The following is a 57186-nucleotide window of genomic DNA, read 5'->3' as shown; positions in this document are numbered from 1 at the left end:
GTGGCCCTGCGCCCCTGGGGGAGTGCAGTCGTCGCGAGTCCGACAGTGGCCCTGCGCCCTTAGTGGGTGTGACGGTCGCCCTTTTCTCAAACATACCGACCGGTTAGTGTGTCGGTGCTGAGCCGAGTCTGGTCGCGTCGTGTCGAAGGAGACCGATGGTGGGAGCCGTGCAAGATGCCCGAGTCGTCGTCACCGGGGCGGGAGGGGGCATCGGGGCCGCCCTCGCCCGCCGGTTCGCCGCCGAGGGTGCCCGCGTCGTCGTGAACGACCTGGACGGGGCCAAGGCGGCCGCCGTCGCCGAGGAGATCGGCGGGATCGCCCTTCCGGGGGACGCGTCCGGCATCGTCGGCGCCGCCCGGGACGCGCTCGGCGGGAGCGTCGACGTCTACTGCGCCAACGCCGGGCTCGGGTCGGGTGGGTCCGAGGCGGCCGAGCCGGCCGTGTGGGAGTCCGCCTGGGACGTCAACGTCATGGCTCATGTGCGGGCCGCTCAGGAACTGGTGCCGGAGTGGCTGGAGCGGGGGAGCGGGCGGTTCGTGTCCACCGTGTCCGCCGCCGGACTGCTCACCATGATCGGCGCCGCGCCCTACAGCGTGACCAAGCACGCCGCCTACGCCTTCGCCGAGTGGCTGTCACTGACGTACCGGCACCGTGGCCTGAAAGTGCACGCCATCTGCCCGCAGGGCGTCCGTACCGACATGCTCGCCGCCACCGGCAGCGCCGGCGATATCGTGCTCCAGCCGACCGCCATCGAACCGGAGGACGTCGCCGAGGCGCTGTTCAAGGGGATGGCGGAGGACCGGTTCCTGATCCTGCCGCATCCCGAGGTCGCCGACTTCTACCGGGCACGGGCCACCGACCCGGACCGCTGGCTGACGAACATGAACCACATCCAGCAGAAGTGGGAGGCCACCCGGTGACCGTGTCGGAGACCGAGTCGATCTACGCCGCCCGGCCGTGGGTGGGGCTGCTCAACGACGCCCAGCGCGGGCCGGTCGACCCGCCCGCCTCGCTGGTGCACGCCCTGCGGGCCGCCGTGGCCGAGGCGCCCGACCGCACCTGCCTCACCTACTTCGACGCCCGCCTCAGCTTCCGCGAGGTCGACGAGCTGAGCGACTCGGTCGCCGCGCATCTCGCCGAGCGCGGCCTGGAGCGCGGCGACCGGGTCGCCGTGATCCTGCAGAACTCGCCGCACTTCGTGCTCGCGCTGCTCGGCGCCTGGAAGGCGGGCGCGACCGTCGTGCCGGTCAACCCGATGTACAAGTCGGGAGAGGTCACGCACGTCCTGCGGGACGCCGAGGTGAGCGCGCTGGTCTGCTCGCAGCGGGCCTGGGAGTCGTATCTGCGCGACACGGCCGCCGACTCGCCGGTGCGGATCGTGCTCACCGCGAGCGAGCTGGACTTCCAGACGCGTGACGACGCGCGCGTGCTGGCCTTCGAGCGGCTGCCGCAGGCCGCCGACACCGAGGACCTGGTCGCCGTCGCCCGGCAGGGCGGGAAGGCTCCCGAGGGGCGGGATCCCGAGCCCTCCGACATCGCGCTGATCAGCTACACCTCGGGGACCAGCGGCACCCCCAAGGGCGCCACCAACCTGCACAGCAACATCATGTACAACGCCGAACGGCAGCGGACCGGGCTCGCGCTGCCCGACGCGCCGGTCTACTACGCCCTCGCACCCCTCTTCCACATCACCGGCATGGTCTGCCAGCTCTGCGCCTGCCTCACCAGCGTGGGCACGCTCGTGCTGACCTACCGCTTCGAGCCGGGCCTGGTCCTGGAGGCGTTCGCCGAGCACCGCCCGCAGTACACGGTCGGCCCGTCCACCGCGTTCATGGCCCTGGCGGCCCACCCGGACGTCACCCCGGAGCACTTCGCCTCCTTCGTCAACATCTCGTCGGGCGGCGCGCCGCTGCCGCCGGCCCTGGTGGAGAAGTTCCGCGCCGGGTTCGGGCCGTACATCCGCAACGGCTACGGGCTGACCGAGTGCACCGCGCCCTGCGCCTCGGTGCCGCCGGAGCTGGAGGCGCCCGTCGACCCGGTCTCCGGGACCCTCGCGGTCGGGGCGCCCGGCCCGGACACGGTCGTTCGCATCATCGACGACGAGGGCAACGAGCTGCCCTTCGGCGAGCAGGGCGAGATCGCCGTACGCGGGCCGCAGGTGGTGCCCGGGTACTGGCGGCGGCCCGAGGCCACCGCCGAGACCTTCCCGGACGGCGAACTGCGCACCGGCGACATCGGGTTCATGGACCCGCAGGGCTGGCTGTACGTCGTCGACCGCAAGAAGGACATGATCAACGCGTCCGGCTTCAAGGTCTGGCCGCGCGAGGTCGAGGACGTGCTGTACACCCATCCGGCGGTACGCGAGGCGGCCGTCGTCGGGGTGCCGGACGGGTACCGCGGCGAGACGGTCAAGGCCTACATCAGTCTTCGCCCGGGAACTGCAACCGACCCGGACGATCTCGCCCTCTATTGCAAGGAGAGACTGGCCGCTTACAAATATCCGCGCCAGGTGGAGATCCTGCCCGACCTGCCGAAGACGGCAAGTGGGAAGATCCTCCGACGGGAACTGCGTTCCCGACCGCAACAGGGTTAGCGGATCTACGAGAAAGGCAGGTGGCGGCAGTGCCCAGGACGACGGACGGAGACGGGGCTCCTGTTCCGCAGCGGCTTCTTGCCGCCGCCACCCGGCTCTTCGCGGAGCAGGGATACGACCGCACCTCCGTGCAGGAGATCGTGGAGGCGGCCGGCGTCACCAAGGGGGCGCTGTACCACTACTTCGGCTCCAAGGACGACCTCCTGCACGAGGTGTACGCGCGCGTGCTGCGCGTCCAGCAGGAGCGGCTCGACGCCTTCGCGAACGCGGACGAGCCGATCGAGAAGCGGCTGCGGGGCGCGGCGGCGGACGTGGTCGTCACGACCATCGAGAACCTCGACGACGCGATGATCTTCTTCCGCTCCATGCACCACCTCAGCCCGGAGAAGAACAAGCAGGTGCGCGCCGAGCGCCGGCGCTACCACGAACGCTTCCGCGCACTCGTCGAGGAGGGCCAGCGTGAGGGCGTCTTCTCCACCGCGACCCCGGCCGACCTCGTCGTCGACTACCACTTCGGCTCGGTCCACCACCTGTCGACCTGGTACCGCCCCGACGGCCCCATGACCCCCCAGGAGGTCGCCGACCACCTGGCCGACCTGCTGCTGCGGGCGCTGCGCCCCTAGGGGCCGGACCGGAGAACACCCGGATCGTCCGCGCCACTGATGGCGGCGCGCCGATGCGTACGCATAGTCTCGCCGGCATGGCAGATGCGTTTGCGGGCGTCCGGCTGCTCGGCCCGCCAGTGACCGACGGCGAGTACATCGGGCTGAACGAGCAGGAGACGGTGCACCTGCACGAGTACACCCGGATCTACGCCGTGCCCGGCCTCTACGAGCATGTCGTCCAGGAGCGGCTGCAGTGCGTGTCGCCGCAGGTCGCGGCCGAGGGTCTGCTGCGCGCGGTCACGGGCCTCGGGCTGGATGCCGGGTCGATGACGGTGCTGGACGTGGGTTCCGGCACCGGACTGGTCGGCGAACTCGTGCGTGGTGGCGGCGTGGCCCGGGTCGTCGGGGTCGACGCGCTGCCGGCGGCGCGCGAGGCGTGTCTGCGCGACCGGCCGGGCGTCTACGCCGACTACGTGGTCGGCGACTTCCAGCTCGGCGACGGACTCCGTGCGGCACTGAGCCCGTACGCGTTCGGCGGGCTGGTGTCTGCCGGCGCGTTCGGCGGTACGCACGCCACACCGCGGGCTCTGGTGAACGCGCTCGGGGTCCTGCCGCCCGGCGCGCCCGTGGCCTTCACCCTCCACGAGCAGTGGATGGACGAGGCGGATCCGGACGGGTTCGGCGTCGCCGTCGAGCGGCTGGTGGCCGACGGACGTCTCGAACTGCTGGAACGGACCCGGTTCCGGCACCGGGTGACCACGACCGGCGAGCCGATCTTCTACCAGCTCGTGGTGGGCCGGACGGGCTGAGGCCGACGGCGAGGGGCCGGTACGGACGAAGGGCCGGTACGGACATCCCCGATGCCCGCCCGGCCCCTCACCGCCCGTCGCCTACAGGTACTTCTTCAGCTCCCGGCGCGCCAGCGAGCGCTGGTGCACCTCGTCCGGGCCGTCGGCGATCATCAGGGTGCGGGCCCCGGCGTACAGGTCGGCCAGCGGGAAGTCCTGGCTGACGCCGCCCGCGCCGTGCAGCTGGATCGCCCGGTCGATGATGTCGACGACCGCCCGCGGCGTGGCGATCTTGATGGCCTGGATCTCGGCGTGGGCACCCCGGTTGCCGACGGTGTCCATCAGCCAGGCCGTCTTGAGGACCAGCAGCCGCAGCTGCTCGACCGTCACCCGGGCGTCGGCGATCCAGTTGTGCACGACACCCTGCTGGGCCAGCGCCTTGCCGAAGGCCTGCCGGGAGACGGCCCTGCGGCACATCAGCTCGATCGCCCGCTCGGCCATGCCGATCAGCCGCATGCAGTGGTGGATCCGGCCCGGGCCGAGCCGGGCCTGCGCGATGGCGAAGCCGCCGCCCTCCTCGCCCACCAGGTTCGACACCGGCACGCGCGCGTGGTCGAAGACCACCTCGGCGTGGCCGCCGTGCGAGTGGTCCTCGTAGCCGAAGACCTTCATCGCCCGCTTCACGGTGACGCCCGGGGTGTCACGCGGGACCAGGACCATGGACTGCTGGCGCCGGATGTCGGTGCCGTCCGGGTCGGTCTTGCCCATCACGATGAAGATCCTGCAGTCCGGGTTCATCGCCCCGGAGATGTACCACTTGCGGCCGGTGATGACGTAGTCGTCGCCGTCCCGCTCGATGTAGGTGGTGATGTTGGTGGCGTCGGAGGAGGCCACCTCCGGCTCGGTCATGGCGAACGCGGAGCGGATCTCACCGGCGAGCAGCGGCTCCAGCCACTGCTTCTTCTGCGCGTCGTCGCCGAACTGGGCCAGCACCTCCATGTTCCCGGTGTCCGGTGCCGCGCAGTTCAGCGCGGTCGGCGCCAGGTGCGGGGAGCGGCCGGTGATCTCGGCGAGCGGCGCGTACTGGAGGTTGGTGAGCCCCGCACCGTACTCGGCGTCGGGGAGGAAGAGGTTCCACAGGCCCTGCCTGCGCGCCTCGGCCTTCAGCTCCTCGACCACGGCCGGGGTGTCCCACGGCGAGGCCAGTTCGGCCCGCTGCTCCTCGGCGACCGCCTCGGCCGGGTAGACGAACTCGTCCATGAAGGCGAGCAGTTGGGCGCGCAGCTCCTCGGTGCGGGCGTCGAACGCGAAGTCCATGGCCGGTCAGCCTTCCTGAAGAGTGGTCAGTCCGTGGTCGATGAAGACGGGGACGAGCTCGCCGATGCGGTCGAAGCCCTGCCCGAGCGTCTGGCCCAGCGTGTACCGGTAGTGGATGCCCTCCAGGATCACGGCGAGCTTGAACCAGGCGAACGCCGTGTACCAGGAGATGTGCGAGACGTCCCGTCCCGAGCGGGCGGCATAGCGCTCGACCAGCTCCCGCGGGTCCGGGTGGCCCGGCGCCTCGGCGGTCGTCGACACCGGCGAGTCGGGCGCGCCCAGCGGCAGGCTGTACATCACCAGCAGGCCCAGGTCGGTCAGCGGGTCGCCGAGCGTCGACATCTCCCAGTCGAGGATCGCCTTGATCCGGTCGTCGTCGCCGATCAGGACGTTGTCCAGGCGGTAGTCGCCGTGGATCACCGTGGGCGCGGGGGAGTCGGGCAGCCGGCGGCCCAGGGTCGCGTGCAGCTCGTCGATGCCGGCCAGCTCGCGGTTGCGGGAGGCGTCCAGCTGCTTGCCCCAGCGGCGCAGCTGGCGGTCCAGGAAGCCCTCCGGGCGGCCGAAGTCGGCGAGGCCCACCTCCGCGGGGTCCACGGCGTGCAGCTCGACCAGGGTGTCCACCAGGGACAGCACGGCGTCGCGGGTGCGCTCGGGGCCGAGCGGGGCGAGCTGCTCGGAGGTGCGGTACGGGGTGCCCGCCACGAACTCCATCACGTAGAACGGCGCGCCGAGGATCTCGTCGTCCTCGCACAGCAGCACCGGGCGCGGCACCGGTACCTCGGTCGGGTACAGCGCGCTGATCACCCGGTGCTCGCGCTTCATGTCGTGCGCGGTGGCCAGGACGTGGCCCAGCGGCGGCCGGCGCACCACCCACTTCGAGGCGCCGTCGGAGATCGCGTAGGTGAGGTTCGACCGTCCGCCCTCGATCAGCCTTCCGGTCAGCGGACCGGTCACCAGGCCGGGGCGCTCGCGGTCGAGCAGGCCGCGCAGCCGGTCGAGATCGAGTCCGGGCGGGTGGTCGGGGCTCATGCATCGCTCCTACGAACGAATGAACAGGACCCGACTTATGATGCCGACCAGTCGGTATGTCGTCCAGCGCGTGAGCCAAACGTGACCGGGACCACCCTACGACCCGTACGGCGGGTGACGGCTCCCCGTGCGCGCGGAGCGGGCAGCCGTCACCGGTGAGGTTCGGCTCAGTGGTCGTCCCAGTGGCCGTCGTGCTCGGCGTGCCGGTGGCCGTCGTGGAGGTAGTCGACGTGGTCGCCGTGCAGGACGCCGGTGTGCCCGCAGCCGTCGCCGTGCCGGTGCTCGTGCGCCTCGTGGGTGACGTGCCCGGCGGGCTCGCACTCGTCCCAGTGGCCGCCGTGCTCGCGGTGCAGATGCCCGTTGTGCGCGTAGTCGACGTGGTCGCCGTGCGGCACCTGGTCGTGCCCGCAGTCCGGTCCGTGGCTGTGACCGTGCGAGGCGTGTTCCTGGTGAAGGGTGGTCATGGTGCTCGCCTTCAGGGGTGCGGGGTTCGGGAGTGTGGGTTCAGGTGTGTGGGTTCAGGTGTGGCGTGATGCCGACGGACAGGCTGCCACGCAAACGGCACATATGCGGGCATCCCGGTTGCGTGGCGTCCGAGTACCCCAGAGGGTCGTTGGCATGAAAGGCATCAGCTACAGCCGGTACGGCGGCCCCGAGGTGCTGGAGTACGGCGAGGTCAAGGACCCGAAGGTCGGCCCCGACTCGGTGCTGGTGAAGGTCCGGGCGGCCGCCGTGAACCCGGTCGACTGGAAGTGCCGCGAGGGCCTGCTGCACGGCATCCTGGACACCGTCTTCCCGGTGGTCCCCGGCTGGGACGTCTCCGGCGTCGTCGTCATGCCGGGGGCCGCCGTCACCGAGTTCGCGGTCGGCGACGAGGTGATCGGCTACGTCCGCGAGGACTTCCTCTCCCGGGGCACCTTCGCCGAGTACGTCGCCGCCCCGGTGCGCACCCTCGCCCGCAAGCCGCGCAACCTCACCTTCGAACAGGCCGCCGGGCTGCCGCTGGCCGGCCTCACCGCCTACCAGGTGCTGGTGCACGCCCTGGAGGTCAAGCGCGGCGAGACGGTCCTGGTGCACGCCGCCGCCGGCGGGGTCGGCTCCCTCGCCGTCCAGATCGCGGCCCACCTCGGCGCCCGGGTGATCGGCACGGCGAGCGAGCGCAACCACGACTTCGTCCGGGGGCTCGGCGGCGAACCGGTGACCTACGGCGCGGGCCTGGCCGAACGCGTCCGGGGGCTGGCCCCGGAGGGCGTGGCCGCCGTCTTCGACACCGTCGGCGGCGAGACCCTGACCGCCTCGGCGAACCTGCTCGCCCCCGAGGGCCGGATGGCCTCGATCGCCGACCCGGACGTCGTCGACTTCGGCGGCCGCTACTGCTGGGCGCGACCCGACGCCGAGGACCTGACCCGGCTCGCGGCGCTCGCGGAACAGGGGGCGGTCACCGTCCATGTCGCCGAGACGTTCCCGCTGGAGCGGGCGGCCGACGCACAACGCCGCAGCCAGGAGGGGGGTACCCGGGGCAGGCTGGTGGTCACCGTGGACTGGCCGGAGGAGGGCTGAGCGAGGGGCCGTACGAAGCCAGGGCCTATACGACCAGTGCGGCGGCGCACAGGGCGATGGCGACCGTGCACAACACCGCCCCCGTCGCCTGCCGGGGGGCCAGCGCCGTGGGGCGGTCGGTCGCCGCGAGGGCCCGGATACGGCGGTTGGCGACCAGAAGGAAGCCCAGCCACAGGGCGCAGCAGGCGGCGCAGGCGATCACGCCGGCGGCCGAGGTACCGCCGTGCAGCGCGGTCTTCGCCGCGAGTATGGCGGCGACGGTCGCCGAGAGGGTCGTACGGCGCCAGGCCAGCCGGGTCCGCTCCGGCTGGAGCCCGGGGTCGCGGGCCGGCTCCGTCATCCCTCCCACCCGACGAGCACCACGACGACCATCGCGACGGCGACCACGGCGACGACCACGCTCAGCAGGGCCGGGAACCGGGACACCGGCAGGTCCTCGCCGCGCCGCATCGCCCGCTCGCAGCGCATCCAGTGGTTCACGGCACGCAGCGAGCAGAGCACGCCGGCGGCGAGGAGCGCGAGCGCGAGGCCTACGCGCCAGCCCCAGCGGAGGTCGGGCAGGAACTGGTCCACGGCGAATCCGCCGCCGATGAGGGCGAGGGCGGTGCGCAGCCAGGCCAGGAAGGTCCGCTCGTTGGCGAGGGAGAAGCGGTAGTCGGGGGTCCTGCCCTCCTGGCGTACCTCTCCGGGGGCGAACCACAAACGGACGTTCCGCGCGAATTCGATCACGTGCCGGAAGCCTACCGGGGCGGTTGCCGTGGTCGTTCGGCTGCGGGTGCGTGGGGGCCGGCCGCGCAGTTCCCCGCGCCCCTGACGGGGCGCTGCAGTCGCGTCAGCGGTACCCGGCCGGCGCCGGTGAGCGTCCCCACCCCCACCTCAGCCCCGCCACTCCCGCAGCCGATCCCACGCCGCCACCCCGTCCGGTACCCACTCCCACTCGCCGAGCCGCGCCCCCAGTTCCTCCTCGCTCAGGAACTCGTGCCATGCCACCTCCTCCACCTGCGGCCGCACCGGCAGCTCGCAGCGCACCTCGTACACCGCGGACCACCAGCTCTGCCCGGCGCCGTCGTCGTACAGGAACTTGAAGAGGAACGCCGGCCGGGGGAGACCGGTCACGCCCAGTTCCTCCTCGGCCTCCCGCAGCGCCGCGTCGTCGTAGGACTCGCCCGCCCCCACCACACCCCCGACGAACATGTCGTACAGGGAGGGGAAGACCAGCTTGGTCGCGGTGCGGCGGTGGACGAAGACGCGGCCGACGGCGTCGCGGGCCTGGATGAAGACGCAGCGGTGGCGCAGGCCCCGGGCGTACGCCTCGCCGCGCGGGGACGTGCCGATCACCTGGTCGTGCTCGTCGACGATGTCGAGGATCTCGTCAGCAGCGCTCATACCGCCATCCAAGCAGGCGGACGGCCACCGTCGGGGCCGGTGCGGCCGACCGGCGTCAGCGCGGCTGGAGGTCCAGCGAGGGTTCCTTCGGCGCCGCACCGCGCGGCATCGCCGGGTGCAGACCCAGCAGCACGATGCCCGCCACGATCGCCGCGAGCCCCGCCGCCTCCCAGGCCAGCGCCCCGGTGTCGGTGCGCAGCTTGTCCCCGAGGAAGCCGACCCCGCAGAGGATCCCGGCGAGCGGCTGGGCCGCGGTGAGCGCGGGCAGCGAGTTGCGCAGCTCCGCCGTCTCGAACGCGCTCTGGACGAGGATCAGCCCGGTGACCCCGAGGACCAGCACACCGTACGGCTGCCAGCCGGTCAGCACCTCCATGATGCCGCCCTCGGAGAAGCGGGTGCCGGTGACCCGGGTCAGCGCGTCCTGGACGCCGTAGAGCAGGCCGGCGGCGAGGGCGAGGAGGGTCGGTCCCGCGCTGAGGCGGGAGCGTTTGGCGTAGGTCGTGAGCAGCAGGGCCGTGCCGACCATCGCGCCGATGATCAGCCAGTGCCGCAGCGGGTTGGCTATGGCGTCGCCGCCGCGTGGCTGGCCAGCCAGGATGAACGTGGTCACGCCGCCCGCGAGCAGGACGAGACCTGCCCAGCCCTGGTGGCTGAGGGGATGCTTGGTCTGGTGCCGGGAGAGCGCGAGGGCGAACAGGAGGTTCGTCGCCAGCAGCGGCTCGACGAGGGAGATCTCGCCCTTGCCGAGGGCGATCGCGCCGAGGACCATGCCGGCCACCATCAGGCCGATGCCGCCGAGCCAGCGGGGCACCCTCATCAGGTCGAGCAGCAGCCGGGGCGAGAGGAAGTCGCTGAGCGGTGCCTTCTGGGCGACGTTCTGCTGGAGCACGAACCCGAAGCCCAGGCAACAGGCCGCGCTCACGGCGAGAACCAGAACCAGAACGGACACGCTGCGTACCTCGATCTGCGGCCGGGCTACGGAGTGCGTAGTGGCCGACTGTAGCGCTCCCGGGTGGGGATTGTTCCGGGGGTTCCCGGAACCGGGCGGTTGACTCGGTCACGCTGCCCGAGTCGATCACGCGGTGCGGACCGGAGCGGCGGCGGGACCCTACGGCCATGGTCCGACGCCCGGGCGGCCGACGCCATGGCGTACGCCACAGCCGGAACCCGAAGCCCCACGGCCACGGTACGCCAACCTGGCCCCGGCGCGCGTCAAGTTCCGCTTTGCACAAGGTAGTTGAACAGAGTACGAGCCCCGTTCGGCTTGACGCAAAGTCTTGGCTGGGGGTTTGCTGTGCGTGATCGGCCGATGGCAGCCCGACAACCAGGAAGTTCCGCGGTGCCCCCAACCCCGCCCCTCTTAGGCCCAGGCCCGGCCGTCTCGGACCCAGGCCCGGCCGTCGCCCGAGCTCCCCGCGCCGCTGCGCACCCCGGGTGCGAACACTGCCCCGACGACGCCCTCGACGACGCCGAACTCATCTCCGCCCGGGCCGCGTTGGCCCAGGGCCGCTGGCAGTCCGCCCGCTCCCTGCTGCTCCATACGGGTGATGACTGGGACCGTCGCGGCCACCGGGCCACCGTCCTGGCCCGCGAGCCCTACGCCGTCGCCTGGGCCCGCGAGTGGCTGTTCGCCGAGCCGGGCTCCGCCGACGCCGCCACCCTGTACGCCCTGACCCTGGTCCGGCGCGCCCTGCGCGGCAAGGAGGACCCGGAGCGGGCCCGCGAGGCCTGCGCCGGTGCCGCCGCGCTCGCCCCCGCCGACCCCACCCCGTGGCTCGGCCTGCTCCTGCTGGCCCGCTACCTGGGCACCGACGAGGAGACGCGCCTGACCTTCGCCGAGGTGCGCCGCCGCCATCCCGAGCACCACCATGCCCACCACCTGATGGCGGCCCGGATCGCGGAGACCGAGACCGGGGAGACGTACGAACTGTGCGCCTTCGCGGAACGCGCGGCGGCCGAGGCCCCGGCCGACTCCCCGCTCGCCGTCCTGCCGGTCGTCGCCTACGCCGAACGCCACCGGGTGCTGGCCGCCACCGGCCGGGCCCCCGCCGACCCGGCGGCCGCCGGGCACTGGAGCGAGCCGTCCGCGCTGCGCGCCCTGGGCGCTGCCTTCGACTGGTGGCTGGAGTGGGGCATCGAGGAGCATCCCCGCCGCCACATCGACCTCAACCACCTGGCCCACGCCACCTCCGGCGCCGGCCGGTACGCCGAGGCCGCGGCCCTGTTCCAGCGGATCGGCCGCCATGCCACCTCGGCACCCTGGTCCTACCCGGACCGCGATCCGTGCGAGGCGTTCCGGGCGGCCCGGGAGCGGGCGCTGGGAGGTTGAGGGGAGGTTGATGAGAAGAGGTTGTGGATTCCTTACGTCCGCCGGATTTCGTGGCCGAGCCCGCCCGGATGGTGTTCGAATGAGTACGTGAACTCTGAACAATCCGAGGAGCCGCGGCGCACCGAGGAGGGCAGTCCGGTCGGCCGCCGGGTGTTCCTCGGCACCATCGGCCTCGGCGCGCTCGGCCTGGTGACCGCGCCGGTGCTGCAACGCGTCACCGAGTCGGTCCTCGGGGCCTTCTCCGGCAAGGACCCCACGGGCCTGACCGGACTGCTCCCGAACGGCGGCGGTTTCCGGTACTACTCGGTGACCGGATCGGTGCCGGACAAGACCGCGGCCGACTACCAGCTGAAGATCGACGGACTGGTCGACAAGCCGGGCACCTACACCCTGGCCGACCTGCGGGCGCTGCCGCAGACCAAGCTGGTCAAGGACGTCCAGTGCGTGACCGGCTGGCGGGTCCCCGACACCCCCTTCGAGGGCGTCCGGCTCTCCCACCTCCTGGACCTGGCGGGCGTCCGGGACACCGCCAAGGCGATCCACTTCACCTGCTTCGACGGCGCGTACACCGAGAGCCTCACCCTCGACCAGGCGCGCCGCCCGGACGTCCTGGTCGCGCTGCGCATGCAGAACAAGCCCATCACCCACGACCACGGCGGCCCGGTCCGCCTCTATGTCGCCCCCATGTACTTCTACAAGTCGGCCAAGTGGCTCTCCGGCATCACGGTCACCGACAAGGTCGACCCGGGGTACTGGGAGAGGCTGGGCTACGACGTCGACGCCTGGGTCGGCCGCTCGAACGGACGTGACGATGAGCCTACGAGCTGAGGCCCCGGCCGCCACGGACCGGCTGCGCCGCTTCACCCCTGCCGCGCGCTGGGTCCACCGCACCACGGCGCTGCTGATGGGCCTCTGCGTCGCGACGGCCGCCTGCCTCTACATCCCGCAGCTGGCGGTCCTCGTCGGCCGCCGGGAACTGGTCGTCCGCATCCACGAGTGCGCGGGCCTCGCCCTCCCCGTCCCGGTCCTCCTGGGCCTCGCCTCCCGCGCCTTCCGCAGGGACCTCGGCTTCCTGAACCGCTTCGGCCCGCACGACAGGCTCTGGCTGCGCGCCGCCCTGAGCCGCGACAAGCGCCCGTCCTCGCGCCCGGCGGGCAAGTTCAACGCCGGCCAGAAGATCTACGCGAACTGGATCGCCGGCGCGACCCTGGTCATGCTCGGCACCGGCCTCCTCATGTGGTTCACCCACCTCACCCCGCTGATGTGGCGCACCTCGGCCACCTTCGTCCACGACTGGCTGGCCCTCACGATCGGCATCGTCCTGGCCGGCCACGTCGGCATGGCCCTGGGCGACCCGGAGGCGAGACGAGGCCTGCGCACGGGAACAGTGAGCCGTGAGTGGGCCAAACGCGAACACCCGCTGTGGCGGCCGTAGCCGCCCGGCGGGCCCGTCGAACGCCCTCCGACGGTGCACCGGGCACCGCCGGATTCCGCCGTCGTGGCCGAGCGCCGTCGCGTCGGAACGAGGAAGGGCGTCCCTCGCAGTTGTCTCCGCCGCAACGGCGATCAGCCGAGACGGCGGAGTCCGGCGGTGCCGAGTGAGACGCACCGCCGGACTCCGGTCCCGTACCGCCCCTAGATCACCAGGGACAGCAGCAGGACCAGGGCGCCCGCGACCACCGAGATGATCGTCTCCATGACCGACCAGGTCTTGAGGGTCTGGCCGACGCTCAGGCCGAAGTACTCCTTCACCAGCCAGAATCCGGCGTCGTTCACATGGCTGAAGAACAGCGAGCCCGCGCCGATGGCCAGGACCAGGAGGGCCGTGTGGGCCGTCGACATGTCGGCGGCGAGGGGGGCCACCAGGCCCGCCGCCGACACCGTGGCGACCGTCGCGGAGCCGGTCGCGAGACGGATCGCCACCGCGATCAGCCAGGCCAGCAGCAGCGCCGGGATCGACCAGTCCTTGGAGATCTCCAGGATCATCTGGCCGACACCGCAGTCGATCAGCGTCTGCTTGAAGCCGCCGCCCGCGCCGACGATGAGGAGGATGCCCGCGATGGGCATGAGGCCCTTCTCGACGGTCTGCGAGATCCGCTCCCGCGAGAACCCGGCCGGCCGGCCCAGCGTGAACATGCCGACGATCACGGCCGTGAGCAGGGCGACCAGCGGGGAGCCGATGACGTCGAAGACCCGCTGGACGGTGTGGGCGGGGTCGTCGACGACTATGTCGACCAGCGCCTTGGCCAGCATCAGGACGACCGGCAGCAGGATGGTCGCGAGGGTGGCGCCGAAGCCGGGGCGGTTCTCCAGCTCCTCGGACGGGCGCTGCGGGAGCATCCGGTCGGGGGCCTGCACGTCCACCCAGCGGGCCGCGACCTTCGAGAACAGCGGACCGGCGACGATCACGGTCGGGATCGCGACCAGGACGCCGAGGGCCAGGGTCACGCCCAGGTTCGCGTGGACCGCGTCGATCGCGACCAGCGGGCCCGGGTGCGGGGGCACCAGACCGTGCATCACCGACAGACCGGCGAGGGCCGGGATGCCGATGCGCATCAGGGAGTAGTTGCCGCGCTTGGCGACCATCAGCACCACCGGGATCAGCAGCACGATGCCGACCTCGAAGAACAGCGGCAGCCCGACCACGGAGGCGATCAGCACCATCGCCCACGGCATGGCACGCCCGCCGGCCCTGGCGAGGATCGTGTCGACGATCTGGTCGGCGCCGCCGGAGTCGGCCAGCAGCTTGCCCAGGATCGCCCCGAGCGCGATCAGGACACCCACGCCGGCGACGGTGGTGCCGAGCCCGGTGGTGAAGCTGGTGATGGCCTTGTCGAGCGGCGCCCCGGCGAACGCGCCGAGCGCGAGCGAGCCGATGGTGAGCGCCAGGAAGGCGTGGAGCTTGAACTTGGTGATGAGCAGGACGATGACGGCGAAGCCCAGCAGGACGGCGATGCCGAGCCGGGCGTGTCCGGCCGAGGTGATGGGCGCGACGGTGTCCGCTGCCAGCATCTCGACGCTGAGTCTGGTCACGGGGGTTCCTTGCAGTGATGGGGACAGATAAGGGGGAGGGGGGAGGGGCTTACTGCGGGGTGAGGTCGGGCAGCGTCTCCAGCGCCCGTACGGCCCGTGCGGTGATCTCCTCGGGCGTGCCCGAGACGTCCACGGCGACGCCCGCCTCGTCCGCCGCCAGCGGCTGGAGCGTGGCGAACTGGGAGTCAAGGAGCGCGGTCGGCATGAAGTGGCCCTGCCGGTGCGACATCCGGTCCTCGATGAGCCGCCGGTCGCCGGTCAGGTGCAGGAACACGATGCCGGGGGCCGCGGCCCGCAGCCGGTCACGGTAGGACCGCTTCAGCGCGGAGCTGCTGACCACCCCGCCGAGCCCCGCCCGCCCGTGCGCCCAGGAGCCGATGGCGTCCAGCCACGGCCACCGGTCGGCGTCGTCGAGCGGGTGCCCGGCCGACATCTTGGCGATGTTGGCCGGCGGGTGGAAGTCGTCGCCCTCGGCGTACGGGACGCCGAGCCGGGCGGCGAGCAGCGGACCGATCGTGGTCTTGCCCGTGCCGGCGACGCCCATCACCACGACGACGTGAGGGGTGCGCATCAGTGCCTCGCTGTGTCTTCCTCGGAAGGTTCGGAAGGGGTCGCCACACTGAAACGCATTAGGTACGACGAATTCAAGAGTGTGTGACATATAAGTCTGACTTTTTGGCTGGGTGATCCACTCGGTACGCTGAGTGCATGACCACACCGGGCCGGGGCCTGCACGGCCGAGTACTGGACTCCCTCGGCCCCGCCATCACCGCGGGCGAGTACCCGCCGGGCAGCGTCCTGCGCACGGACGAACTCGCCCAGCACTTCGAAGTGTCACGCTCCGTGATGCGCGAGGCGGTCCGGGTCCTAGAGTCCATGCACCTGGTCGAGTCCCGCCGCCGGGTGGGCGTCACCGTCCGCCCCAAGGCCGAGTGGAACGTCTACGACCCGCAGGTCATCCGCTGGCGCCTGGCCGGCGCCGACCGCCCGCACCAGCTGCGCTCGCTCACCGTGCTGCGCTCGGCGGTCGAGCCGGTGGCGGCCGGCCTGGCGGCGCGGCACGCCACGGCCGCGCAGTGCGCCGAGCTCACCGAGTGCGCGCTCGGCATGGTGGCCCATTCGCGGGGCCACAAGCTGGAGGAGTACCTGTTCCACGACGTGGCCTTCCACCGAGTGATCCTGGCGGCGTCGGGCAACGAGATGTTCGCCCGCCTCGCGGACGTGGTCACGGAGGTCCTGTCCGGCCGCACCCAGCACGACGTGATGTTCGAGGACCCCGACCCGGCCGCCGTCACCCTCCATGTCCAGGTCGCCGAGGCGGTCCGGGAGGGCGACGCGGTCCGCGCGGAGCAGCTGACGCGGGAGATCACGGTGGGGGCGCTGCAGGAGCTGGACATCCTGGCGCCCTAGTCCAGGAACTCCCCGTCGAGATACACCCAGGCCCCCTCGACCCGCTCGAACCGGCTGCGCTCGTGCAGCGAGCCGTCGCCGAAGGACGCGCGGAAGGTCACCGTGCCGGTGGTGTGGAAGGCCGAGCCGTCGGTCGTCGCGAGGATCTCCAGGCCGGTCCAGCGCATCCCGGCGTCGAAGTCGACCCGGGGCGGGCGGGTCCGGGGATGCCAGGTGCGCAGCAGGTACGGCTCGTCGCGTTTCACGAAGGCGCTGTAGCGCGAGCGCATCAGCGTCTCGGCCGTGGGCGCGGCCGCCTCACCCCGGTGGAACCGGCCGCAGCACCGCTCGTACGTCTCCGCGAGACCGCACGGGCAGGCGGCGGCGGGCCGCTGCCGGGAGGACCGCTTCGGTGTCACGGGCCCGCCCCCTACGCCGACTCGGCGTTGGTCGGCGGCTGGGCCGGGCGGGCCGGGAGGACCAGGGTGGGCAGCGCGGGCAGCGCCGTCCGGTGCACCCAGGCGTCGAACAGCCCGTCCAGCGGCTCGTCCGCGAACCGGTTGACGTGGGCCGTGAACGTCGCGGTCGTCACGGACCCGCCCCGGTGCAGCCCCGCCCACGACCGCAGCATGTGGAAGAACCGCTCGTCGCCGAGCGCGCAGCGGATCGCGTGGATGGTGACCCCGCCCCGCTCGTAGAGCCGGTCGTCGAACATCGACTTCTTGCCCGGGGCGGCGATCCGGATGTCCTGCGGCAGCCCGGCTAGCAACCGGTGTGCGAGGGCGGCGAGTTGCTGGGCGCTCCGGCCGCCGGACCGCTCCGACCACAGCCACTCGGCGTACTTGGCGAGCCCCTCGTTCAGCCAGATGTGCCGCCAGTCGGCGATGGACACGCTGTTGCCGAACCACTGGTGGGCGAGTTCGTGCGCCACCAGGCGTTCCGAACCCCGGGCCCCGTCCACGTGGTTGACGCCGAACAGCGACAACCCCTGGGCCTCGACCGGGACATCGAACTCCTCGTCGGCGACGACCACCGCGTACTCGTCGAAGGGGTAGGGCCCGAACAGCCGCTGGAACAGGTCCATCATCGCGGGCTGCCGCGCGAAGTCCCTGGAGAACTCCGGCAGTAGATGCGCCGGTATGTGGCCGTGCATCGGCACCCCGCCGAACCCCGGGTCGCCGAGGAGCACCGTCTGGAACTTGCCGATCGCGAGGCTCACCAGGTAGCTCGACGTCGGCGCGGCCTGCTCGTACACCCAGGTCGTCGTGGACGCCTTCGTGGTGCGGGTGAGCAGCCGGCCGCCGGCCACCACCGAGTACGCCGACGGGCAGGTGATCGAGAGCAGGTACGACGCCTTGTCGGCCGGCCGGTCGTTGCACGGGAACCAGGAGGGCGCACCGGTCGGCTGGCTGGCCACCAGGGCGCCGTCCGTCAGCTCCTCCCAGCCGATCCCGCCCCACGGGCTGTTCACCGGCTTCGGGTTGCCCGACCAGTGGATCTCCACGGTGAAGGCGGCCCCGGCGCGCAGCGGCTTCGCGGGCTTGATCCGCAGCCTGCCGCCGCGGTGCGTCCAGTGCGGCTGGCGGCCGTCCACCCGGATCCGGCCGATCTTGAAGTCGGCCAGGTTCAGCTGGAACTCGGGCAGCGCGGCCCGGCCCGCGATCGCGTTGATCCGGGCCATGCCGGCCAGGCGGTTGGGGCCTGGCCGGTAGTCCAGCGTGAGCTCATAGCGATGCACCCGGTACCGGGGATCGCCGTTGTCCGGGAAGTACGGGTCCGGACCCGCTGACTGCTGCACTGCCACTTCCGCGTTCGCTCCCTGCGCTGTGCTCGAACCGTCTCTCGGTGCACCGATGCCCGCGGCCACCGAGCGGCCCGCGCTCAGGGACGCCATGCCTCGATCGGATTGCCGAGCCAGCGGGTGTCGTCGGGAACCGACTCCGCCGCCATGACGAGCGACGCGGGACCCAGGGTCGTACGGGCCCCGATCGTGCTGCCGGGCAGCACGATCCCGCCAGGACCCAGTGTGGCGCCCTCACGGAGAACCACAGTATCCGTCCGCAAGATCCGGTCGTGGAAGAGGTGAGTTTGCAGCACACAGCCGCGGTTCACGGTGGCCGCGTCCTCCAGGGTCACCAGATCGGTCTCCGGAAGCCAGTAGCTCTCCACCCAGACGCCCTTGCCGATGCGCGCGCCGAGGCCGCGCAGCCAGGCCGTCATCACCGGCGTACCCGGCACCGAGCCGGCCAGCCACGGCACCGCCAGCACCTCCACGAAGGTGTCCGCCAGCTCGTTGCGCCACACGAACGAGCTCCACAGCGGGTGCTCACCGCTGCGGTGCCGCCCGACCAGCGTCCACTTGGCCAGCACGGACACCAGGCCCGCGACGGCACCGGCACCGAGCAGCACCAGCCCCGACAGGAGGGGTGCCCAGGCGCCCAGCGCGCACAGGGCGGCCACCGTGAGCCCGGCCAGCGCCACCGAGCACAGCACCGGCACGATCCGGCACGTCTCCACCAGGGCCCGCGCCCACAGCATCCGCGTCGGCGGCTCGTAGGTCCGGCTCTGGTCGCCGTCGGCCGCGCTGCGCGGCAGCTTCACCGGCGGCAGCCCCAGGTACGACGTGCCCTTCTTGGCCTTCTTCGGCGTCGCCGACAGCACACCCACCAGACCGCCGTCCGGGACACTGCGGCCCGGCGCGGTCATCCCGGAGTTCCCGAGGAAGGCCCGCCGCCCGATCTCCGCGCGCCCGATCCGCACATAGCCGCCGCCGAGCTCGTACGGCGCGGTCAGCGTGTCGTCGGCCAGGAACGCGCCCTCGCCGACCGTCGTCAGGCTCGGCAGCGCGAGCACGGTCGACACCTCGGCCCCGCGCCCGATCCGCATCCCGAGCAGCCGCAGCCACACCGGCGTGATCAGCCCGGCGTACAGCGGGAACAGGGTCTCGCGGGAGCGGTCCATCAGCTGCGAGACCGTCCAGGCCTGCCAGCCGACCCTGCTGTGCGTCGGGTGCGTGCCGACCCGCAGGCCCAGGCTCAGCAGCCGGACGGCCACCAGGATCAGCAGGGCGTACGCCAGCCCGAAGGCCAGCGTCGCCGGGACCAGCGCGACCGCCGCGCCCCGCAGGGCCTCGGCCAGGCCGTCCCCGGGGGCCACGAAACGCCCGGCCACCAGCAGCGCGGCCGCACCCGCCAGCACCGGCAGCGCACTGAGCCCGAGCCCTGTGAGGCCGTACATCACCCGCCAGTACGTGCCACGCTGCGGCCGGTGCTTGGGCCAGTTCCGCTTGGCCTTGCCCAGCTTGACCGCCGGGGCGCCGGCCCAGCGCTGGCCGGTCGGGACCTGCCCGGTCACCGCGGAGCCGGGGGCCACCTCGGCGCGCTTGCCGACGCGGGCGCCCGGGAAGAGCATGCTGCGCGTCCCGACGACCGCGTGGGCGCCGATCCGGACCGGGCCGATCACCAGGCGGTCGCCGTCCAGCCAGGAGCCGGACAGGTCCACCTCGGACTCCACGGCCGCGCCCCGCCCGATCCTGAGCAGTCCGGTCACCGGCGGCAGCGAGTGCAGGTCCACCTCGGGACCGATCTTGGCGCCGAGCGCCCGCGCGTACCGCTCCAGCCAGGAGCCGGTCAGCGTGGTCGCCCCGGTGAACTCGGCCAGCCGCTCCGCCGCCCACAGCCGCAGGTGCACGGAGCCGCCGCGCGCGTACCGGCCGGGCTTCACGCCCCGCAGCAGCAGTCGCGCGCCCCCGGCCGCGACCGCGATCCGGCCGGGCGGGGTGAACAGCACCAGGGCGCCGAGACCGACCAGCCACCAGGGTGCGGTGGGCAGCCAGCCGTAGCCGCTCAGCACGTTGCCGAGGGCGGCCAGGACCACGGTCCAGCGCAGCCCGAGGAGCGTGAACAGGGGCAGCAGGAGCAGCAGCTGCACCAGCTGGGCGCTGCGCGGCACGGGCGCGATCGTGCGCTCGGCGCCGTCGTCCTGCGCGGACTTCTCCAGGTGGCGGGCCAGCTTGCGCAGCACCGGCTGCTGGTAGATGTCGAGGACGGCCGCGCTCGGGTAGCGGGTGCGCAGCCGGGTGGTGAGCTGGGCGGCGGACAGGCTGCCGCCGCCGATCGCGAAGAAGTCGTCGGAGGCGCTGCCCACCGGGATGCCGAGGACCTCGGTCCACTGCTCGGCGAGCCAGGCCTCGGTGCCGTACAGCTGCTCGGCCGGGCCGCCGGTCTCCAGGCCCTCCAGGGGCCAGGGCAGGGCGTTGCGGTCGACCTTGCCGGAGGTACGGGTGGGCAGCTCGGCGACCGGCGCCAGCAGCGGCACGAGGGCGGCGGGCAGCTCGGTGCGCAGTTTCTCGACGGCGGCCGCGTGGTCCCAGCCGTCCTGGGTGACGACATAGCCGACCAGGAGCTGGTTGCCGCTGCGGGCGGTCCGTACGGCCGCCGCGGCGCCCGCGACGCCGGGGAGGGCCTGGAGGGCCGCGTCGACCTCGCCCAGCTCGATTCGGCGCCCGCCGAGCTTGATCTGCTCGTCGGCACGGCCGAGGAAGACCAGGCCCTCACGGTCGGCGCGCACCAGGTCACCGCTGCGGTACGCCCGCTCCCAGCCCAGCGACTCCAGCGGGGCGTACTTCTCCGCGTCCTTCTCGGCGTCCAGGTACCGGGCGAGGCCGACCCCGCCGATCACCAGCTGGCCGCTCTCGCCCATCGCCACGGGCACGCCCGCGTCGTCCACGACGGCCAGCTCCCAGCCGTTCAGCGGCAGCCCGATGCGGATCGGCTCCTCGCCGGTCATCAGGGCGGCGCAGGCGACGACGGTGGCCTCGGTGGGGCCGTAGGTGTTCCAGACCTCGCGGCCCTCGGTGACCAGGCGCTGCGCCAGCTCGGGCGGGCAGGCCTCGCCGCCGAAGATGAGGAGGCGGACGTCGTTGAGGGTCTCGGGCTCCCAGAGGGCGGCCAGGGTGGGCACGGTCGAGACGACGGTGATCTCCTGGTCGACCAGCCAGGGGCCGAGGTCGGCGCCGGAGCGGACCTGGGAGCGGGGCACGGGCACCAGGCAGGCGCCGTAGCGCCACGCGAGCCACATCTCCTCGCAGGAGGCGTCGAAGGCCACGGAGAGGCCCGCCATGACGCGGTCGCCGGGCCCGATCGGCTCCTCGGTCAGGAACAGCGCGGCCTCGGCGTCCACGAACGCGGCGGCGCTGCGGTGGGTGACGGCGACGCCCTTGGGCTTGCCGGTGGACCCGGAGGTGAAGATGATCCAGGCGTCGTGCTCGGCGCCGGGGCGGCCGGAGGGCTGCTCGGACGCGCGGCGTACGTCGATGTGCAGCCCCTCGCCGAGGACGGCCGCCACCTCCGCCTCGCCGAACACCAGTGCGGCCCGCTCGTCCGGGTCCTCGGCGTCGACCGGGACATAGGCGGCGCCGGCCGCGAGCACGCCGAGAACGGCGACGTACAGATCGTTGGTTCCGGACGGCACCCGGACGCCCACCCGGTCGCCGAGTCCGATGCCGGCCTCGGCCAGCCGCCGCCGCAGCCGCGCCACCTCTATGGCGAGCCCGCGGTAGGTGAGCTGGGTGGTGCCGTCGTCCAGTGCGGGCTCGTCGGGATGGGCCCGTACCGTTGCCTCGAACACGTCCACGAGCGTGCGCGGCGAGGCCGCCGCCCCGGCCGAGAAACGTGCGGTGTCCCCGAACTCCTCGCGGATCTCTTCGTCGAGCAGGCCGAGAGCGCTGCTCTCGTCAATCGCTGCCATCCGGTCCTCGCGTCTCGTTCCCGGAACCTCCGGGGTGCCGGCGGGCCCGCAGGTGTGCCTGGGGTTGTCCGGCTCCGGCTAGGTAACAAGCCGGAAATATTAGTACGACGCTAGGCTCCCGTTCATCTGACGGCCACCTGGAAGCAGCCGTTCGGAGCAGTCCCTTGAATTTTAAGCCACCTCTGACCAGGGATTCTCCGCAGCCGGCGAGAGATGGGCCACACAGCGTGAGACAGGCCAACTCCATGTGTCCGACGGCCTGTACGACAACGGCCGGCGCCGTGGCGGGGAGGGGGGATCGCCGCGGAGCCGGCCGTCGCCGTGGGGGGAGAGGAAACGTCACGAAACGCCGGACGTCACACGGCGCTGACCTCCGCCCAGATGGACTTGCCCCAGGGCAGGTTGCCCACGCCCCAGCGGCCCGAGCACAGCGCGTCGAGGATGAGCAGACCGCGCCCGCGGTCCCGTTCGACCGAGATGGGCCGCAGCCGGGGATGGCGGCCCAGCGGGTCGTGCACCTCGACCCGGGTCCGGGAGCCGTCGGTGTCGATGAGGAGACGGACCGGGTCGTCCGGGTCGGTCTCGTAGCGCAGAGAGTTGGTGACCAGCTCGCAGGTGACCAGGGCGACCGCGTCGATGTGGTCACGGGAGGCGTCCGGGGTGTGGTGCGCGATGAAGTCGCTCACGAACAGCCGGGCGGCTTTGGCCGACTGGGGCTCGCTGGCCAGTAACAGGACCGGCGGCGGGGCGACTTGCAGGGCGCGGGGTTCGGTCGTGGTGCTCCGCTGGCGTTCGATCATGTGCATCCCCTCACGGGCATGTCCCAACGCAGGCACGGTGGTTCGCCATGCGAGTGCGGTCACTGTCGTATTTCCCGGATTCATGGTGCCTTCACGGCACAGTCGATAGCAATACGTCCCACGGGATGTGAAATTTTGCGCATCACCTTGAGAGACTTGCGGCACAAGTCGTCAGTCGGTGGCGAGGGTTGGTGCGGCACGGGCAGACTGTCGGGCAGTTCACCGGACAGAAGGGGGAAGCCGTGAGCACGCCCACGGTGCGCCGGCGACGGCTCGGTGCGAAGTTGCGCGAGCTGCGCGGCGAACTCACCCTCGACGAGGTCGCCGAGCACTCCGAAGGCGCGTTCGTCTCCTCCAAGCTGTCCCGGATGGAGACCGGCAAGACGGCCCCCAAGGCAGCGGACATCCAGGCGCTGCTCCATCTGTACGGCGACCTCGGCCGCGACGTCAGCGACGAGCTGCGCGCGGCCCTGATCACGCTCACCAAGGAGGGCGGCCGGCGCGGCTGGTGGCACTCGTACCGGGGTGTCCTCACCCCGGTGTACGAGGACCTGATCAGCCTGGAGGCGGAGGCCGAGACGGTCTCCACCTGGCAGCTGGGCATGGTCCCCGGACTGCTCCAGACCGCCGAGTACGCCCGCGAGATCATCCGGGCGACCGCCATGTCCGAGGCGGTCGAGGCACGGGTCGACGCGCTCGTCGAGGTACGGCTGGCACGCCAGGCCGTCCTCACCCGGGACAGCGACCCGCTGGCGCTCTGGGCGATCATCTCCGAACAGGCGCTGCGCTCCACCACCGAGGATCCCGCCCTGATGTACGAACAGTTGGGGCGCCTGCTTACGATGGGGCGGCGCCCGAACATCAACATCCAGGTGTTGCGCTCGGACGCTCCCCTGCACGCCGGGCTCACCGGCACCTTCAGCATCCTGGGCTTCGGTCCGCACACCGATCTGGACGTCGTCCACCAGGAAGGGCTGACCTCCGCCCTGTACATCGAGGAACGTGATCGGGTCTCCACGCACCGGGCCGCGTGGCAACGCCTCACGTCTGCCGCCGAGTCCGTCGAGGCGTCGGTGGAACTGATCACCCAGATAAGGAAGAACGAATAGCGAATGAAGCACGTTGACGACGCGTCGGCTCTACCGGTGACCTGGTGGAAGTCCTCGGCGTCCGCATCACAGTCCGACTGCGTGGAATGCGGGATCGTCGACGAGGCGACGGTCGCCGTCCGCGACAGCAAGCGGCCCGACGGGCCCGCGCTCCTGCTGGACCGCACCGCGCTCCGCGCGTTCACCTCCGCAGTGGCCCACGGTGACGGCCGAATAGCCGGCCTCGACTGAGAGAGCGGCGCCCACCGGAAGGTGGTCGCCGACGGCACCCCCTGCCCAGAAAAACCAAGAAACCCCTGCTCAGCAGGGGTTTCTTCATGGTGTCCGAGGGGGGACTTGAACCCCCACGCCCGATAAAGGGCACTAGCACCTCAAGCTAGCGCGTCTGCCATTCCGCCACCCGGACAAGGTGTCTGTCGTGCGAAGTCTTCCATGCGGGTTTCCCTCGCGGCGACGAAGGAAACACTACCAGGCTTTCGGGGGCGGTCGATCACACCCTGTTTCCGGGCCCGCGGGCGTGAACGGCGTGTGACGGGCCGGGACCGGCCTTGGGCCCCGAGCGGGAAGGGAGGGAGGATGGCGGGGACCGGGCGGCAGTGACAGCGGAAGGAAGCAGCGTGAGCGAGACGGACACGGCCAGGGGCGTCACCGGTGAGGACGAGGTCGTCGACCTCTGCCGCGAGCTGATCCGGTTCGACACCAGCAACTACGGCGACCACTCCGGTCCCGGCGAGCGCAAGGCGGCCGAGTGGGTCGCCGAGAAGCTCGCCGAGGTCGGCCTCGATCCCGAGATCTTCGAGTCCCACCCCGGCCGCGCCTCGACGGTGGCCCGCATCGAGGGCGCGGACCCGTCCAGGCCCGCCCTCCTCATCCACGGCCACCTCGACGTCGTACCGGCCAACGCCGACGACTGGACCCACCACCCCTTCTCCGGCGAGGTCGCGGACGGGTGCGTGTGGGGCCGGGGCGCCGTCGACATGAAGGACATGGACGCCATGACCCTGGCGGTCGTACGGGACCGGCTGCGCAGCGGCCGCAAGCCGCCCCGGGACATCGTGCTGGCCTTCCTCGCCGACGAGGAGGCCGGCGGCACCTGGGGGGCCCGGCACCTGGTCGACAACCACCCGGACCTCTTCGAGGGGGTCACCGAGGCGATCAGCGAGGTCGGCGGCTTCTCCTTCACGGTGAACGAGCAGCGGCGGCTCTACCTCATCCAGACGGCCGAGAAGGGCATGCACTGGATGAAGCTGAAGGTGGCCGGCACCGCCGGGCACGGCTCGATGATCCACCGCGACAACGCGATCACCGAGCTGTCCGAGGCCGTCGCCCGGCTCGGGCGGCACAAGTTCCCGGTGCGGGTCACCAAGACCACCCGGGCCTTCCTCGACGAACTGGGCGACGCGCTCGGCACCGAGCTGGACCCGGAGGACATGGAGTCGACGCTGGCCCGGCTCGGCGGCATCGCCAAGCTGATCGGCGCGACCCTCAGCAACACCGCCAACCCGACCCAGCTGAACGCCGGTTACAAGGTCAACGTCATCCCCGGCGAGGCCACCGCGCACGTGGACGGCCGCTTCCTGCCCGGGCACGAGGAGGAGTTCCTCGCCGACCTCGACCGGATCCTCGGCCCGAACGTGGTCCGCGCGGACGTGCACTCCGACAAGGCGCTGGAGACCAGCTTCGACGGCGCCCTGGTGGAGGCCATGCAGTCCTCGCTGCTCGCCGAGGACCCGACCGCCAAGGCGATCCCCTACATGCTCTCCGGCGGCACCGACGCCAAGTCCTTCGACGACCTCGGCATCCGCGGCTTCGGCTTCGCGCCGCTCAAGCTGCCGCCGGAGCTGGACTTCGCGGGCATGTTCCACGGCGTGGACGAGCGGGTGCCGGTGGACGGGCTGCAGTTCGGCGTGCGCGTGCTCGACCGTTTCATCGACGCGTCGTAAAACACGTGTCGTGAAGCACGCGTCGTGAAGCAATGGCTTCAGGTAATCGGGCGGCTGTGCGAAGTCGACTGAGAAGAGTGAATGCGACGATAAGCTCGTAGCTCCATTACTCCCTCCTCGTTACTCCAGATGCGATCCGCTACTTGGAATCGCATTGCCAACAAGGAGGAATAATGCTCAAGAAGGTCGTCGCTGCTGCGGCTGCCACTGGTGGTCTGGTTCTCGCGGGTGCGGGCCTGGCCGTCGCCGACTCGGGTGCCCAGGGCGCTGCCGTGGGTTCCCCGGGTGTCGTCTCCGGCAACGTGATCCAGGTTCCCGTGCACGTCCCGGTGAACGTCTGCGGCAACACGATCTCCGTGATCGGGCTGCTGAACCCCGCCTTCGGCAACACCTGCATCAACAAGTGACGCCGACTCCCTGAGGGGCGTCTTTCCGTCGGCCCCCGAGCGCGCGCCATGCGCTCCGGGGGCCGCCGGTTTTTCCGCAGGTATTTCCCTGCGGTGAATGCAAGGTCAGGATCGAAGGCAGGGGGGAATTCAGAAAATGCGACAGGGCACCCGCAAGGGTCTTATGACAGTGGCCGCGGCGACCGGCGTGATCGCCGCGGCGGGCGGTTACGCCCACGCCGACTCGGGGGCCGTCGGCTCCGCCACCGACTCGCCCGGCGTGCTGTCGGGCAACACGGTGCAGGCGCCGGTGCACGTGCCGGTGAACGTCTGCGGCAACACCGGTAACGTCGTCGGCGCCCTCAACCCGGCGATGGGCAACAAGTGCGCCAACCACGGCGGCGGGGGCGGTGCTTCGACGGGTTACGGCAACAGCGGAGGTCACGGCAGCCACGGAGGCCATGGCAGCCACGGCGGTCACAGCGGCCACGGTGGTTCGCACGCCGGGGGCCACACCGCGGGTTCGCCCGGTGTCGGCTCGGGCAACACCGTGCAGGCGCCGGTCGACGTTCCGGTCAACGTGTGCGGCAACAGCGTCAACGTCATCGGCGTCGGCAACACCGCCGTGGGCAACGAGTGCGCCAACGGCGGGGGTTCCGGACACATCGGGCACCCGGGGTATCCCGGGCACCCGGGACACCCGGGCCACCCCGGGCACCCCGGCGGTGGTCACCCCACGCAGCCGCCCGGCCACGGCGGGCACGGCACGCCTCCCGGGCACGGCGGGCACGGGAGCACGCCGCCCGGAACACCGGGGAACCCCGGAACGCCGGGTCAGCCGGGCCACCCCGGCCAGCCGGGGAACCCGGGGACTCCGGGGAGTCCGGGACACCCTGGCACTCCCGGCGGGCACCTGGGCACGCCCCCCGCTCACTCCGGGAACACGACCGTCCCGACCGGTGCCCACGGGTCCACCCTCGTCGACCCGCTGGGCAGCGCCTCGGTGAGCCGGCCCGTCGCCGCCGCGCAGCTCGCGCACACCGGCAGTGACATGCCGCTGGGTCTCGTGCTCCCGGCCGGCGCGGGTGCGCTGCTCGCGGGCGCCGTGCTCTACCGCAGGGCGCGCGCCGCGGCGTAGTGCACGGACGGTGACGCACCGGAACCGGTGCGTGGAACGGGACGGGCCCCGTCGACGCGGGGCCCCTTCCGTCAGTCGGCCAGTCTCACCATGTGGCACGCACCTGGCGGATGATCCGTCGGCGCAACCGCACCTTGCGGCTGCCGTCGCGCATGAGGCTCAGTCGGTCCAACTCCCAGTGTCCGTACTCGGCATGGTCCGTCAGCAGGCGTGTCGCCTCCTTGCGGGACACCCCGCGAGGTACGTACACGTCGACAAATTCGTATTCCGGCATCGCATCTATTGTGCGGGCTGGTGCCCGGTACGGATAGCGTCTGCACTATGTCTGATGCTGTGCAGCCCACCGCTGCCGAGGTACGCGCCGCCGCCGAGGCGGTCAAGACCGCGCTCGACCGCCATCTGGCCGCGGTCGAACGCAGGTCGGGGGAGGACGACCCGGCTGTCTACGAGGCGTTCAACCAGCTGGCCGCGGCCGCCGAGGTCTACGACGAGCTTCTCTACGACCGCTACGACGAGGTCACGCCCTTCGAGATCCCCGGTACGGACGACTCGCTGCCACCGTACGCGGGCCCCGAGGAACCGAACGCGATCAGCGTGCTGATCCGCCGCGACTACGCCGTGGCGGAACCACAGCGGCTGCTGGCCCAGGCCCAGCGGGTCGAGGCCGCGGAGTACGACGACGGCCCCGGCGCGGACGAGGACGCCGCCGGCACGATCCACGGGGCGCTGGGAATCCTGTTCGGCGAGTTCGAGCCGGACGAGATCGCCTCCCGGCACAAGGAGTTCGGCCTGGAGGAGGGCGACTCCACGCTGTGGGTGACCGCGGCGGACGAGCAGGCCGAGCCGGGCGAGTGGCTGGAGCTGCCCTTCGAGAGCGTCGATCCGCAGCGGGTGGTGTGCCGCTTCGACGTCAGCGCGGTCTTCGACGACGAGGACGGCGAGGAAGCGGAGGACGGCGAGGACACCCGGCGCGCCGACGAGCTGGACGACGACCTCGACCTGGACGAGGACGAGGACCTGGAGCCGTTGGACGCCGAGCGCTGATGAACGCCGAGCGCTGATCGGCCTCAACCCCCGGCCGGCGGTGCCTTCCGGAGGTTGAGGCCGGACGGGTACCGCCGGCCGGTGCCGTTGCGGCTGGTCGCCGTGGCGGCGGGAACGACATCCGGCCGGGGGACGGGAACAAGCCCGACGGCGGGACGGGGATCGCGCGGCCAGGGGCGGCTCGTGCCCGGACCGTGCCGCCGGCGGCACCGGTCAGTTCGCCGCGGGGACCTGCGTCTTCAGCAGCAGCGGCAGGCGGGTCGTCCGCGGCTTCGGCAGGGACTCGGCCACCGCCTTCGCCAGGGCCTGTTCCACGCCGTGCACCACCGACAGGTGGCGCTCCGCCCGGCTGAACGCCGTGTACACCCAGGGGCGGCTCAGAGCCTGGACGGCGTCCCCGGGCAGTACCACGACCGCCGCCGGCCAGCGGCTCCCCGCCGCCTGGTGGGCGGTCAGGGCCCAGCCGTGGCGGACGGACTGCTCCACCCGCTCCTTCGGTACGACCACCGGCACACCCGCGCACGACAGGTGCAGCCCATCGGCGTCGGCCTTCACCACCTGGCCGGGCACCGTACGGCCCGGCGCGGGGGAGTAGGCGATCCGGTCACCGGGGTCGAAGCCGCCGAAGCGGCCGGGGCCCGGATTGAGCCGTTCCTTGAGGGCGGCGTTGAGGGCGCGGGTGCCGGCCGCTCCGCCGTGGCCGGGGGTGATCACCACGGTCTGCTCGGCGGGGACGCCGATCGCGCGCGGAACGGAGTCGGCGACCAGCTGCACGGTCCGGTGCACCGCCTCGCCCGCGTCCCGCACCGGCACGATCACGACCTCCTTGCCGGGCGCCTCGACCTGGGTGAGCTCGCCGACGCCGATCCCGGAGACCAGTTCGCCGAGCGGGCCGGGGTCGGGCGTGCGGGAGGCGATCTGCGGGCACACGCGGGCCGCCAGCAGGTCGGCGAAGACCCGCCCGGGACCCGCGGACCACAGCGTCGCCGGATCCCCGCTCAGCACCAGCCGGGCCCCGTCGGGCAGCGCCTCCACGAGCATGGCCGCGTCCTCCACGTCCAGCTGGGGTGCGTCCAGCACGATCAGCAGGTCGAGATCGAGGGCGCCGTCCGCGTCCCGGCCGGGGCCCGTGGCGCCGGTGAGCAGGTCGGCGACGGTGCCGGCGGCTTCTTCGCCTACCGTGAGGCGCCGGCTGCCGTCGGGGGTGTGGGCGGCCGCGAAGGCGCGCAGTCCGGCCGTGCGGGCGGCGGCCAGCAGGGCCGCGGGTTCGGCGCGGGCCGCCTCGCCGCCCGTGTGCAGCACCAGGCCGTGCCCGGCGACCGCCCGCGCCAGCTCGGCCGCACCGCCGGAGGCCGCCGCCGCGGCCGCCTCCCAGGGCTCCGAGGCGTCCTTGGCCAGGGAGTTGACCAGCCGGGCCAGCCCGTCGGCGAGGCTCTCCTCGGCCAGTGCGTACCGCTCCAGGCCGACCAGGACCCGCACCGGCCGCTCCGCCTCGTCGTCCTCGGGCTCCGGGGCGCCCGGATCCAGGGCGTCCTGGAAGACCAGCGCCTCGCCCTCCGCGAGCGCGCTCTGCACGGCATCCTCCGGGTCGGACACCGCCCGCTGGGCCAGCGCGGCGGTCAGCGCCGGCATCTCCAGCGCGGTGTGCCCAGCCACGGCGGCCTGCTCGAGGAGCCAGCCGGTGACCGCCCGGCCACGCCGCTCGTCGTCCGGACCGCACTCCGCGCCGAGCAACGCCCGCGCGAACCCGTCGGCCTGGTCCGGCCGTACACCGGTGACCCGGAGCAGCTGCCAGGGGTCCTCCCGCAGCAGCGTGTCCGCGCCCTCGCCCAGAGCCGCGGCGACCTGGGGGGCGAGCGACTCGGGCGCACCACCGCCGGCCAGCACCGCGCGTACCGCGGCGACCGCCTCCGCGGCGGGAGCGGCGGGCATGGCGGGCATGGCGGGCATGGCGGGTGCGGAGGCGGCAGGCGCCGACTCGGGCCTGCGGGCGGGCTCGGGTGCCGGGGCCCGGCGCGGGGCCGCCCCGGGGTCCGCGAACACGGTGGCCGCAGGCTTCTCCCCGCTCTCCACCGCCCGGATCGCCGCGAGCAGATCCGCGGCCGTCCCGCTGAGCTTGGCCCCGCTCTCGATGGGCTCCTTCTTCTCGGCCTTCCGCTGCGCGATCCGCTCCCGCTCGACCCGCTGGGCGGCCAACTCGGCCGCGGCCTCGGACACCTGGGTCGCGCCATCGCCACCGGCGGCCTCGCCGCTCTCCGCGTCCGGCACGGCACTTCCCGATCCCGCCGCGCCCGCCGCACCGGCGCCGCCGCCCGCACCGGATCCGGTGGCCTCCGCGTCGTCGTCGCCGCCGTCCGCTCCGTCGGTCCCGGGCGCGCCGGTTCCGACAGCCGTCGTGTCCTCGTCGGCCTCGGGCTTGGCGCCCAGCCCCGGCTCCGTGCTCACAGCGTGCTCCAGTCGTGATCGGGATAGCGGTGCACGGGCGCCGACACGTCGTCGAGCGCCCGGCAGATCTCGTCAGGAAGACTAAGCGCCTCCACTGACAGTGCCCCCGCGAGCTGCTGCGCGTTGCGCGCGCCGACGATCGGCGCGGCCACGCCCGGCCGGTCCCGCACCCAGGCGAGCGCCACCTGGAGCGGGGTGACCGCGAGCCCGTCCGCCGCCGTCTGCACCGCGTCCACGATCCGGGTGGCGGTGTCGTCGAGGTACGGCTCGACGAACGGCGCCAGATGCTCGGAGGCACCGCGCGAGTCCGGGGGAGTGGCGTGCCGGTACTTCGCGGTCAGCACACCGCGGCCCAGCGGGGAGGACGGCAGCAGGCCGATGCCCAGGTCGAGGGCGGCGGGCAGCACCTCGCGCTCGACGCCCCGTTGGAGCAGCGAGTACTCCAGTTGCGTGCTGGCCAGCCGGGTGCGGGTGCCCGGCGCCGCGAGCTGCCAGGTCGCCGCCTTCGCCAGCTGCCAGCCGCAGAAGTTGGAGACCCCGGCGTAGCGGGCGCGCCCGCTGCTCACCGCCAGGTCGAGGGCCTGCAGGGTCTCCTCGAGCGGGGTGTCCGGGTCGTAGGCGTGCACGTGCCAGACGTCGACGTAGTCGGTGCCGAGGCGGGCCAGGGAGGCGTCCAGCGCGGCGAGCAGATGACCGCGCGAGCCGTCGAAACGACGGTCGGGGTCGGGCACGCTGCCCGCCTTCGTCGAGATGACCAGGTCCCGGCGTGGCACCAGCCCCTCTATGAGCTGCCCGAGCAGGTACTCGGCCTCTCCGTCGCCGTACACGTCCGCGGTGTCGACAAGGGTGCCGCCGGCCTCCCAGAACGCCTTCAGCATGTCCGCGGCGTCGTGCTCGTCGACGTCCCGGCCCCAGGTGAGGGTGCCGAGCCCGATCCGGGACACGCGCAGGCCGGTTCGGCCGAGATGCCTCTGCTCCATGCCCGCGAGATTACTGGCCAGAGCTGGTGCGTTGGGTTGCCTGTGGATAACCGATTTCCATGGAAGAAGGGGGGAGCCGACGTCTTTGCCGTGGGGCTTTCGGGAGTCGGCGGGCTGTCGGCCGGAGGGGGGCTGATCGCGCCCACGCGGCGGAGCCGCATGTCGACAACGCCCCGCGCTCCTTTCGGGGCGCCTCGCGCTAAGGTCTCCGCAACAGCGACGTTACTGATCGGTAAGGGGAACGGCCATGCAGCTCGGTATCAACCTCGGCTACTGGGGCGCCGGGATGGACGGGGACAATCTGGCCGTGGCGCAGGAGGCCGAGCGGCTCGGGTACGCCGTGTGCTGGGCCGCCGAGGCCTACGGCTCCGACGCCGCCACCGTGCTCAGCTGGGTCGCCGCCCAGACCGAGCGCATCGACGTCGGCTCGGCCATCTTCCAGATCCCCGCCCGGCAGCCCGCGATGACCGCGATGACCGCCGCGACCCTCGACTCCCTCTCCGGCGGCCGCTTCCGGCTCGGCCTCGGCGTCTCCGGACCGCAGGTTTCCGAGGGCTGGTACGGCGTCAAGTTCGACAAGCCGCTCTCCCGCACCCGCGAGTACGTGGAGATCGTGCGCCGGGCGATGAGCCGGGAACGGCTGTCGTTCGAGGGCGAGCACTGGACGCTGCCGCTGCCGGGCGGCCCGGGCAAGCCGATCAAGCTGACCGTGCACCCGGAGCGCGAGCACATCCCGGTCTACATCGCCGCCATCGGCCCGAAGAACCTGGAGCAGACCGGCGAGATCGCCGACGGCGCGCTGCTGATCTTCCCCTCCGCCGAGCACCTGGAGGAGACGGCCGTGAAGTACCTGCGTGCGGGCCGGGAGAAGGCGGGCAGGACCCTCGACGGGTTCGACATCTGCCCCACGCTGCCGCTCGCCGTCGGCGACGACAAGGACGTGGCCACCCTCGCCGACACCTTCCGGCCCTACACCGCGCTGTACGTCGGCGGCATGGGCAGCCGCAAGCAGAACTTCTACAACCAGCTCGCCCGGCGGATGGGCTACGAGCGCGAGGCCGCCGAGATCCAGGACAAGTACCTGTCCGGGGACAAGAACGGGGCAGCCGCCGCCGTACCGCAGGAGCTGATCGACCAGACCACGCTGCTCGGCTCCGTGGACCGGATCGCCGACCGGATGAAGGCCTACGCGGCCGCCGGGGTCACCACCCTCTCCCTGGCGCCCGCCGGCTTCGCCCTGGACGAGCGGCTCGCCTCGCTGCGGGCCGGCGCCGAGGCCCTGGAGCGCGCCGGGCTCGCGTGACCACCTGTGAGGTGACCACCTGAGAAGCGACCACCTGAGAGGTGAGAGAAGTCCGCGGCCGTGGTGGGGGCTCGGGGGGTCTTCCCCGCCACGGCCGTCACGCAGAACAACGCGCCGGTGCCCGCGCGGTTACGCCTCTGGCGTGACCCCGGGACTCCTCCTTTCGGCCGAGTCCGCCAGCACACCTGTTGCAGCGACTCCGATGCGGCATTTGACTCGTTCTTTGCGGGTTTGGTGAGTCCTCCAGAGAGGTGCCCACGATGCTTTCGGCCAGGAGTCTGTTCCAGGAGATCCTCGACAACGACGAGTCCTTCCGGCTCTTCTGCTCCATCGCGGCCAGCGGCGAGTCCCAGGGCGGCTGGGAGAACGGACGGATCGCCGCGCTGGTACCGCCGAGCGAACGCGGCCTCGCCCCCAAGATCACCCGCCACGGCGCCGACGAGGACAAGCACGGGCGCATCTTCCACGCCCTGCTGAGGAAGCGCGGGCTGACACCCGTCCCGGTGCCGGCCGACACCGACTACACGATGATCCTGGAACGGCACGGCATCGGGCTCGCCCACGACCGGCTCCGCGCCGACCGGCCGCTCACCGTGCCGGACATCGTCACCTACCTCGCCCACAGCCGGGTCACCGAGCAGCGCGCCTCCGAGCAGATGGAGCTGCTGCGCCGGTACTTCGGCGATCACCCGGACGTCGGCCGCGCGGTGCGCATGATCTCCGGTGACGAGGACAACCACCTCGCCTACTGCCACGAGGAACTGCTGCGCTTCGCCGCCGCCGGGCACGGCCGCGCCATCCAGCGGACCCTCCGCGCCTGCGCCCTCGCCGAGATCCGCATCTACCGGGACGTCAGCCTCGCCGTCATGGCCCGCATGGGCCGCATCCTCGGCTGGCCGAGGGCCAGGTCCGCGCTGCTCGCGGTCGGGATCCACGCCGTCTACGCCTACGAGCGCGCCGCGGGCTGGCGCCGGATGGTCTCCCTGCGGATGCCGGAGCGCAGGAACGCCCTGGGCGGCCCCGCGACGCCCGCCCCCGAGTTCGCCTGAGCCCCGGAAAGCCCGACGGCCGCGCGGCGCCCGCTCACATCCACCCGCGGCGCTTGAACAGCCGGTACAGAGTCGTCTCCAGGCAGGCCATGAAAAGGATCACCGCCGGGTACGACCAGATCCAGTGCAGCTCGGGCATGTGGTCGAAGTTCATGCCGTAGATCCCCGCGATCAGCGTGGGGACCGCCGCCATGGCCGCCCACGCGGAGATCTTCCGCATGTCGTCGTTCTGCCGCACGCTCATCTGCGCGAGATGGGCGCCGAGGACGTCCGTCACGAGCCGGTCCAGCCCCTCCACGCCCTCGTTGACCCGCAGCAGATGGTCGTTCACGTCCCGGAAGAACGGGCGGGCCGACTCGTGCACGAAGGGCACCGTCATACCGCTGCCGTACGGACCCACCCCCGCCAGTTTGGTCATCGGCAGGGCCAGCGGCACCGTCGCCCGGCGGAACTCCAGGATCTGCCGCTTGAAGGTGTAGACCCGCGACGCCGTGTTCCGGGAGCCGCCGCCCGGCGAGAACACCTCGGCCTCCAGCTCCTCCAGGTCGTTCTGCAGCTCGGTCGAGACCTCCAGGTAGTGGTCCACGACCGCGTCGGAGATCGAGTACAGCACCCCCGTCGGCCCGTGCCTCAGCATCTCGTGCTGCTCCTCCAGATGCCGCCGGATGTCACCGAGCGGCGAGGGCGTCCCGTGGCGCACGGTGACCACGAAGGAGTCCCCGATGAAGATCATCAGCTCGCCGGAGGTCACCGTGTCGCTCTTCGGCTCGTACGTCACCGGCTTCAGGACGACGAACAGCGAGTCGTCGTACACCTCCAGCTTGGGCCGCTGGTGGGCGGTCAGGGCGTCCTCCACGGCCAGCGGATGCAGCCCGAACTCGTCGGTGACCAGGTCGAACTCGCGTTCCGTCGGCTCGTACAGGCCGATCCACAGAAAGCTGTCGCCACGCGCGCGTGCCTCCGCGAGGGCGTCGGAGAAGTCCTGCGGGGTCTCCGTCCGCTCCCCGTCCCGGTAGATGGCGCAATCGACGATCACGGAGCGTATTCTCCCGTCGCCCACCCGCCTGTGCACTTCGGCGTGCGCCTACCCTGGGCCGCATGCCCACGCTGATCCTCGTAAGGCACGGACGGTCCACCGCCAACACCTCGGGTGTGCTGGCCGGCTGGACGCCGGGCGTCGCCCTCGACGAGCGCGGGGCCGCCCAGGCCGCCGCGCTGCCCGGCCGGCTCGCCGGACTGCCCCTCTCCGAGATCGTCACCAGCCCGCTGCAACGCTGCCAGGAGACGCTCCGCCCGCTGCTCGACGCCCGCCCCGGGCTCACCGCGCACACCGACGAGCGGATCGGGGAGGCGCACTACGGCGACTGGTCGGGCCGCAAGCTCGCCGAGCTCAAGGACGAGCCGCTGATGGAGGTCGTCCAGGCCCACCCGTCGGCGGCCGCGTTCCCCGGCGGCGAGTCCATGCGGGCCATGCAGACCCGCGCCGCCGAGGCGGTGCGCGAGTGGAACGCGCGCGTGGAGCGCGACCACGGCTCGGACGCCGTCTATCTCATGTGCTCGCACGGTGACATCATCAAGTCCCTGGTCGCGGACGCGCTCGGGCTGCACCTCGACCTCTTCCAGCGGATCTCCGTCGAACCGTGTTCCGTCACCGCGATCCGCTACACCCGCCTCAGGCCGTTTCTCGTTCGCCTCGGGGACACCGGCGATTTCGCCTCCCTTGCCCCCCGCGAGGAACCTCCCGGGGAAGACGCCCCGGTCGGTGGCGGCGCCGGCGCGCCGTGATCGTCAGCCGCAGTAGGGTGAAGCGATCCACGTAAGCGACCCCCGGTCGCGTCGTCGCCCTCCCGAAACCCACGCACTCTCGATTCCCATGGAGACAGGACGTGTCCCGTCAGGTGTTCCTCTACGATCCGCCGGACCGCTTCGTCGCGGGCACGGTCGGGATGCCCGGACGCCGTACGTTCTTCCTCCAGGCCACGGCCGGCCCCCGGACGACCAGCGTGGCCCTGGAGAAGACCCAGGTCGCCGCGCTCGCCGAACGCATGGACGAACTCCTCGACGAGGTCGTGCGCCGCAGCGGCGGCAACGCGGCCGTGCCCGCCGTCGCACCCAACGAGATCAGCGACAGCGCCCCCCTCGACACCCCCATCGAGGAGGAGTTCCGCGTCGGCACCATGGCACTCGCCTGGGACGGCGAGGAAGAGCGCATGATCGTCGAGGCGCAGGCCCTCGTGGAGCTGGACGCCGACTCCGAGGAGGATCTCGCCGAGGCCGAGGAGCGGCTCCTGCAGGACGAGGAGAACGGGCCCCCGATGCTGCGGGTCCGGCTGACCGGCGCGCAGGCCAGGGCCTTCTGCAAGCGCGCCCTCGACGTCGTCAACGCCGGGCGGCCGCCGTGCCCGCTGTGCAGCCTCCCGCTCGACCCGGAAGGACACGTATGTCCGCGCCAGAACGGATACCGCCGCGGAGCGTGACCGCCGCCGAACTGCTCGCCCACGGTGAGCTGAAGGTGCGCGGCCGCATCCGCGACGCCTCCAACGCGGCGCTGTTCTGCACGGTCGCCCACGACGGCCAGGAGGCGTCCTGCGTCTACAAGCCGGTCGCCGGGGAACGCCCGCTGTGGGACTTTCCCGACGGCACCCTCGCGCAGCGCGAGGTCGCCGCCTACGAGGTCGCCGCGGCCACCGGCTGGGACCTGGTCCCGCCCACCGTGCTGCGCGACGGGCCGTACGGCGAGGGCATGGTCCAGCTGTGGATCGACGTCGACCCCGAGGGCAGCGAGCTGCTCGCCCTGGTGGACGCGGAGGAGCCGGAACCCGGCTGGAAGGCGATCGGGTTCGCCGAGGTCGGCGAGGGCAGGACGGCACTGCTGGTGCACGCCGACGACGAACGGCTGCGCCGGCTCGCCGTCCTCGACGCCGTCATCAACAACGCCGACCGCAAGGGCGGCCACCTGCTGCCCACCGCGGACGGCCGGCTCTACGGCATCGACCACGGCGTCACCTTCAACGTCGACAACAAGCTGCGCACCCTGCTGTGGGGCTGGGCGGGGGAGGACCTGACCGGCGAGGCCGTCGAGGTCCTCACGGGGCTGCGCGGGGCCCTCGGCGGGTCGCTGGGCACCCGGCTGGCCGAACTGATCACCGCGGCCGAGCTGGACGCCACCCGGGCGCGGGTGGAGACATTGCTCACCGCCGGAAAACACCCGGAACCCAGCGGCGAGTGGCCGGCCATCCCCTGGCCGCCCGTATAGCCCCACCAGCACATTCCGCGTCCGAGATCAAGAGCGCCTTCCCGGCCCTCCGGTTCGTATACCGAACTCGGGTCCGGTTACGCTCATGTACATGCATGCCTGGCCCGCTTCCGAGGTCCCCGCCCTGCCTGGTCAGGGCCGCGACCTGAGGATCCACGACACCGCGACCGGCGGTCTGGTCACTCTCGACCCCGGTCCCGTCGCCCGTATCTACGTCTGCGGCATCACGCCGTACGACGCGACCCACATGGGGCACGCGGCGACCTACAACGCGTTCGACCTGGTTCAGCGCGTGTGGCTCGACACCAAGCGGCAGGTGCACTACGTCCAGAACGTGACGGACGTCGACGACCCGCTTCTGGAGCGCGCGGAGCGGGACGGCGTCGACTGGGTCGCCCTCGCCGAGAAGGAGACGACCCTCTTCCGCGAGGACATGACCGCCCTCAGGATGCTGCCGCCGCGGCACTACATAGGCGCGGTCGAGGCCATACCCGGCATCGTGCCGCTGGTCGAGCGGCTGCGCGAACTCGGCGCGGCCTACGAACTCGAGGGCGACATCTACTTCTCCGTCGAGTCCGACCCCCACTTCGGCGAGGTCTCGAACCTCGACGCCGCCGCGATGCGGCTGCTGTCCGCCGAGCGCGGCGGCGACCCCGACCGCCCCGGCAAGAAGAACCCCCTCGACCCGATGCTCTGGATGGCCGCCCGCGAGGGCGAGCCGAGCTGGGACGGCGGCTCCCTCGGCCGCGGCCGCCCCGGCTGGCACATCGAGTGCGTGGCCATCGCCCTGGACCACCTCGGCATGACCTTCGACGTCCAGGGCGGCGGCTCCGACCTGGCCTTCCCGCACCACGAGATGGGCGCCTCGCACGCCCAGGTGCTCACCGGCGAGTTCCCGATGGCCAAGGCGTACGTCCACGCCGGCATGGTCGCCCTCGACGGCGAGAAGATGTCCAAGTCCAAGGGCAACCTGGTCTTCGTCTCCCGGCTCCGCCAGGACGGCGTCGACCCGGCCGCCATCCGCCTCGCCCTCCTCTCCCACCACTACCGCGCCGACTGGGAGTGGACCGACCAGGTCCTGGCCGACGCGGAGGCCCGGCTGGACCGCTGGCGAGCGGCGGTCTCCCGCCCGGACGGCCCGCCCGCCGAGTCCCTGGTGGAGGAGATCCGCGAGGCCCTGTCCAACGACCTCGACGCGCCTGCCGCGTTGACGGCGGTGGACCGCTGGGCAGCACTCCAGCAGGAGCAGGGCGGCACGGACACGGGTGCGCCCGGGGTCGTGTCGCGAGCAGTGGACGCCTTGCTGGGCGTAGCCCTCTAGGAAGCACCAACCCCCGCGCCCCTGTTTTTGTCTTTTGCTTGTCAGGGGCGCGGGGAACTGCGCGCTCAGCCCCCACCGGCGCGCGGCCGGTACTCGACGCGCACCCCCCAACTGTCGAAACCCTGTCGATCCCGCAACGCGAGTGTGCTCCATGTGACCCATGTGGTGGGCTGTCACGGTCAGTTGACCGAACGGACCGGCCAACTGCCGGTCCCCCCACGCGGAAGGCACCCCGTGGCCCACCCCTTAAACCGACGCCGGCTGCTCACCGCCGGCGCGGCAACCCTCGGCGCCCTCACCGTCGGCACCCGCGTAGCAGCCGCCGACTGGCCCGCCTCCCTCGCCCTTCCCGCCGGCTGGCAGCCCGAGGGCATCACCATCGGCGCCGGCCCCTACGCCTACCTCGGCTCTCTCGCCGACGGCTCCCTCTACCGCGCCGATCTGCGCACCGGCACCGGCAAGGTGATCTCGACCGGCCCCGGTACCCCCGCCGTCGGCCTCAAACTCGACCCCCGCGGACGCCTGTTCGTGGCCGCGCGCAGCTTCGGCGCCCGTGTGGTCGACGCCCGCAGCGGCGAGACCCTCGCCTCCTACAGCCTCGCCACCGCCACCCCGAGCTTCGCCAACGACGTCGTGCTGACCCCGCGCGCCGCCTGGTTCACCGAGTCGTACCAGCCGGTGCTCTACGGCCTCCCGCTCGGCCGGGGCGGCGAACTCCCGGCCGCCGAGGACGTCGTACGGCTGCCGCTGACCGGCGACTGGGTCCAGTCGGCCGACGGCGCCATCAACGCCAACGGCATCGCCCGCACCCCCGACGGCTCCGCACTCCTCGTCGTGCAGGCCGGTGTCGGTCTGCTGCACCGCGTCGACCCGGCCACCGGGATCACCGAGGCCGTCGACCTCGGCGACGCGGCCCCGCTCACCAACGGCGACGGCCTGCTGGTCCGCGGCCGCACGCTGTACGCCGTGCAGAACCGGCAGAACGCCATCGACGTCTTCCGGCTGGCCGCGGACGGCCGCAGCGGTGTCTTCCAGCGCCGGATCACCGACCCGGCCTTCGACGTCCCGACCACCGTCGCCGCGTACGGGGGCCGGCTCTACCTGCCCAACGCGCGCTTCACGACCACGCCGACGTCCGAGACGACGTACTCCGTCACCGTGGTCGGCGCCTGACGCCGGGAACCCGACCAGAAGGGGGCGGTACGCACCACGCGTACCGCCCCTGTTCAGTCCTCGGAGGTGTCCTCGCCGTCCGGGCCCGGGTCTCCGGAGTCGCCGGTGTCCCCGGAATTCTCCGTGGTCCCGGGCGTGTCGGGCTTCGGTGGCCGGGGCGGCCGGGTCCGGCCGCCGGGGTTGTCCCGCAGGTACGACGCGCTGTCGCTGCCGTCGGCCGTGGCGTGACCGCCGGGCGGGCTCACGTCCCGGCGCCGCAGATAGCGCTCGAACTCACGGGCGATCGCCTCACCCGACGCCTCCGGCAGCTCGGCGGTGTCCCGGGCCTCCTCCAGCGTCTGCACGTACTCGGCGACCTCGCTGTCCTCCGCGGCCAGCTGGTCCACCCCGACCTGCCAGGCGCGGGCGTCCTCGGGCAGCTCGCCCAGCGGGATCCGCAGGTCGAGCAGGTCCTCCAGGCGGTTGAGCAGGGCCATGGTGGCCTTGGGGTTGGGCGGCTGGGAGACGTAGTGCGGGACGGCCGCCCAGAGCGAGACCGCGGGGACGCCCGCATGCGTGCAGGCCTCCTGGAGGACGCCGACGATGCCCGTCGGGCCCTCGTACTTGGTCTCCTCCAGGTCCATCCGCTGGGCCAGGTCCGGGTCGGACGTCACCCCGCTGACCGGCACCGGACGCGTGTGCGGGGTGTCACCGAGCAGCGCGCCCAGGACGACCACCAGCTCGACGCCCAGCTCGTGGGCGAACCCGAGCAGCTCGTTGCAGAACGAGCGCCAGCGCATGGACGGCTCGATGCCTCTGACCAGCACCAGGTCGCGCGGCTTGTCGCCGCCGACCCGGACCACCGAGAGCCGTGTCGTCGGCCAGGTGATCTTGCGCACGCCCGCGTCCATCCACACCGTGGGGCGGTTGACCTGGAAGTCGTAGTAGTCCTCGGCGTCAAGGGCCGCGAACACCTCGCCCTTCCACTCCCGCTCCAGGTGCGCGACCGCGGTGGAGGCGGCGTCGCCGGCATCGTTCCAGCCCTCGAACGCGGCCACCATGACTGGGTCGATCAGCTCGGGAACCCCCTCCAGCTCGATCACCCAGTGCCTCCTTCCGACGTGCCCTCGCGTACGCCCCAACCTTACGGCGTGAGGCGGGGGCGCCCGCAGCCCCCTTGCACGGGGGAGTGAACGGATCACTGCCCCGTTCGCCGCCTTCGAACACACCGGGTTCCAGGCAGTGGGCAAGCGCTTCACAGGCTGCTGCGCAGCCACTGCTCCACGCTCGCGATGTGCACGGTCGCCCAGGAGCGGGCCGCCTCCGCGTCCCGGTCGCGCAGGGCGGCCAGGATCGCCCGGTGCTCCCGCAGGGTCCGGGCGACCGCGTCCTCCTGGGTCAGGCCGCGCCAGATCCGGGCCCTGGTGGTCGGCCCCGACAGGCCGTCAAGCAGCGAGCACAGCACCGAGTTCCCCGAGCTCTGCACGATGCCCCGGTGGAACTCCAGGTCGCAGGCGACCAGTTCCTCCACCGAGGGCGCGGTGCCGAGTGCGTCCAACTGGGCGGCCAGCGCGTCCAGTTGCTGCTCGCTGATCCGGGAGGCGGCCATCGCGGTCGCGGCCGGCTCCAGGATCCGGCGCACCGCGAGGAACTCCAGGACCGTGTCGTCGCGGTGGAAGTCGACGACGAAGCTCATCGCTTCAAGAAGCAACTGCGGGTCCAGGCTGGTGACATACGTGCCGTCGCCCTGCCGGACGTCCAGGATCCGGATCAGCGACAGGGCCCGCACCGCCTCCCGCAACGAGTTGCGGGACAGGCCCAGTTCGGCGGCGAGCTCGCTCTCCTTGGGCAGCCGGTCACCGGGGCGCAGCGCACCGGAGACGATCATGTCCTTGATCTTCTCGATCGCCTCGTCGGTGACTGCCATACCGGCCTCCCTGCCGCTCAGACATCCGATGTCTCAGCCCCATTATGCGGCCTGGTCAGGCTGTGCCGGCCGGTGGCCCGCCGACTACCGGGAGTGCCTGTCGCCCCGCTCCCCGACCGGTGCGCCGGGTGCCTCGCGAGGGCGGGGCGGGGCGTCGGACGCACCGGTGGCGGGGGTGTCGTCGTGCGCCAGGTGCGACTGCAGCCGCAGGTGCCGGAACTCGAAGTACGCCCCGGACCGGCGCAGGACGCCCCGCCGGTGGGCGTCCCCGAGGAACGCCATCAGCCGCCACGGCAGCCTGCCGGTCACCCCGAGCCAGACCCGGGCGACGGCGAACCGGCCCCAGGCGCTCAGGGCCACCGCCGTGGTGCCCAGCGGGAGCCACAGCTGGGTGCCGACGTGCACCAGTCCACCCCAGTCGCCGGGCAGCAGAACCACCGGCACACAGCCGCAGGCGACGAGCAGGGCGACGACACCGCCGCGGGTGAAGGACGCCGTGCGGTCCGTGCGCAGGGAGGATCCCGGGCCGGCCGCGCGCATGGTGTCGGACGGCACGCTCAGCGCGCGGTAGACCCCGCACACGCATCCGCCCACCAGCCCGACCAGCGCCCCCGCGGCCACGAACGGCGGCAGGCACCGGGCCACGAACGCCGTCGCCGGGCCCTGGGTCAGCCAGGCACGGGCCTGCGACGGCAGCACCGACCGTAGGTCGGCCGCGTACGCGACCGTCACCGGCCCGCGGGCCGACGGCCGGGCGGGCTCCCGCGTCGCGGGCCGTGCGGCGGCCGTGGCGAGGCGCACGGTCACCGCTCCGCCCCGGGACTCGAACTCCGTCTCCCGCGCGTGGAAGGCGACGCACCGGCGCTCCGGAACCAGCGGGATCGTGCAGTCGGGCGGTTCCGCGCCCCACGGGTAGGCGATCGGACGGGCCCCGGCACCGGGCAGCAGCAGCGTGCCCCGCACCGGCCGGGTGGTGGCCGCCGACCTGACCCCGTCGTGTTCCGTGAACCGCCAGCCGTCGAGGTGCCGTCCGGCGAGATCGGGCGCGGCACCGGACTTGAGGAGGGTCACGCCCGTGGCGGCGAGCCCCGCGAGCGTGCAGGCGGTGACGCCGGTCAGCAGCGTGAGGGCGGTGCCGCGGACCATGCCCGCCGCGAACCGCCTCACCACCCGGCCGGGCCAGGCCGGCAGGGCGCCCTCCCGTCCGGCGCGACGGCCGGCGCTCACCAGCAGGGCGGTCCCCGCACCGGCGGCCGTGACGCCCACCAGCACCGTCCATGGATCGCCGGTCCTGCCCAGCAGCACCGTCCCCGCCGTGCCCGCTCCGCCGAGCAGCAGGACCGCCCCGCACAGCCGGGCCGTCGCGCGTTCCCCGGCGCCGCTCCACGGCAGCCCGAGCGGCACCGGCCGCCGGGACAGCCCGGCGGTCCCGAAGAACAGGGTGAACAGCAGGGAGAACAGGGCTCCGCCGAGCAGATCGGGCAGCCAGCCGTCGGTCACCGAGCCGAAGCGGAAGCCGAACCGCAGGTCGTCGGTGTACGCGACGGCCGCCCACAGCGCCCCGCTCACGCCGACGACGGTCAGTCCTTGCCGGAGCAGGAACCGCCGGTCCGGTTCGCCCGCGGACCCGCCGTCCGGCCGGTCCGCGCCGTCCGGCAGCAGCCGCGCCACCCCGAAGGCGAAGCCCAGGGTCTGCCCCACCAGCGCGGCCACGAGCGACAGGACATCCTCCACGCCCGCCAGTTGGTGCACGGCCCGGGTGACCGTGACGGGCAGCAGCAGCGCCGACAGCACGGCCATCGACAGCAGACCCGGCCCGAACACCCGCAACGCCCGCGGCAGCAGCGACTCCAGCTCCCACCACGCCAGCCGTCCGGTGTCCCGCCGGTGCAGCGCCCGCGCCAGCAGGGTGAGCCGCCGTACCGCGTCCGCGGCCGCCCGCGGGTCGGTGTCCGCGTAGGCGGCCGGGACGAACGCCCCGAGCAGGTGCTCCTCGACCGCGCCGACCGAGGCGAAGCGCTCCCGGTCGAGCAGTTCCGACGGGTCCCGGGAGGTGTCGCCGTACACCGCGCGGGCGAGCGTCACCATCAGGGGCGTGGTGAGCGCCCGGGCGGGAGCGGAGTCGGGGTGGCGGGCGAGTTCCCGCAGCACCGCCGTCCACACGGTGCCGGGCGTCCCGTCGGCCGTGCGCAGCGGCCGTGCGGTCCGCTCCAGGTGGGCCGAGGCCTGGGCGAGGTCCAGGGGCTGGAGCTCGACCACCTCGGCGGCGGTCAGCACGTCGCCGTCGGCCACCGCGGCCGACCAGGCCGCGCGCCGGCTGGTGAGCAGCAGGGGCAGGTCGTCGTCGAGTTCGGCGTTGATGCGCCGTACGGCCTCCCCGTAGGCGGGCCGGGCCAGTTCGTCGAAGCCGTCGAGGACCGGCAGCACGAGACCGGTGTCCAGCAGGGACCGGGCGAGGGTGCGGGACCCGTCGAGCACGGCGCCCAGCGGCCGGTAGTCGGCGGCCAGCCGGTCCGCGAGCCAGTCGCGCAGCCCGGTGTGCCGGGGGTCCCAGCCGGCCAGCGGGAAGAGCACCGGCACCGGTCCGCCCGGGCGCCGGGCGGCGAGCCGGGCGAGGACGAACCGCATCGCCAGCACGGATTTGCCCGAGCCGGGGCCGCCCAGGACCACCAGCCGCCGGCCGGGGAGACCGGCGAACCACGCGGCCAGGTCCTCGACCCGCCGCGCCCGTGGCGCGGGGAGCCGGCCGCCGCGCCCGACGTTCTCCGGATGGTCGGCCAGCCGCCGGTCCGCGGCCGCCCAGCCCACCTTGATCGGCTCCGGGTCCTGGAGCCGCCGCAGCCGGGCCTCCGCCGCCCACTGCTCCCGTACGGCCTCGGCCAGCGCGTCCGCGGCCCGGCGCCGGTCCTCCTCGGCCGACCGCGGGGCCGGGTCGGCGTCGCCGCGCAGCACGTCGGCGACGAGCGCGGCGACCGACACCAGGGTGCCGATCGCCGAGACCAGGACGCCCTCGGTGGCGGCGTCGTGCCACGAGAACCGCAGCACGCCCGTGAGGGCGGCGAGCGCCGCCGCGCACGCCGACAACCCCAGGCGCCGCCGCACCCGGGCACTGTGCCATCCGCCGTGCATATGCCGCTCCCGGATCGTGCCGTGCCGGCACCGCCTGCTGTCGAGCCGTCGTGCCGTGACGACCCGTTCTAGTCGCGGGGCTGTCGGCAAACCCGCCGTTCGAAACACGTGTGAGGGAGCGTGCGGGAGTGTTCGGGGGGCGGGTGGTGGTGCGACGTGCCTCGCGGGCAGTTACCGGAGGCACGGAGCGATGGCATACGGCCTTCCGGCGGACATGCCGGAGGGGCGGCTCCCCAGGGGATGGGAGCCGCCCCTCCTGTTGCCCGCCCCCGGTACGGCGGGGCCGGGTCTTCAGCGGTTGCCGGGCCGGTCAGGGCAGGACCCGGCAACCGCCTGTTCCTCGTGTCACTTCTGGAGTGTCACTTCTTGTCGAGCAGGTCCTGGACCTTGGCCCGGACGTCGTCCGTGGCGAGGCCCCGGATCGTCAGGGTGGTGCGGCGGCGCAGCACGTCGTCGGCGGTCTCGGCCCACTCGTGGTCACGGGCCCAGACGACCTGCGCCCAGATCTCCGGGGCGTCCGGGTGGACGCGCTCGGCGAGCTGCGGGTCCTCGTTGGCGAGCCGGGCGATGTCGAAGGCCAGCGAACCGTAGTGGGTGGCCAGGTGCTTGGCCGTGTCGGCGGCCATCCGCGGGCCGGGGGCCGGGCTGTCCACCAGCAGGCGGTGGGCGACGGCACGCGGGTTGGCGACGCCGGGCAGCGGCAGCTTCTTCGGCAGCGAGGCGATCGGCTCGAAGTCGTCGCCGAGCGGGTGGCCCGGCAGCGCCTCCAGCTTCTCCATCACGGTGCGGCCGATGTGCCGGAAGGTGGTCCACTTGCCGCCCGCGACGGACAGCATGCCGCCTCTGCCCTCGGTGACCACGGTCTCGCGCTTGGCCTTGGCGGTGCTGCCGGGGCCGCCCGGCAGCACCCGCAGGCCGGCGAAGGAGTACGTGATCAGGTCGCGCTGGAGCTGCTGGTCCCGGACGGAGAACGCGGCCTCGTCCAGGATCTGGGCTATGTCCTTCTCGGTGACGGAGACGTCCGCCGGGTCGCCCTCGTACTCCTCGTCGGTGGTGCCGAGCAGCAGCATGTCCTCCCAGGGGAGGGCGAAGGTGATCCGGTACTTGTCGATGGGGGTGGCCAGCGCGGCCTTCCACGGCGCGGTCCGCTTCAGGACCAGGTGGGCGCCCTTGGAGAGGCGGATGGAGGGGGCCGCGTTCGGGTCCTCCATCCTGCGCAGGTGGTCGACCCAGGGGCCGGTCGCGTTGAGCACGAGACGGGCGTTGACGCCGAACTCCTCGCCGGAGACCGCGTCCTTCAGGTCGGCGCCGGTCACCCGGCCCCGGGTGAAGCGCAACCCGGTGACCTGGGCGTGGTTGAGGACGACCGCGCCCGCCTCGACGGCCGCGCGGACCGTCATCAGCGCCATGCGCGCGTCGTTCATCTGGTCGTCGCCGTACACCGCGACGGCCTTGAGGTTCTCGGTGCGCAGCTCCGGCACGTCCCGCTGGGCCCGGGCGGGGCTCAGCAGGTGGCCGACGCCGTCACCGAACGCGGAGAGCGCGGAGTAGGCGAACACGCCCGCCCCGAGCTTCGCGGCGCCGTGCGGACCGCCCTTGTACACGGGGAGGTAGAACGTGAGCGGGTTCGCCAGGTGGGGGGCCACCTGGCGGGAGACCGCACGGCGCTCGAAGTGGTTCTCCGCCACCAGCTTCACCGCGCCGGTCTGCAGGTAGCGCAGACCGCCGTGGAGGAGCTTGGAGGAGGCGGAGGAGGTGGCGCCGGCGAAGTCGCCGGCGTCGACCAGTGCCACCCTGAGCCCGGACTGCGCGGCGTGCCAGGCGGTGGAGATGCCCAGGATGCCGCCGCCGATCACGAGAAGGTCGTACGACGCCTTGGAGAGCTGCTCCCTGGTCTCGGCACGGCTCGGAAGCGAGCCGGAGGCCGGGTGCGTCCCCAGGGCAGGTACGGACTGCAGGGTGGACTGACTGGTCATGTGGGGTTCTTACTCCTCGTCAGAGCTCGATCGTGAGAGCGTGCGTGCGCTCTCGTCAGCTCTCGTCGTCGATCCAGCCCATGGTCCGGTCGACGGCCTTGAGCCAGTTCTTGTACTCACGGTCGCGGACGTCCGCGTCCATGCGGGGGGTCCATTCGGCGGCCCGGCGCCAGTTGGCGCGCAGTTCGTCGGTGCTGGACCAGAAGCCGACGGCGAGGCCGGCGGCGTAGGCGGCGCCGAGGCAGGTGGTCTCGGCGACCATCGGGCGCACCACGGGTGCGTCGAGGACGTCGGCGAGGGTCTGCATCAGCAGGTTGTTGGCGGTCATGCCACCGTCGACCTTGAGGGCCACCAGCTCGTCGCCGGAGTCCTTCACCATGGCGTCCGCGATCTCGCGGGTCTGCCAGGCGGTGGCCTCCAGGACGGCGCGGGCCAGGTGCGCCTTGGTGACGTACCGGGTCAGGCCGGCGATGACGCCGCGGGCGTCGGAGCGCCAGTGCGGGGCGAACAGGCCGGAGAAGGCCGGCACGAAGTAGGCGCCGCCGTTGTCCTCGACCGAGAGCGCGAGCGTCTCGATCTCGGCCGCGGTGGAGACCAGGCCCATCTGGTCGCGCATCCACTGCACCAGCGAACCGGTGACGGCGATCGAGCCCTCCAGCGCGTACACGGTCGGCTCGTCGCCGATCTTGTAGCCGACCGTGGTCAGCAGGCCTGCGTAGGAGTTGATGATCTTGTCGCCGGTGTTCATCACCATGAAGGTGCCGGTGCCGTAGGTGGACTTGACCTCGCCCTCGGAGAAGCAGGTCTGGCCGAACAGGGCCGCCTGCTGGTCGCCGAGCGCGGAGGCGACCGGGATGCCACCGAGCAGGTCGCCGAGCTTGCCGCCGGTGACCTCGCCGTAGACCTCCGCGGAGGAGCGGATCTCGGGCAGGATCTGCAGCGGCACGCCGATCGACTCGGCGATCTTGTCGTCCCACTGCATGGTGTGCAGGTTCATGAGCAGGGTGCGGGAGGCGTTGGTGACGTCGGTGACGTGCTTGCCGCCGTTGACACCGCCGGTCAGGTTCCAGATGACCCAGGTGTCCATGGTGCCGAAGAGGATGTCGCCCGCCTCGGCGCGCTCCTTGAGGCCGTCGACGTTGTCGAGCAGCCAGCGGGCCTTGGGGCCGGCGAAGTAGGAGGCCAGCGGGAGGCCGGTCTCGCGGCGGAAGCGGTCCTGGCCGACGTTGCGGCCGAGCTCCTTGCAGAGGGCGTCGGTGCGGGTGTCCTGCCAGACGATGGCGTTGTGGACGGGCTCACCGGTGTTCTTGTCCCACAGCACGGTGGTCTCGCGCTGGTTGGTGATGCCGATGGCCTTGATGTCGTCGCGGGTGATGCCGGCCTTCTGGATGGCCCCGGCGACGACTTCCTGGACGTTGGTCCAGATCTCGTTGGCGTTGTGCTCGACCCAGCCCGGCTTCGGGAAGATCTGCTCGTGCTCCTTCTGGTCGACCGAGACGATACGGCCGTCCTTGTCGAAGACGATGCAGCGGCTGGAGGTCGTGCCCTGGTCGATCGCGGCGATGAAGGGGCCTGCGGTGTGAGCGTCGGTCACTGTGTGCTCCTCAAGGTTCCGTGGTGTGTGGCGGTACGTCTGTTGCTTCGGCGAAGCCTGCTGCTCTAAGCGAAGGCGACGTTGTAGATACCCGCGGCTATGGCTGCGCCGATCAGCGGGCCGACCACCGGGATCCAGGCGTAGCTCCAGTCGGAACCACCCTTGTTGGGCAGGGGGAGGAGCGCGTGCACGATGCGCGGGCCGAGGTCACGGGCCGGGTTGATGGCGTAGCCCGTCGGGCCGCCGAGCGAGAGACCGATCGAGACGACCACCAGCGCGGTGATCAGGCCGCCCAGCACGCCGAGGCCGTTGCCCTTGTCGTTGAGGCCCTGGGTGAGGACCGCGAGGATCAGCACGACGGTACCGATGATCTCCGTGGCGAGGTTCTGCACCACGTTCCGGATCTCCGGGCCCGTGGAGAAGATGCCGAGCACCGGGCCGGCGCCCGTCTCCTGCGCCTCGACGGCCTTGACCTTGGTGGCCTGAGCGCCGGGACCGCCGACGATCTCCTTGTCGGTCAGGTGCGCCTGGAACTGGCCGTAGTAGGCGACCCACACCAGGGCCGCGCCGATCATCGCGCCGAGCAGCTGTCCGGCGAGGTAGACCGGGACGTTGCTCCAGTCGCTGTTCTTGATGGCGAGCGCGACGGTGACGGCCGGGTTGAGGTGGGCACCGGACAGCGGTCCGGAGATGTAGACGGCCGTCAGGACGGCGAAGCCCCAACCGAAGGCGATGGCGAGCCAGCCGGCGTTGCGGGCCTTGGAGGCCTTGAGGGTCACGGCGGCGCAGACGCCACCGCCGAGCAGGATGAGTATGGCGGTACCGATGGTCTCGCCGATGAAGATGTCGGAGCTGGACACCCGCGACTCCTTTGTCCTTCGTCCAGGGAAGCCGAACCCCGAGTCCCTTCGGGGTGTTGGCGCCCTCGGGGGTGAGAGCGATGCCGGCCTTTGGCGTTGTCACACTCTAGCGCGTATTGCCGGTAGGTGTTCGACAATGCCGACCGATGGACGGGAGTCTTGCTCCGGCGTTACGCGTGCGTCAAGAGTTCTGTTATCGAAAGTGCGATCGTTATTGATTGCTGTGGGTTATCGATGGGTCGGGTTGTCCGCCGGGTGTCCTGCGGTAACTCCACTGATCTGCACTTTTGCCCTGTTATGTCCATCTCAGGGTACGACTGAGGCCGGTCCGCCGACACGCGAACCGGCCTCGGCCGTCGATCAGGGGTGCGCCGTCAGAACCGGCCCGCGCCCAGGTCCCGCGACACCGCACGGGCGCAGTCCCGCACCGCCGCTATCAGGTCGGGCCGCAACTCCCCGTCCTTGCAGAGCCGCTCCACCGCGCCCGTGATGCCCACCGCGCCCACCGGCATCCGGCGGCGGTCGTGGATCGGGGCCGCGACCGAGGCCACGCCCTCCCAGGTCTCCTCCACGTCCGCCGCGTACCCGCGCGCCCGCGTGATGTCGAGGATGTGCTCGAAGGCGTCCAGGTCGCAGGTGGTGCGGTCGGTGAAGGGTTTGCGGTCGGCCTCCAGGGCCTCGCTGTGCGCCACCGGGTCGTAGGCCGACAGCACCTTGCCGAGGGCCGTGGAGTGCAGTGGCTGCATGGCGCCGATCTCCAGCACCTGCCGGCTGTCGTCGGGCCGGAAGACGTGGTGCACGATCAGCACGCCCTGCTGGTGGAGCACGCCCAGGTAGACGCTCTCCCCGCTGGAGCGGGCCAGGTCGTCCGTCCACACCAGCGCCCGCGCCCGCAGCTCGTGGATGTCGAGGTAGGTGGTGCCGAGCCGGAGCAGCTCGGCGCCCAGCTGGTAGCGCCCCGAGACGTCGTCCTGCTCGACGAACCCCTCCTGCTGGAGGGTGCGGAGTATGCCGTGGGCGGTGCCCTTGGCGAGGCCCAGTGACGAGGCGATGTCCGACAGGCCGAGCCGTCGCTCGCCGCCCGCGAGCAGCCGCAGCATCGCGGCCGCCCGTTCGAGCGACTGGATGTTCCGTGCCATCGCCGTTCTGCCTCCGTCCCCTGTGACCCTCACCGTCACATCGCCGTAACCGTCGTTCGGCAATGCCGAACACTACCGGTCCATGCCGACTCCCCGCCAATGGTCGGTCGACATCCGTTACTTCAGGTGTGGCCCGCCCTTGGGCATCCGGCCACACACGTCCGCCCCGCACCATGACCTGTGAGCGGCCCAAACGCCATGGCCGGCGTCATACTGCCCGCCCACCGGGTCACTCGTCCGCCACATGGACGCCCTGCCCATCCAAGCCCACTCCCGGTTACGCTGGCGCCGTGCGTCCATGTCCGGGTCCGCCCGGGGAAACGCATAGCCGACAGCCGTCGCATTCAAGGGAGCCCTTCATGGCCTCGTTGCCGCCGTCCCCTTCCGCCGACAGCCGGACCCGTGTGTCCGCGCTCCGGGAGGCGCTCGCCACACGTGTGGTGGTCGCCGACGGAGCCATGGGCACCATGCTCCAGGCGCAGGATCCCACCCTGGAGGACTTCGAGAATCTCGAGGGCTGCAACGAGATCCTCAACGTCACCCGCCCCGACATCGTCCGCTCCGTCCACGAGGCGTACTTCGACGCCGGTGTGGACTGCGTCGAGACCAACACCTTCGGGGCCAACTACGCGGCGATGGCCGAGTACGACATCCCCGAGCGGGTCTTCGAGCTGTCCGAGGCCGGCGCCCGCATCGCCCGGGAGACCGCCGACGGCTACTTCGCCCGCGACGGCCGCCGGCGCTGGGTCCTGGGCTCCATCGGCCCCGGCACCAAGCTGCCCACCCTCGGCCACGTCGGGTACACCACGATCCGCGACGCCTTCCAGCAGAACGCCGAGGGCCTGATCGCGGGCGGCGCGGACGCGCTGATCGTGGAGACCACCCAGGACCTCCTGCAGACCAAGGCGGCCGTGATCGGCGCCCACCGCGCCCGCGAGGTCGCGGGACTGGACGTCCCGGTCATCGTCTCCGTCACCGTGGAGACCACCGGCACCATGCTGCTGGGCTCGGAGATCGGCGCCGCGCTCACCGCGCTGGAGCCGCTCGGCATCGACATGATCGGCATGAACTGCGCCACCGGCCCCGCCGAGATGAGCGAGCACCTGCGCTACCTCTCCCGGCACTCCCGCATCCCGCTGTCCTGTATGCCGAACGCGGGCCTGCCCGTCCTCGGCAAGGACGGCGCGAGCTACCCGCTCAGCCCCGCGGAGCTGGCCGACGCCCACGAGACCTTCGTCCGCGACTACGGCCTCTCCCTCATCGGCGGCTGCTGCGGCACCACCCCCGAGCACCTGCGCCAGGTCGTCGAGCGGGTGCACGGGGTGACCCCGCCCGAGCGCAGCCCGCGCCCCGAGCCCGGCGCCGCCTCCCTCTACCAGACCGTGCCGTTCCGGCAGGACACCTCGTACCTGGCCATCGGCGAGCGCACCAACGCCAACGGTTCGAAGAAGTTCCGCGAGGCCATGCTGGCGGCCCGCTGGGACGACTGTGTGGAGATGGCCCGCGAGCAGATCCGCGAGGGCGCCCACATGCTGGACCTCTGCGTGGACTACGTCGGCCGGGACGGCGTCGCCGACATGGAGGAGCTGGCCGGCCGCTTCGCCACCGCCTCCACCCTGCCGATCGTCCTCGACTCCACCGAGGTGGACGTCATCCGGGCCGGTCTGGAGAAGCTCGGCGGCCGCGCGGTCATCAACTCCGTCAACTACGAGGACGGCGACGGCCCCGAGTCCCGCTTCGCGAAGGTCACCGAGCTCGCCCGCGAGCACGGCGCCGCGCTGATCGCGCTGACCATCGACGAGGAGGGCCAGGCCCGCACCCCCGAGAAGAAGGTCGAGATCGCCGAACGGCTCATCGACGACCTGACCGGGAACTGGGGCATCCACGAGTCGGACATCCTCATCGACACCCTGACCTTCACCATCTGCACCGGTCAGGAGGAGTCCCGCAAGGACGGCATCGCCACCATCGAGGCGATCCGCGAGCTCAAGCGCCGCCACCCGGACGTCCAGACCACCCTCGGCCTGTCCAACATCTCCTTCGGCCTCAACCCGGCCGCCCGCATCCTGCTGAACTCCGTCTTCCTCGACGAGTGCGCCAAGGCGGGCCTGGACTCGGCGATCGTGCACGCGAGCAAGATCCTGCCGATCGCCCGCTTCAGCGAGGAGGAGGTGCAGACCGCCCTCGACCTCATCCACGACCGCCGCACCGAGGGCTACGACCCGCTGCAGAAGCTGATGCAGCTCTTCGAGGGCGCCACCGCCAAGTCCCTGAAGGCCGGCAAGGCCGAGGAACTGGCCGCCCTGCCGCTGGAGGAGCGCCTCAAGCGCCGCATCATCGACGGCGAGAAGAACGGCCTGGAGGCCGACCTCGATCTCGCGCTGACCGAGCGCCCGGCCCTCGACATCGTCAACGAGACCCTGCTGGACGGCATGAAGGTCGTCGGCGAGCTGTTCGGCTCGGGCCAGATGCAGCTGCCGTTCGTCCTGCAGTCCGCCGAGGTGATGAAGGCCGCCGTCGCCCACCTCGAACCGCACATGGAGAAGTCCGACGCCGAGGGCAAGGGCACCATCGTGCTCGCCACAGTGCGCGGCGACGTCCACGACATCGGCAAGAACCTCGTCGACATCATCCTGTCCAACAACGGCTACAACGTCGTCAACCTCGGCATCAAGCAGCCCGTCTCCGCGATCCTGGAGGCCGCCGACGAGCACCGGGCCGACGTCATCGGCATGTCCGGCCTGCTGGTCAAGTCCACGGTGATCATGAAGGAGAACCTGGAGGAGCTCAACCAGCGCGGCCTCGCGGCCACCTACCCGGTCATCCTGGGCGGTGCCGCCCTCACCCGCGCCTACGTCGAGCAGGACCTGCACGAGCTCTACGAGGGCGAGGTCCGCTACGCCCGGGACGCCTTCGAGGGCCTGCGCCTGATGGACGCGCTCATCGGCGTCAAGCGCGGGCTGCCCGGCGCCGTCCTGCCCGAGCTGAAGCAGCGCCGGGTGCGGCCGACCGCCACCGTCGAGGTCGAGGAGCGACCCGAGGAGGGCCACGTCCGCTCCGACGTCGCCGTCGACAACCCGGTGCCCGCCCCGCCGTTCTGGGACACCCGCGTCATCAAGGGCATCCAGCTCAAGGAGTACGCGAGCTGGCTCGACGAGGGCGCCCTCTTCAAGGGCCAGTGGGGCCTCAAGCAGGCCCGCACCGGCGAGGGACCCTCCTACGAGGAGCTCGTCGAGACCGAGGGCCGCCCCCGGCTGCGCGGCCTCCTCGACCAGCTCCAGACGGAGAACCTGCTGGAAGCGGCCGTGGTCTACGGCTACTTCCCGTGCGTCTCCAAGGACGACGACCTGATCATCCTGGACGAACAGGGCAACGAACGCACCCGGTTCACCTTCCCCCGCCAGCGCCGGGGCCGCCGGCTGTGCCTCGCCGACTTCTTCCGCCCGGAGGAGTCGGGGGAGACGGACGTGGTCGGCCTCCAGGTCGTCACCGTCGGCTCCCGCATCGGCGAGCAGACCGCCAGGCTGTTCGAGTCCAACTCCTACCGCGACTACCTCGAACTGCACGGCCTGTCCGTCCAGCTGGCCGAGGCCCTCGCCGAGTACTGGCACGCGCGCGTGCGCTCCGAACTGGGCTTCGCCGGCGAGGACCCCAGCGACATCGAGGACATGTTCGCCCTGAAGTACCGGGGAGCCCGCTTCTCCCTCGGCTACGGCGCCTGCCCGAACCTGGAGGACCGCGCCAAGATCGCCGAACTGCTCCGGCCCGAGCGCATCGGCGTCCACCTGTCCGAGGAGTTCCAGCTGCACCCCGAGCAGTCCACGGACGCGATCGTGATCCACCACCCGGAGGCGAAGTACTTCAACGCACGCTGAGCGCTGCGCCGGCACCGAGACGTGTCCCACAGAGCACACTGATCGGATAAGTCGTACACTGGTCGGTCCACAGCAGGCCGGTTCCCCGCGCGGGAACCGGCCTGGTCGTCCCTCAAGGAGGTACGTGGATGACCAGTACGGTCCCCGCGCTCGGAACCCGTACGGCGGAAGGCTCCGCCCTCCAGGCGGTGCTTCTCGACATGGACGGCACCCTGGTGGACACCGAGGGCTTCTGGTGGGACGTCGAGGTCGAGATCTTCGCCCGCCTCGGCCACGCCCTCGACGACTCCTGGCGCCATGTCGTGGTCGGCGGCCCCATGACCCGCAGTGCCGGGTTCCTCATCGAGGCCACCGGCGCCGCCATCACGCTCGCCGAGCTCAGCGTGCTGCTCAACGACGGCTTCGAGGAGCGCATCGGCTCCGCCCTGCCGCTGATGCCGGGCGCACAGCGGCTGCTGGCCGAGCTGTACGAGCAGCAGATCCCCACCGCCCTGGTCTCCGCCTCGCACCGGCGCATCATCGACCGGGTCCTGAGCTCGCTGGGCCCCCAGCACTTCAGCCTGTCGGTCGCCGGCGACGAGGTCTCGCGCACCAAGCCCTACCCGGACCCGTATCTGCTCGCCGCCGCCGGACTGGGGGTGGATCCGGCCAGATGTGCGGTCGTCGAGGACACCGCGACCGGTGTCGCCGCCGCCGAGGCGGCCGGCTGCCAGGTGGTCGCCGTCCCGTCGGTCGCGCCGATCGCCCCCGCCGAGCGGCGGACCGTGGTGACCTCCCTGGAAGAGGTCGACCTGGCTTTTCTGCGGGGACTGATGGCGGCCTGAGGGCTGCCTGATGACGGAAATGCGCCGGGCGTTCACCCAGCGTGCAAAGACCATTGGGCGAAATCCCGGCACCGGTCATTCAACAGAATTCGCAACTGTTCAACCGGCTGAATTCCGATACCCCATCACAGAAATGCGCGTGTGAGGTTCCCCACGTGCCAGACGCTCGACAACGTTGCCCGATTGTGCAGCCCACCCCCGTTCGGGGGGAAACGGGGTGACCTTGTGTCCCGATTGGGGAGACGCTGCACTAATCCTGCCGCCGAAGGGTTTTCGGTGTGTCCGCAACCGGTTCCCCTGCGTGATGGGACCTCAACTCGCGCCGCTGCCAACCCTCCTGCGGGCGCCGACTAATCTCGTCGCGAGAACATCGCCGTAACCCCCGTGACCCGCTTCGACACCCCACGCATGCGGTATACACGGACACGAACAGCTCTGGAGAACTTCGAGCATGAACCGCAAGACTTTGGTGCTGCCGGCCGTGGTCGGCCTGCTTGCTCCGGTGCTCGCCGCGTGCGGTGGATCCGGCAGCGGGAGCAGCAGTAGCGACGCGATCGTGGTCGGCACCACTGACACGTTCACCGCCACGAAGGACGCTCCGGCGCCGATCGACCCCGCGTACTCCTACGACGTCGGCGGCTGGAACATCCTGCGCCAGACCGTGCAGACCCTCATGTCCCAGCCCAAGGGCGAGGGCGACCCGGTCCCCGACGCGGCCGAGAGCTGCTCCTTCACCGACAGCGGCAGCGAGCGCTACGCCTGCAAGCTGCGTGACGGCCTGAAGTTCTCCGACGGCAACGCCGTCACCGCCGACGACGTCAAGTGGTCCATCGAGCGGGCCCTGCGCATCAAGTCGGACAGTGGCGTCTACGGCCTGCTCACGAACATCGACACCATCGAGACCCAGGGCGACCGCGAGGTGATCTTCCACCTCAAGACGGCCGACGCCACCTTCCCGTACAAGCTGTCCACTCCGGTCGCGGGCATCCTGAACCCGAAGGACTACGAGAAGGACAAGCTCCGCGACGGCTTCGACATCGACGGTTCCGGCCCCTACACCTTCAAGGCCGACGTCAAGGACGACGCGATCGTCTCCGCCACCTTCACCAAGAACCCGAACTACAAGGGCAGCGTGAAGGTGAACAACGAGCAGGTCGTCATGCGCTCGTACAAGGACGCCGACGCCATGGGCGAGGCGATCGACAAGGGCGACATCGACGTGATGACCCGCACCATGTCGCCGGCCCAGATCAAGAAGCTCGACGCCGGCACCGACAAGAACGTCGACCTCGTCGAGATGTCCGGTCTGGAGATCCGCTACCTCGGCTTCAACACCGACGCACCCTCGGTCAAGTCCAAGGCCGTCCGCCAGGCCATGGCCCAGCTCATCAACCGCGACGACCTCGTCGCCAAGGTGTACGGCTCGCAGGCCGAGCCGCTGTACTCGCTGGTCCCGGCCTCCATCACCGGCCACTCCAACTCCTTCTTCAACAAGTACGGCGACCCCAGCGTCTCCAAGGCCAAGAACCTGCTGACCGCTGCGAACATCACCACCCCGGTGAAGCTCACGCTGCACTACACGACCGACCACTACGGTCCGGCCACCAAGCAGGAGTTCGAGGTCCTCAAGCAGCAGCTCAACGGCAGCGGCCTGTTCGACGTCAGCATCGAGGGCACCGCCTGGTCGAGCTACCAGACGAACGAGCGCAAGGGCGACTACGACGTCTACGGCATGGGCTGGTTCCCCGACTTCCCGGACGCCGACAACTTCCTCGCGCCCTTCCTCGACAAGGACAACTTCCTGAAGTCGCCCTACGTCAACAACCGGATCATCAACACGCTGATCCCGGCGTCCCGCCGCGAGGCCGACCGCGCGAGCGCCACCAGCAGCCTCACCGAGATCCAGGACGACGTCGCCGCCGACGTCCCGCTGCTCCCGCTGTGGCAGGGCAAGCAGTACGTCGCCGCCCGCGACGACATCACGGGCGTCGCCTACGCCCTCAACTCCTCCGCCAGCCTCCAGCTGTGGGAGCTCGGCCGCGGCTCCAGCAGCTGACGTCCGGTCGTACGGCAGGAAGGGCGCCCCTAAGTCATAAGGGGGCCCGAACAAGCCTGAGAGGGTTTACTAAAAGGCCCCGGGGGGCCCCCGGCGCAAAGGT

The 57186-nt window shown here is 71.8% G+C and carries 49 protein-coding genes and 1 tRNA gene; 25 read left to right on the top strand and 25 right to left on the bottom strand.

The window, feature by feature from the left end; all coding sequences use genetic code 11:
* Window positions 1-155: 155 nt before the first annotated feature.
* The 4 genes from ACFWPQ_RS34640 (at window position 156) to ACFWPQ_RS34625 (ending at window position 4007) form a co-directional block, all read left to right on the top strand.
* Entirely contained in the window at window positions 156-920 is a 765-nt protein-coding gene (locus ACFWPQ_RS34640) for an SDR family oxidoreductase (protein ID WP_361293207.1), read from the top strand.
* Window positions 917-2593 carry a class I adenylate-forming enzyme family protein gene (locus ACFWPQ_RS34635; protein WP_384043666.1) on the top strand — a complete coding sequence of 559 codons (1677 nt, stop codon included), beginning with the start codon at window positions 917-919 and terminating at the stop codon, window positions 2591-2593. Before ACFWPQ_RS34640 ends, ACFWPQ_RS34635 begins: the two co-directional genes overlap by 4 nt.
* Window positions 2594-2622: 29 nt before the next feature.
* On the top strand, window positions 2623-3216 hold the full coding sequence (locus tag ACFWPQ_RS34630; protein WP_351703894.1) for a TetR/AcrR family transcriptional regulator: 594 nt from the start codon (window positions 2623-2625) through the stop codon (window positions 3214-3216).
* 77 nt (window positions 3217-3293) lie between these two features.
* Entirely contained in the window at window positions 3294-4007 is a 714-nt protein-coding gene (locus ACFWPQ_RS34625) for a methyltransferase domain-containing protein (RefSeq protein WP_384043662.1), read from the top strand.
* An 81-nt stretch (window positions 4008-4088) separates the two neighbouring features.
* On the opposite strand, the gene ACFWPQ_RS34620 is transcribed toward ACFWPQ_RS34625, so the two are convergent.
* From ACFWPQ_RS34620 to ACFWPQ_RS34610, 3 genes are all read right to left on the bottom strand, one after another.
* On the bottom strand, window positions 4089-5303 hold the full coding sequence (locus ACFWPQ_RS34620) for an acyl-CoA dehydrogenase family protein (protein WP_384043659.1): 1215 nt from the start codon (window positions 5301-5303) through the stop codon (window positions 4089-4091).
* 6 nt (window positions 5304-5309) lie between these two features.
* The gene (locus ACFWPQ_RS34615) at window positions 5310-6332 is read right to left on the bottom strand and encodes a phosphotransferase family protein (protein ID WP_384043656.1); all 1023 of its coding nucleotides are present in this window, start codon (window positions 6330-6332) and stop codon (window positions 5310-5312) included.
* A gap of 167 nt (window positions 6333-6499) precedes the next feature.
* Entirely contained in the window at window positions 6500-6796 is a 297-nt protein-coding gene (locus ACFWPQ_RS34610; RefSeq protein ID WP_384043653.1) for a hypothetical protein, read from the bottom strand.
* A gap of 154 nt (window positions 6797-6950) precedes the next feature.
* Between ACFWPQ_RS34610 and ACFWPQ_RS34605 the strand changes: the two genes are divergently transcribed.
* Window positions 6951-7892 (top strand): NADP-dependent oxidoreductase, encoded by a 942-nt coding sequence (locus tag ACFWPQ_RS34605; RefSeq protein WP_384043650.1) that lies wholly within the window; start codon window positions 6951-6953, stop codon window positions 7890-7892.
* Between the two features lie 25 nt (window positions 7893-7917).
* Here ACFWPQ_RS34605 and ACFWPQ_RS34600 read toward each other — a convergent pair whose 3' ends face one another.
* The 4 genes from ACFWPQ_RS34600 to ACFWPQ_RS34585 form a co-directional block, all read right to left on the bottom strand.
* A complete protein-coding gene (locus ACFWPQ_RS34600) occupies window positions 7918-8232 on the bottom strand; it encodes a DUF202 domain-containing protein (RefSeq protein WP_384043647.1) in 315 nt (104 codons plus the stop codon).
* Complete coding sequence (locus tag ACFWPQ_RS34595; RefSeq protein WP_384043645.1) at window positions 8229-8621, bottom strand: YidH family protein; 393 nt, start codon at window positions 8619-8621, stop codon at window positions 8229-8231. Before ACFWPQ_RS34595 ends, ACFWPQ_RS34600 begins: the two co-directional genes overlap by 4 nt.
* 147 nt (window positions 8622-8768) lie before the next feature.
* On the bottom strand, window positions 8769-9278 hold the full coding sequence (locus ACFWPQ_RS34590; RefSeq protein ID WP_384043642.1) for an NUDIX hydrolase: 510 nt from the start codon (window positions 9276-9278) through the stop codon (window positions 8769-8771).
* Between the two features lie 55 nt (window positions 9279-9333).
* Window positions 9334-10227, bottom strand: a complete 894-nt coding sequence (locus tag ACFWPQ_RS34585; RefSeq protein ID WP_384043639.1) for a DMT family transporter — start codon at window positions 10225-10227, stop codon at window positions 9334-9336.
* Between the two features lie 390 nt (window positions 10228-10617).
* Between ACFWPQ_RS34585 and ACFWPQ_RS34580 the strand changes: the two genes are divergently transcribed.
* The 3 genes from ACFWPQ_RS34580 (at window position 10618) to ACFWPQ_RS34570 (ending at window position 13042) form a co-directional block, all read left to right on the top strand.
* Window positions 10618-11607 carry a hypothetical protein gene (locus ACFWPQ_RS34580; protein WP_384043636.1) on the top strand — a complete coding sequence of 330 codons (990 nt, stop codon included), beginning with the start codon at window positions 10618-10620 and terminating at the stop codon, window positions 11605-11607.
* An 87-nt stretch (window positions 11608-11694) separates the two neighbouring features.
* The gene (locus ACFWPQ_RS34575; RefSeq protein ID WP_384043633.1) at window positions 11695-12435 is read left to right on the top strand and encodes a molybdopterin-dependent oxidoreductase; all 741 of its coding nucleotides are present in this window, start codon (window positions 11695-11697) and stop codon (window positions 12433-12435) included.
* Entirely contained in the window at window positions 12419-13042 is a 624-nt protein-coding gene (locus ACFWPQ_RS34570; RefSeq protein ID WP_384043631.1) for a cytochrome b/b6 domain-containing protein, read from the top strand. Before ACFWPQ_RS34575 ends, ACFWPQ_RS34570 begins: the two co-directional genes overlap by 17 nt.
* A 200-nt stretch (window positions 13043-13242) precedes the next feature.
* Here ACFWPQ_RS34570 and ACFWPQ_RS34565 read toward each other — a convergent pair whose 3' ends face one another.
* On the bottom strand, window positions 13243-14640 hold the full coding sequence (locus ACFWPQ_RS34565; RefSeq protein ID WP_384043628.1) for a gluconate:H+ symporter: 1398 nt from the start codon (window positions 14638-14640) through the stop codon (window positions 13243-13245).
* 49 nt (window positions 14641-14689) lie between these two features.
* Complete coding sequence (locus tag ACFWPQ_RS34560; RefSeq protein ID WP_361293237.1) at window positions 14690-15211, bottom strand: gluconokinase; 522 nt, start codon at window positions 15209-15211, stop codon at window positions 14690-14692.
* Window positions 15212-15348: 137 nt separating this feature from the next.
* Here ACFWPQ_RS34560 and ACFWPQ_RS34555 point away from each other — a divergent pair, with 137 nt between their 5' ends.
* Window positions 15349-16050 (top strand): FadR/GntR family transcriptional regulator, encoded by a 702-nt coding sequence (locus ACFWPQ_RS34555; protein ID WP_384043625.1) that lies wholly within the window; start codon window positions 15349-15351, stop codon window positions 16048-16050.
* On the opposite strand, the gene ACFWPQ_RS34550 is transcribed toward ACFWPQ_RS34555, so the two are convergent.
* The 4 genes from ACFWPQ_RS34550 to ACFWPQ_RS34535 form a co-directional block, all read right to left on the bottom strand.
* Entirely contained in the window at window positions 16047-16448 is a 402-nt protein-coding gene (locus ACFWPQ_RS34550; RefSeq protein WP_384043622.1) for a YchJ family protein, read from the bottom strand. The two genes, ACFWPQ_RS34555 and ACFWPQ_RS34550, sit on opposite strands and share 4 nt — an antisense overlap.
* A gap of 11 nt (window positions 16449-16459) precedes the next feature.
* The gene (locus tag ACFWPQ_RS34545; RefSeq protein ID WP_384043619.1) at window positions 16460-17833 is read right to left on the bottom strand and encodes a M1 family metallopeptidase; all 1374 of its coding nucleotides are present in this window, start codon (window positions 17831-17833) and stop codon (window positions 16460-16462) included.
* A gap of 77 nt (window positions 17834-17910) precedes the next feature.
* Window positions 17911-21777: a Pls/PosA family non-ribosomal peptide synthetase gene (locus ACFWPQ_RS34540; protein ID WP_384043615.1), complete on the bottom strand. Its 3867-nt coding sequence runs from the start codon at window positions 21775-21777 to the stop codon at window positions 17911-17913.
* Between the two features lie 356 nt (window positions 21778-22133).
* Window positions 22134-22577 (bottom strand): ATP-binding protein, encoded by a 444-nt coding sequence (locus ACFWPQ_RS34535; RefSeq protein WP_217550260.1) that lies wholly within the window; start codon window positions 22575-22577, stop codon window positions 22134-22136.
* A gap of 242 nt (window positions 22578-22819) precedes the next feature.
* On the opposite strand from ACFWPQ_RS34535, the gene ACFWPQ_RS34530 reads away from it, so the two are divergent.
* Together ACFWPQ_RS34530 and ACFWPQ_RS34525 are read left to right on the top strand one after the other, a co-directional pair.
* Window positions 22820-23686: a helix-turn-helix transcriptional regulator gene (locus tag ACFWPQ_RS34530; RefSeq protein WP_089103361.1), complete on the top strand. Its 867-nt coding sequence runs from the start codon at window positions 22820-22822 to the stop codon at window positions 23684-23686.
* 3 nt (window positions 23687-23689) lie between these two features.
* Window positions 23690-23917, top strand: coding sequence for a DUF397 domain-containing protein (locus ACFWPQ_RS34525; protein ID WP_384043612.1), 228 nt, complete (start codon window positions 23690-23692; stop codon window positions 23915-23917).
* An 87-nt stretch (window positions 23918-24004) separates the two neighbouring features.
* Here the strand turns inward: ACFWPQ_RS34525 and ACFWPQ_RS34520 are convergent.
* Window positions 24005-24092 (bottom strand) — tRNA-Leu (locus ACFWPQ_RS34520).
* 211 nt (window positions 24093-24303) lie between these two features.
* Between ACFWPQ_RS34520 and ACFWPQ_RS34515 the strand changes: the two genes are divergently transcribed.
* The 3 genes from ACFWPQ_RS34515 to ACFWPQ_RS34505 all read left to right on the top strand — a co-directional run bounded on the left by ACFWPQ_RS34515 (window position 24304) and on the right by ACFWPQ_RS34505 (window position 27153).
* Window positions 24304-25629 carry a M20/M25/M40 family metallo-hydrolase gene (locus tag ACFWPQ_RS34515; protein ID WP_384043609.1) on the top strand — a complete coding sequence of 442 codons (1326 nt, stop codon included), beginning with the start codon at window positions 24304-24306 and terminating at the stop codon, window positions 25627-25629.
* Window positions 25630-25802: 173 nt separating this feature from the next.
* Entirely contained in the window at window positions 25803-26036 is a 234-nt protein-coding gene (gene chpH, locus ACFWPQ_RS34510; protein ID WP_123978334.1) for a chaplin ChpH, read from the top strand.
* A gap of 136 nt (window positions 26037-26172) precedes the next feature.
* On the top strand, window positions 26173-27153 hold the full coding sequence (locus ACFWPQ_RS34505) for a chaplin family protein (RefSeq protein WP_384043606.1): 981 nt from the start codon (window positions 26173-26175) through the stop codon (window positions 27151-27153).
* An 85-nt stretch (window positions 27154-27238) separates the two neighbouring features.
* Here ACFWPQ_RS34505 and ACFWPQ_RS34500 read toward each other — a convergent pair whose 3' ends face one another.
* On the bottom strand, window positions 27239-27427 hold the full coding sequence (locus ACFWPQ_RS34500) for a DUF5703 family protein (protein ID WP_067050609.1): 189 nt from the start codon (window positions 27425-27427) through the stop codon (window positions 27239-27241).
* A 47-nt stretch (window positions 27428-27474) separates the two neighbouring features.
* Here ACFWPQ_RS34500 and ACFWPQ_RS34495 point away from each other — a divergent pair, with 47 nt between their 5' ends.
* Window positions 27475-28197: a hypothetical protein gene (locus ACFWPQ_RS34495; RefSeq protein ID WP_384043603.1), complete on the top strand. Its 723-nt coding sequence runs from the start codon at window positions 27475-27477 to the stop codon at window positions 28195-28197.
* A gap of 213 nt (window positions 28198-28410) precedes the next feature.
* On the opposite strand, the gene ACFWPQ_RS34490 is transcribed toward ACFWPQ_RS34495, so the two are convergent.
* Window positions 28411-30642 (bottom strand): helix-hairpin-helix domain-containing protein, encoded by a 2232-nt coding sequence (locus ACFWPQ_RS34490; protein WP_384043601.1) that lies wholly within the window; start codon window positions 30640-30642, stop codon window positions 28411-28413.
* Window positions 30639-31622, bottom strand: a complete 984-nt coding sequence (locus ACFWPQ_RS34485; protein WP_384043598.1) for an aldo/keto reductase — start codon at window positions 31620-31622, stop codon at window positions 30639-30641. Before ACFWPQ_RS34485 ends, ACFWPQ_RS34490 begins: the two co-directional genes overlap by 4 nt.
* Before the next feature lie 247 nt (window positions 31623-31869).
* Between ACFWPQ_RS34485 and ACFWPQ_RS34480 the strand changes: the two genes are divergently transcribed.
* Together ACFWPQ_RS34480 and ACFWPQ_RS34475 are read left to right on the top strand one after the other, a co-directional pair.
* Window positions 31870-32925 (top strand): LLM class F420-dependent oxidoreductase, encoded by a 1056-nt coding sequence (locus tag ACFWPQ_RS34480; protein WP_384043595.1) that lies wholly within the window; start codon window positions 31870-31872, stop codon window positions 32923-32925.
* Window positions 32926-33185: 260 nt separating this feature from the next.
* A complete protein-coding gene (locus tag ACFWPQ_RS34475; protein WP_384043592.1) occupies window positions 33186-33974 on the top strand; it encodes a ferritin-like domain-containing protein in 789 nt (262 codons plus the stop codon).
* A 34-nt stretch (window positions 33975-34008) separates the two neighbouring features.
* Here ACFWPQ_RS34475 and corA read toward each other — a convergent pair whose 3' ends face one another.
* Window positions 34009-35010, bottom strand: a complete 1002-nt coding sequence (gene corA, locus ACFWPQ_RS34470; RefSeq protein WP_384043589.1) for a magnesium/cobalt transporter CorA — start codon at window positions 35008-35010, stop codon at window positions 34009-34011.
* 62 nt (window positions 35011-35072) lie between these two features.
* On the opposite strand from corA, the gene ACFWPQ_RS34465 reads away from it, so the two are divergent.
* The 5 genes from ACFWPQ_RS34465 (at window position 35073) to ACFWPQ_RS34445 (ending at window position 39724) form a co-directional block, all read left to right on the top strand.
* Window positions 35073-35759 carry a histidine phosphatase family protein gene (locus ACFWPQ_RS34465; RefSeq protein ID WP_384043585.1) on the top strand — a complete coding sequence of 229 codons (687 nt, stop codon included), beginning with the start codon at window positions 35073-35075 and terminating at the stop codon, window positions 35757-35759.
* A 101-nt stretch (window positions 35760-35860) separates the two neighbouring features.
* Window positions 35861-36451, top strand: a complete 591-nt coding sequence (locus tag ACFWPQ_RS34460; RefSeq protein WP_361293269.1) for a DUF3090 domain-containing protein — start codon at window positions 35861-35863, stop codon at window positions 36449-36451.
* Window positions 36415-37230 carry an SCO1664 family protein gene (locus ACFWPQ_RS34455; protein ID WP_384043581.1) on the top strand — a complete coding sequence of 272 codons (816 nt, stop codon included), beginning with the start codon at window positions 36415-36417 and terminating at the stop codon, window positions 37228-37230. The genes ACFWPQ_RS34460 and ACFWPQ_RS34455 overlap by 37 nt, the downstream gene beginning before the upstream one ends.
* Window positions 37231-37321: 91 nt before the next feature.
* Entirely contained in the window at window positions 37322-38551 is a 1230-nt protein-coding gene (gene mshC / locus ACFWPQ_RS34450) for a cysteine--1-D-myo-inosityl 2-amino-2-deoxy-alpha-D-glucopyranoside ligase (RefSeq protein ID WP_384043578.1), read from the top strand.
* Window positions 38552-38785: 234 nt separating this feature from the next.
* A complete protein-coding gene (locus ACFWPQ_RS34445) occupies window positions 38786-39724 on the top strand; it encodes an SMP-30/gluconolactonase/LRE family protein (protein ID WP_384043575.1) in 939 nt (312 codons plus the stop codon).
* Between the two features lie 53 nt (window positions 39725-39777).
* Here ACFWPQ_RS34445 and ACFWPQ_RS34440 read toward each other — a convergent pair whose 3' ends face one another.
* The 7 genes from ACFWPQ_RS34440 to ACFWPQ_RS34410 all read right to left on the bottom strand — a co-directional run bounded on the left by ACFWPQ_RS34440 (window position 39778) and on the right by ACFWPQ_RS34410 (window position 50328).
* Window positions 39778-40806, bottom strand: coding sequence for a PAC2 family protein (locus tag ACFWPQ_RS34440; protein ID WP_384043572.1), 1029 nt, complete (start codon window positions 40804-40806; stop codon window positions 39778-39780).
* A gap of 152 nt (window positions 40807-40958) precedes the next feature.
* Window positions 40959-41630 (bottom strand): FadR/GntR family transcriptional regulator, encoded by a 672-nt coding sequence (locus ACFWPQ_RS34435; protein ID WP_089103061.1) that lies wholly within the window; start codon window positions 41628-41630, stop codon window positions 40959-40961.
* Between the two features lie 84 nt (window positions 41631-41714).
* Window positions 41715-44732, bottom strand: coding sequence for an NACHT domain-containing protein (locus tag ACFWPQ_RS34430; protein ID WP_384043569.1), 3018 nt, complete (start codon window positions 44730-44732; stop codon window positions 41715-41717).
* Between the two features lie 386 nt (window positions 44733-45118).
* Window positions 45119-46735, bottom strand: a complete 1617-nt coding sequence (locus ACFWPQ_RS34425) for an FAD-dependent oxidoreductase (protein ID WP_384043566.1) — start codon at window positions 46733-46735, stop codon at window positions 45119-45121.
* 55 nt (window positions 46736-46790) lie between these two features.
* Window positions 46791-48329 (bottom strand): glycerol kinase GlpK, encoded by a 1539-nt coding sequence (gene glpK, locus ACFWPQ_RS34420; protein ID WP_384043562.1) that lies wholly within the window; start codon window positions 48327-48329, stop codon window positions 46791-46793.
* 65 nt (window positions 48330-48394) lie between these two features.
* Window positions 48395-49189: an MIP/aquaporin family protein gene (locus ACFWPQ_RS34415; protein ID WP_384043559.1), complete on the bottom strand. Its 795-nt coding sequence runs from the start codon at window positions 49187-49189 to the stop codon at window positions 48395-48397.
* A gap of 374 nt (window positions 49190-49563) precedes the next feature.
* Entirely contained in the window at window positions 49564-50328 is a 765-nt protein-coding gene (locus tag ACFWPQ_RS34410; protein WP_351490182.1) for an IclR family transcriptional regulator, read from the bottom strand.
* Between the two features lie 359 nt (window positions 50329-50687).
* On the opposite strand from ACFWPQ_RS34410, the gene metH reads away from it, so the two are divergent.
* The 3 genes from metH (at window position 50688) to ACFWPQ_RS34395 (ending at window position 57083) form a co-directional block, all read left to right on the top strand.
* Window positions 50688-54203 carry a methionine synthase gene (metH, locus tag ACFWPQ_RS34405; RefSeq protein WP_384043555.1) on the top strand — a complete coding sequence of 1172 codons (3516 nt, stop codon included), beginning with the start codon at window positions 50688-50690 and terminating at the stop codon, window positions 54201-54203.
* Between the two features lie 128 nt (window positions 54204-54331).
* Complete coding sequence (locus ACFWPQ_RS34400; protein ID WP_384043552.1) at window positions 54332-55027, top strand: HAD family hydrolase; 696 nt, start codon at window positions 54332-54334, stop codon at window positions 55025-55027.
* A gap of 451 nt (window positions 55028-55478) precedes the next feature.
* The gene (locus ACFWPQ_RS34395) at window positions 55479-57083 is read left to right on the top strand and encodes an ABC transporter substrate-binding protein (protein ID WP_384043549.1); all 1605 of its coding nucleotides are present in this window, start codon (window positions 55479-55481) and stop codon (window positions 57081-57083) included.
* Window positions 57084-57186: the final 103 nt, after the last annotated feature.

Origin of the sequence: Streptomyces sp. NPDC058464, from assembly GCF_042721035.1 — a bacterium.
GTDB lineage: Bacteria > Actinomycetota > Actinomycetes > Streptomycetales > Streptomycetaceae > Streptomyces.
The sequence above is the reverse complement of the archived record's forward strand: the minus strand, read 5'-3'. Positions and strand labels throughout refer to the sequence as shown.

Coding starts and splice junctions, on each gene's coding strand:
- chpH (WP_123978334.1), top strand. CDS start 25,803: ATGCTCAAGAAGGTCGTCGCTGCTGCGGCTGCCACTGGTGGTCTGGTT.
- mshC (WP_384043578.1), top strand. CDS start 37,322: ATGCATGCCTGGCCCGCTTCCGAGGTCCCCGCCCTGCCTGGTCAGGGC.
- ACFWPQ_RS34605 (WP_384043650.1), top strand. CDS start 6,951: ATGAAAGGCATCAGCTACAGCCGGTACGGCGGCCCCGAGGTGCTGGAG.
- ACFWPQ_RS34425 (WP_384043566.1), bottom strand. CDS start 46,735: ATGACCAGTCAGTCCACCCTGCAGTCCGTACCTGCCCTGGGGACGCAC.
- ACFWPQ_RS34570 (WP_384043631.1), top strand. CDS start 12,419: ATGAGCCTACGAGCTGAGGCCCCGGCCGCCACGGACCGGCTGCGCCGC.
- ACFWPQ_RS34400 (WP_384043552.1), top strand. CDS start 54,332: ATGACCAGTACGGTCCCCGCGCTCGGAACCCGTACGGCGGAAGGCTCC.
- ACFWPQ_RS34495 (WP_384043603.1), top strand. CDS start 27,475: ATGTCTGATGCTGTGCAGCCCACCGCTGCCGAGGTACGCGCCGCCGCC.
- ACFWPQ_RS34465 (WP_384043585.1), top strand. CDS start 35,073: ATGCCCACGCTGATCCTCGTAAGGCACGGACGGTCCACCGCCAACACC.
- ACFWPQ_RS34435 (WP_089103061.1), bottom strand. CDS start 41,630: ATGGCAGTCACCGACGAGGCGATCGAGAAGATCAAGGACATGATCGTC.
- ACFWPQ_RS34555 (WP_384043625.1), top strand. CDS start 15,349: ATGACCACACCGGGCCGGGGCCTGCACGGCCGAGTACTGGACTCCCTC.
- metH (WP_384043555.1), top strand. CDS start 50,688: ATGGCCTCGTTGCCGCCGTCCCCTTCCGCCGACAGCCGGACCCGTGTG.
- ACFWPQ_RS34625 (WP_384043662.1), top strand. CDS start 3,294: ATGGCAGATGCGTTTGCGGGCGTCCGGCTGCTCGGCCCGCCAGTGACC.
- ACFWPQ_RS34610 (WP_384043653.1), bottom strand. CDS start 6,796: ATGACCACCCTTCACCAGGAACACGCCTCGCACGGTCACAGCCACGGA.
- ACFWPQ_RS34540 (WP_384043615.1), bottom strand. CDS start 21,777: ATGGCAGCGATTGACGAGAGCAGCGCTCTCGGCCTGCTCGACGAAGAG.
- ACFWPQ_RS34480 (WP_384043595.1), top strand. CDS start 31,870: ATGCAGCTCGGTATCAACCTCGGCTACTGGGGCGCCGGGATGGACGGG.
- ACFWPQ_RS34485 (WP_384043598.1), bottom strand. CDS start 31,622: ATGGAGCAGAGGCATCTCGGCCGAACCGGCCTGCGCGTGTCCCGGATC.
- ACFWPQ_RS34455 (WP_384043581.1), top strand. CDS start 36,415: ATGTCCGCGCCAGAACGGATACCGCCGCGGAGCGTGACCGCCGCCGAA.
- ACFWPQ_RS34505 (WP_384043606.1), top strand. CDS start 26,173: ATGCGACAGGGCACCCGCAAGGGTCTTATGACAGTGGCCGCGGCGACC.
- ACFWPQ_RS34525 (WP_384043612.1), top strand. CDS start 23,690: ATGAAGCACGTTGACGACGCGTCGGCTCTACCGGTGACCTGGTGGAAG.
- ACFWPQ_RS34620 (WP_384043659.1), bottom strand. CDS start 5,303: ATGGACTTCGCGTTCGACGCCCGCACCGAGGAGCTGCGCGCCCAACTG.
- ACFWPQ_RS34500 (WP_067050609.1), bottom strand. CDS start 27,427: ATGCCGGAATACGAATTTGTCGACGTGTACGTACCTCGCGGGGTGTCC.
- ACFWPQ_RS34590 (WP_384043642.1), bottom strand. CDS start 9,278: ATGAGCGCTGCTGACGAGATCCTCGACATCGTCGACGAGCACGACCAG.
- ACFWPQ_RS34640 (WP_361293207.1), top strand. CDS start 156: ATGGTGGGAGCCGTGCAAGATGCCCGAGTCGTCGTCACCGGGGCGGGA.
- ACFWPQ_RS34535 (WP_217550260.1), bottom strand. CDS start 22,577: ATGATCGAACGCCAGCGGAGCACCACGACCGAACCCCGCGCCCTGCAA.
- ACFWPQ_RS34475 (WP_384043592.1), top strand. CDS start 33,186: ATGCTTTCGGCCAGGAGTCTGTTCCAGGAGATCCTCGACAACGACGAG.
- ACFWPQ_RS34600 (WP_384043647.1), bottom strand. CDS start 8,232: ATGACGGAGCCGGCCCGCGACCCCGGGCTCCAGCCGGAGCGGACCCGG.
- ACFWPQ_RS34410 (WP_351490182.1), bottom strand. CDS start 50,328: ATGGCACGGAACATCCAGTCGCTCGAACGGGCGGCCGCGATGCTGCGG.
- ACFWPQ_RS34615 (WP_384043656.1), bottom strand. CDS start 6,332: ATGAGCCCCGACCACCCGCCCGGACTCGATCTCGACCGGCTGCGCGGC.
- ACFWPQ_RS34395 (WP_384043549.1), top strand. CDS start 55,479: ATGAACCGCAAGACTTTGGTGCTGCCGGCCGTGGTCGGCCTGCTTGCT.
- ACFWPQ_RS34560 (WP_361293237.1), bottom strand. CDS start 15,211: ATGCGCACCCCTCACGTCGTCGTGGTGATGGGCGTCGCCGGCACGGGC.